The sequence below is a fragment of the Streptomyces sp. NBC_01224 genome (assembly GCF_036002945.1).
Taxonomy (GTDB): domain Bacteria; phylum Actinomycetota; class Actinomycetes; order Streptomycetales; family Streptomycetaceae; genus Streptomyces.
On sequence record NZ_CP108530.1, the window covers coordinates 1 to 57671 of the forward strand.

The 57671-nt window shown below is 67.7% G+C and carries 42 protein-coding genes and 11 pseudogenes (1 of these 53 running past the window's edge); 17 read left to right on the plus strand and 36 right to left on the minus strand.

What is annotated here, in order from left to right:
* Window positions 1-505: 505 nt before the first annotated feature.
* The 5 genes from OG609_RS44385 (at window position 506) to tpg (ending at window position 5853) form a co-directional block, all read left to right on the plus strand.
* Window positions 506-1069, plus strand: a complete 564-nt coding sequence (locus OG609_RS44385; protein WP_327270827.1) for a hypothetical protein — start codon at window positions 506-508, stop codon at window positions 1067-1069.
* 51 nt (window positions 1070-1120) lie between these two features.
* Window positions 1121-3787: a DEAD/DEAH box helicase gene (locus OG609_RS44390; RefSeq protein ID WP_327270828.1), complete on the plus strand. Its 2667-nt coding sequence runs from the start codon at window positions 1121-1123 to the stop codon at window positions 3785-3787.
* 399 nt (window positions 3788-4186) lie between these two features.
* Complete coding sequence (locus OG609_RS44395) at window positions 4187-4690, plus strand: hypothetical protein (protein WP_327270829.1); 504 nt, start codon at window positions 4187-4189, stop codon at window positions 4688-4690.
* A 46-nt stretch (window positions 4691-4736) separates the two neighbouring features.
* On the plus strand, window positions 4737-4937 hold the full coding sequence (locus OG609_RS44400; protein WP_442817920.1) for a hypothetical protein: 201 nt from the start codon (window positions 4737-4739) through the stop codon (window positions 4935-4937).
* A gap of 361 nt (window positions 4938-5298) precedes the next feature.
* The gene (tpg, locus tag OG609_RS44405; protein ID WP_442817921.1) at window positions 5299-5853 is read left to right on the plus strand and encodes a telomere-protecting terminal protein Tpg; all 555 of its coding nucleotides are present in this window, start codon (window positions 5299-5301) and stop codon (window positions 5851-5853) included.
* Window positions 5854-5885: 32 nt separating this feature from the next.
* Here the strand turns inward: tpg and OG609_RS44410 are convergent, their stop codons facing one another.
* The 13 genes from OG609_RS44410 to OG609_RS44470 all read right to left on the minus strand — a co-directional run bounded on the left by OG609_RS44410 (window position 5886) and on the right by OG609_RS44470 (window position 24779).
* Window positions 5886-6965 (minus strand): hypothetical protein, encoded by a 1080-nt coding sequence (locus tag OG609_RS44410; RefSeq protein ID WP_327270831.1) that lies wholly within the window; start codon window positions 6963-6965, stop codon window positions 5886-5888.
* A gap of 227 nt (window positions 6966-7192) precedes the next feature.
* Window positions 7193-8314 (minus strand): integrase, encoded by a 1122-nt coding sequence (locus OG609_RS44415; RefSeq protein WP_327270832.1) that lies wholly within the window; start codon window positions 8312-8314, stop codon window positions 7193-7195.
* A gap of 437 nt (window positions 8315-8751) precedes the next feature.
* Entirely contained in the window at window positions 8752-9111 is a 360-nt protein-coding gene (locus OG609_RS44420) for a helix-turn-helix domain-containing protein (RefSeq protein ID WP_327270833.1), read from the minus strand.
* The gene (locus tag OG609_RS44425) at window positions 9108-10187 is read right to left on the minus strand and encodes a tyrosine-type recombinase/integrase (protein WP_327270834.1); all 1080 of its coding nucleotides are present in this window, start codon (window positions 10185-10187) and stop codon (window positions 9108-9110) included. Before OG609_RS44425 ends, OG609_RS44420 begins: the two co-directional genes overlap by 4 nt.
* 119 nt (window positions 10188-10306) lie before the next feature.
* A complete protein-coding gene (locus OG609_RS44430; RefSeq protein WP_327270835.1) occupies window positions 10307-10699 on the minus strand; it encodes an ATP-binding protein in 393 nt (130 codons plus the stop codon).
* Window positions 10696-12357, minus strand: a complete 1662-nt coding sequence (locus OG609_RS44435; protein ID WP_442818052.1) for a transposase — start codon at window positions 12355-12357, stop codon at window positions 10696-10698. Before OG609_RS44435 ends, OG609_RS44430 begins: the two co-directional genes overlap by 4 nt.
* Before the next feature lie 103 nt (window positions 12358-12460).
* On the minus strand, window positions 12461-13729 hold the full coding sequence (locus tag OG609_RS44440) for an ATP-binding protein (protein WP_327270837.1): 1269 nt from the start codon (window positions 13727-13729) through the stop codon (window positions 12461-12463).
* 326 nt (window positions 13730-14055) lie between these two features.
* Window positions 14056-15060, minus strand: coding sequence for a Dyp-type peroxidase (locus tag OG609_RS44445; protein WP_327278441.1), 1005 nt, complete (start codon window positions 15058-15060; stop codon window positions 14056-14058).
* A 221-nt stretch (window positions 15061-15281) separates the two neighbouring features.
* Window positions 15282-15734 (minus strand): SUKH-3 domain-containing protein, encoded by a 453-nt coding sequence (locus OG609_RS44450; protein WP_327278442.1) that lies wholly within the window; start codon window positions 15732-15734, stop codon window positions 15282-15284.
* Between the two features lie 4 nt (window positions 15735-15738).
* Window positions 15739-19953, minus strand: a complete 4215-nt coding sequence (locus tag OG609_RS44455; RefSeq protein WP_327278443.1) for an RHS repeat-associated core domain-containing protein — start codon at window positions 19951-19953, stop codon at window positions 15739-15741.
* 102 nt (window positions 19954-20055) lie between these two features.
* The gene (locus OG609_RS44460; protein WP_327277901.1) at window positions 20056-20958 is read right to left on the minus strand and encodes an IS3 family transposase; all 903 of its coding nucleotides are present in this window, start codon (window positions 20956-20958) and stop codon (window positions 20056-20058) included.
* Window positions 20959-20963: 5 nt separating this feature from the next.
* Window positions 20964-21251 (minus strand): transposase, encoded by a 288-nt coding sequence (locus tag OG609_RS44465; protein ID WP_327270990.1) that lies wholly within the window; start codon window positions 21249-21251, stop codon window positions 20964-20966.
* A gap of 69 nt (window positions 21252-21320) precedes the next feature.
* Window positions 21321-24779: an IPT/TIG domain-containing protein gene (locus OG609_RS44470; RefSeq protein WP_327278444.1), complete on the minus strand. Its 3459-nt coding sequence runs from the start codon at window positions 24777-24779 to the stop codon at window positions 21321-21323.
* An 877-nt stretch (window positions 24780-25656) separates the two neighbouring features.
* On the opposite strand from OG609_RS44470, the pseudogene OG609_RS44475 reads away from it, so the two are divergent.
* The 3 genes and pseudogenes from OG609_RS44475 to OG609_RS44485 form a co-directional block, all read left to right on the plus strand.
* A pseudogene (locus OG609_RS44475) lies at window positions 25657-25997 on the plus strand (transposase); the annotation flags it as partial.
* A gap of 113 nt (window positions 25998-26110) precedes the next feature.
* Entirely contained in the window at window positions 26111-26362 is a 252-nt protein-coding gene (locus OG609_RS44480; protein WP_327278445.1) for a hypothetical protein, read from the plus strand.
* 454 nt (window positions 26363-26816) lie between these two features.
* On the plus strand, window positions 26817-27035 hold the full coding sequence (locus OG609_RS44485) for a hypothetical protein (RefSeq protein ID WP_327278446.1): 219 nt from the start codon (window positions 26817-26819) through the stop codon (window positions 27033-27035).
* Between the two features lie 52 nt (window positions 27036-27087).
* Here OG609_RS44485 and OG609_RS44490 read toward each other — a convergent pair whose 3' ends face one another.
* The 5 genes and pseudogenes from OG609_RS44490 to OG609_RS44510 all read right to left on the minus strand — a co-directional run bounded on the left by OG609_RS44490 (window position 27088) and on the right by OG609_RS44510 (window position 32387).
* Complete coding sequence (locus OG609_RS44490) at window positions 27088-27312, minus strand: hypothetical protein (protein ID WP_327278447.1); 225 nt, start codon at window positions 27310-27312, stop codon at window positions 27088-27090.
* A 50-nt stretch (window positions 27313-27362) separates the two neighbouring features.
* Window positions 27363-27686: a hypothetical protein gene (locus OG609_RS44495; RefSeq protein WP_327278448.1), complete on the minus strand. Its 324-nt coding sequence runs from the start codon at window positions 27684-27686 to the stop codon at window positions 27363-27365.
* Between the two features lie 299 nt (window positions 27687-27985).
* Window positions 27986-28264 (minus strand): annotated as a pseudogene (locus OG609_RS44500) (hypothetical protein); the annotation flags it as partial.
* Window positions 28265-28446: 182 nt separating this feature from the next.
* Complete coding sequence (locus tag OG609_RS44505; RefSeq protein ID WP_283854624.1) at window positions 28447-28815, minus strand: hypothetical protein; 369 nt, start codon at window positions 28813-28815, stop codon at window positions 28447-28449.
* An 8-nt stretch (window positions 28816-28823) separates the two neighbouring features.
* Window positions 28824-32387, minus strand: coding sequence for an ALF repeat-containing protein (locus tag OG609_RS44510; RefSeq protein ID WP_327278449.1), 3564 nt, complete (start codon window positions 32385-32387; stop codon window positions 28824-28826).
* A 484-nt stretch (window positions 32388-32871) separates the two neighbouring features.
* On the opposite strand from OG609_RS44510, the gene OG609_RS44515 reads away from it, so the two are divergent.
* The 3 genes from OG609_RS44515 (at window position 32872) to OG609_RS44525 (ending at window position 37122) form a co-directional block, all read left to right on the plus strand.
* Complete coding sequence (locus OG609_RS44515) at window positions 32872-33381, plus strand: hypothetical protein (protein WP_327278450.1); 510 nt, start codon at window positions 32872-32874, stop codon at window positions 33379-33381.
* 63 nt (window positions 33382-33444) lie between these two features.
* A complete protein-coding gene (locus tag OG609_RS44520; RefSeq protein WP_327278451.1) occupies window positions 33445-35094 on the plus strand; it encodes a trypsin-like serine protease in 1650 nt (549 codons plus the stop codon).
* Between the two features lie 186 nt (window positions 35095-35280).
* A complete protein-coding gene (locus tag OG609_RS44525) occupies window positions 35281-37122 on the plus strand; it encodes an FG-GAP-like repeat-containing protein (protein WP_327278452.1) in 1842 nt (613 codons plus the stop codon).
* A 119-nt stretch (window positions 37123-37241) separates the two neighbouring features.
* Here the strand turns inward: OG609_RS44525 and OG609_RS44530 are convergent.
* Together OG609_RS44530 and OG609_RS44535 are read right to left on the minus strand one after the other, a co-directional pair.
* Window positions 37242-37789 (minus strand): annotated as a pseudogene (locus OG609_RS44530) (transposase); the annotation flags it as partial.
* 121 nt (window positions 37790-37910) lie between these two features.
* A pseudogene (locus OG609_RS44535) lies at window positions 37911-38351 on the minus strand (3'-5' exonuclease); the annotation flags it as partial.
* A gap of 121 nt (window positions 38352-38472) precedes the next feature.
* Here OG609_RS44535 and OG609_RS44540 point away from each other — a divergent pair.
* Window positions 38473-39246, plus strand: coding sequence for a hypothetical protein (locus OG609_RS44540; RefSeq protein ID WP_327278453.1), 774 nt, complete (start codon window positions 38473-38475; stop codon window positions 39244-39246).
* Between the two features lie 93 nt (window positions 39247-39339).
* Window positions 39340-39423: pseudogene (locus OG609_RS46645) on the plus strand (ATP/GTP-binding protein); the annotation flags it as partial.
* Between the two features lie 76 nt (window positions 39424-39499).
* Here OG609_RS46645 and OG609_RS44545 read toward each other — a convergent pair.
* From OG609_RS44545 to OG609_RS44560, 4 genes are all read right to left on the minus strand, one after another.
* Window positions 39500-39805, minus strand: coding sequence for a hypothetical protein (locus tag OG609_RS44545; RefSeq protein WP_327278454.1), 306 nt, complete (start codon window positions 39803-39805; stop codon window positions 39500-39502).
* A 469-nt stretch (window positions 39806-40274) separates the two neighbouring features.
* Complete coding sequence (locus OG609_RS44550) at window positions 40275-40529, minus strand: DUF6332 family protein (RefSeq protein WP_326763256.1); 255 nt, start codon at window positions 40527-40529, stop codon at window positions 40275-40277.
* Window positions 40530-40737: 208 nt separating this feature from the next.
* A complete protein-coding gene (locus OG609_RS44555) occupies window positions 40738-41613 on the minus strand; it encodes an aminoglycoside phosphotransferase family protein (protein WP_327278657.1) in 876 nt (291 codons plus the stop codon).
* Window positions 41614-42073: 460 nt separating this feature from the next.
* Window positions 42074-42526, minus strand: coding sequence for a helix-turn-helix domain-containing protein (locus OG609_RS44560; protein WP_327278455.1), 453 nt, complete (start codon window positions 42524-42526; stop codon window positions 42074-42076).
* Here OG609_RS44560 and OG609_RS44565 point away from each other — a divergent pair.
* Window positions 42510-42742, plus strand: a pseudogene (locus OG609_RS44565) (YIP1 family protein); the annotation flags it as partial. The gene OG609_RS44560 and the pseudogene OG609_RS44565 sit on opposite strands and share 17 nt — an antisense overlap.
* A gap of 651 nt (window positions 42743-43393) precedes the next feature.
* Entirely contained in the window at window positions 43394-43735 is a 342-nt protein-coding gene (locus tag OG609_RS44570; protein WP_327278456.1) for a hypothetical protein, read from the plus strand.
* A 261-nt stretch (window positions 43736-43996) separates the two neighbouring features.
* Here the strand turns inward: OG609_RS44570 and OG609_RS44575 are convergent, their stop codons facing one another.
* The 7 genes and pseudogenes from OG609_RS44575 to OG609_RS44605 all read right to left on the minus strand — a co-directional run bounded on the left by OG609_RS44575 (window position 43997) and on the right by OG609_RS44605 (window position 52403).
* Window positions 43997-44533 carry a hypothetical protein gene (locus OG609_RS44575; RefSeq protein ID WP_327278457.1) on the minus strand — a complete coding sequence of 179 codons (537 nt, stop codon included), beginning with the start codon at window positions 44531-44533 and terminating at the stop codon, window positions 43997-43999.
* 319 nt (window positions 44534-44852) lie between these two features.
* A complete protein-coding gene (locus tag OG609_RS44580; RefSeq protein WP_327270970.1) occupies window positions 44853-46229 on the minus strand; it encodes an IS1380 family transposase in 1377 nt (458 codons plus the stop codon).
* A gap of 287 nt (window positions 46230-46516) precedes the next feature.
* A pseudogene (locus OG609_RS44585) lies at window positions 46517-47894 on the minus strand (IS1380 family transposase).
* A 792-nt stretch (window positions 47895-48686) separates the two neighbouring features.
* A pseudogene (locus tag OG609_RS44590) lies at window positions 48687-49385 on the minus strand (IS256 family transposase); the annotation flags it as partial.
* A gap of 120 nt (window positions 49386-49505) precedes the next feature.
* Entirely contained in the window at window positions 49506-50309 is an 804-nt protein-coding gene (locus OG609_RS44595) for a DUF6461 domain-containing protein (protein WP_327278458.1), read from the minus strand.
* 640 nt (window positions 50310-50949) lie between these two features.
* Window positions 50950-51549 carry a transcriptional regulator gene (locus OG609_RS44600; RefSeq protein WP_327278459.1) on the minus strand — a complete coding sequence of 200 codons (600 nt, stop codon included), beginning with the start codon at window positions 51547-51549 and terminating at the stop codon, window positions 50950-50952.
* On the minus strand, window positions 51546-52403 hold the full coding sequence (locus OG609_RS44605; protein ID WP_327278460.1) for a PEP/pyruvate-binding domain-containing protein: 858 nt from the start codon (window positions 52401-52403) through the stop codon (window positions 51546-51548). Before OG609_RS44605 ends, OG609_RS44600 begins: the two co-directional genes overlap by 4 nt.
* On the opposite strand from OG609_RS44605, the pseudogene OG609_RS44610 reads away from it, so the two are divergent.
* Window positions 52348-52539 (plus strand): annotated as a pseudogene (locus tag OG609_RS44610) (Mu transposase C-terminal domain-containing protein); the annotation flags it as partial. The gene OG609_RS44605 and the pseudogene OG609_RS44610 sit on opposite strands and share 56 nt — an antisense overlap.
* A 94-nt stretch (window positions 52540-52633) precedes the next feature.
* Here the strand turns inward: OG609_RS44610 and OG609_RS44615 are convergent.
* On the minus strand, window positions 52634-53248 hold the full coding sequence (locus OG609_RS44615; protein ID WP_327278666.1) for a hypothetical protein: 615 nt from the start codon (window positions 53246-53248) through the stop codon (window positions 52634-52636).
* A 562-nt stretch (window positions 53249-53810) separates the two neighbouring features.
* On the opposite strand from OG609_RS44615, the gene OG609_RS44620 reads away from it, so the two are divergent.
* Window positions 53811-54692: a LacI family DNA-binding transcriptional regulator gene (locus OG609_RS44620; RefSeq protein ID WP_327278461.1), complete on the plus strand. Its 882-nt coding sequence runs from the start codon at window positions 53811-53813 to the stop codon at window positions 54690-54692.
* 261 nt (window positions 54693-54953) lie between these two features.
* Here OG609_RS44620 and OG609_RS44625 read toward each other — a convergent pair.
* From OG609_RS44625 to OG609_RS44640, 4 genes and pseudogenes are all read right to left on the minus strand, one after another.
* A pseudogene (locus OG609_RS44625) lies at window positions 54954-55333 on the minus strand (transposase family protein); the annotation flags it as partial.
* A gap of 87 nt (window positions 55334-55420) precedes the next feature.
* Window positions 55421-55642, minus strand: a pseudogene (locus tag OG609_RS44630) (aldehyde dehydrogenase family protein); the annotation flags it as partial.
* A 157-nt stretch (window positions 55643-55799) separates the two neighbouring features.
* Window positions 55800-56894, minus strand: coding sequence for a hypothetical protein (locus OG609_RS44635; protein ID WP_327278462.1), 1095 nt, complete (start codon window positions 56892-56894; stop codon window positions 55800-55802).
* A 442-nt stretch (window positions 56895-57336) separates the two neighbouring features.
* A protein-coding gene (locus tag OG609_RS44640; protein ID WP_327278463.1) for a helix-turn-helix domain-containing protein crosses the window boundary here: on the minus strand, window positions 57337-57671 show its 3' portion. 34 nt of this gene lie beyond the right edge of the window; only the last 335 of its 369 coding nucleotides appear in the window; its start codon lies off the right edge, out of view — the gene reads right to left on this strand; the stop codon is at window positions 57337-57339.

Genomic DNA, 57671 nt, shown 5'->3' on the forward strand with positions numbered 1-57671 from the left:
TACCACATCGCTGCGCGATGTGCAAGCGAACCACCGCGCTTTGCGCGGTGGTTGCGCACCCGCTCCGCGGGTGCGGACTCTGGTGCTGCGCACCAGAGTTGACTCCGTTTCACGGAGTCTGCGCTTCGCGCAGTGTGCCCGGCAGAGCCGGGCCAACTCCCTCCGCTTCGCTCCTGGAGTTGGGGGCCGGCCCGCGTTGCGGGCCGGTGGGCCCCGCTGTGCGGGGCCCTGTCTGGCGGGATGTCAGGCGCGAGTGATCGGAACTCTTGTAAGGGAGTTGACGGATACTTCGCATCCGTCTGATGGTGTGTCCGCTGCGCTCCCCCACCCTGGTTCTTCCGGCTACGCCTCCAGGACCTGAAGCCCGCTACGCGGGCTTGGCTGGCTACAAGGGGTGGGGGGTCGCTCGTCCGTATCGGGTTCCAGTGTAGTGGGTGCATCAAGTTTGATTCAGCATGTACCGTTGGCAGAAACGAGTGACATACTGATGGCTTGGGGACCACTGATGGGCAACGCGCAGGCTTATCCGATCTACCGAACCTTTGACGCAGCAAGCATTATTTCTGTGGCTTTCGATCTTGTCCGGTGCGGAGAGGGTTATGAAGGCGAGACTGGATACCTCGATGCAGAGCTGGGCGATGTCGATGATGTGCTGAAGGCTCGTAACCTCTTTCCGGATGCGTGGTTCTCCCACCGTCGTTCTAACTTTCGGGGTGCCGACCTGTCTGATGACGCCGCGGTGTTGACTGGACTGCTGCCCATGCAGCTTGATGCGGAGGAAGTCTTGGAGGGGGACGTTCTCTCCAGGGCCGTAGAGGTGCTGCGCCCTGCGGTGTGGGGGCAGCTCGCGTGGATGGCTCTCAGGTGGCCGGCCATACCGGAGCTCGGCCTAGGACCTGAGTACGCACGCACAGGCGTTCAGGCCTGCTTCAACATCGATGCCAACCATGAACCAGTGGCGGGACATACGGTCTACGTCCACGTCTATCCCGGTGATGAAGACAGAGCACGTCACCTTGCTCGCATGATCGGAAAGGACGTCATCGGCCCTCCTGAGCACGGTTGGTGAGAATTTATTTTACGGCGACGGTTGAACAGGCGAGATGAGAGAGCGAGCAGAGTGAAGGGTTATTTTCAGCTTCGAGAGCATCAGGTAGATCAGAAGGAAAAATTCCGGAGGTGGGTTGGTTTTCCTGCAAGGTCATCTGTGCCCCCGCAGGGTGGCCGGGGCACGATCGTGTCAGCGACCGGCTCGGGCAAGACGATCACGGCCGCCGCGTGCGCGCTGGACTGCTTCCCGGGCGGCCGGATCCTGGTGACCGTGCCAACCTTGGACCTGCTCGTGCAGACCGCCCAAGCGTGGCGCCTGGTGGGCCACCGGGCCCCGATGGTCGCGGTGTGCTCGCTGGAGAACGATGCGGTCCTCAACTCGCTGGGGGTGCGCACCACCACCAACCCGATCCAACTGGCCCTGTGGGCCGGGTCCGGGCCGGTCGTCGTGTTCGCCACGTACGCCTCCCTGGTGGACCGCGAGGACATCGACGCACCGATGGGCCAGGGGAAGGTTCGTGGGCCGTTGGAGGCCGCTCTGGCGGGCGGAGAGCGGCTCTATGGCCAGCAGATGGCGGGCTTCGACCTCGCGATCGTGGATGAGGCACACGGCACCGCTGGTGATCTTGGTCGTCCGTGGGCGGCGATCCATGACAACGCCCGTATCCCGGCGGCCTTCCGGCTCTACCTGACCGCCACGCCGCGCATCCTCGCCGCGGCCCGGCCGCAGAAGGGCGCGGACGGCCAGGAGGTGGAGATTGCGACCATGGCCGACGACCCGGACGGCACGTACGGCGCGTGGCTCGCAGAACTCGGTCTGAGCGAGGCGATCGAGCGCGAGATCCTCGCCGGGTTCGAGATCGACGTGCTGGAGATCCGCGACCCCTCCCCCGTGATCGGGGAGTCCGAAGAGGCGCGGCGCGGCCGGCGCCTGGCCCTCCTGCAGACCGCGCTCCTGGAGCACGCCGCCGCGTACAACCTCCGCACGGTCATGACGTTTCACCAGAAGGTGGAGGAAGCCGCCGCGTTCGCGGAGAAGCTGCCTCGGACCGCTGCCGAGCTGTACGTCAACGACGCATCCGACGAGGACCTGGCCGCCGCGGACAAGCTGCCGAAGTCCTCCATCGACGCGGAGTTCTACGAACTCGAGGCCGGCCGCCACGTACCCCCGGACCGCGTCTGGTCGGCGTGGCTGTGCGGCGACCACCTCGTCAGCGAGCGGCGCGAGGTGCTGCGCCAGTTCGCAGGCGGCATCGACGCCGCCAGCCGCCGGGTCCACCGCGCGTTCCTCGCGAGCGTTCGCGTGCTCGGGGAAGGCGTCGACATCACCGGTGAGCGAGGTGTGGAGGCTGTCTGCTTCGCGGACACCCGCGGTTCCCAGGTCGAGATCGTGCAGAACATCGGCCGGGCGCTGCGGCTCAACAAGGATGGCAGCACGAAGGTGGCCCGGATCATCGTGCCGGTGTTCCTGGAGCCCGGCGAAGACCCGACCGACATGGTCGCCAGCGCCTCGTTCCGGCCCCTTGTGGCGGTTCTCCAGGGCCTGCGCAGTCACGATGAGCGCCTGGTCGAACAGCTCGCCTCCCGCGCCCTCACCAGCGGCAAGCGCAAGGTCCACGTCCAGCGCGACGAGGACGGACGGATCGTCGGAGCCAGCGGCCAGGACCACAGCGAGGACCAGGAGCAGGACGACACCCACGCCGCCGCCGAGTCCGCCCTACTCCACTTCTCCACCCCTCGTGACGCCGCGACCATCGCCGCATTCCTGCGCACCCGGGTCTACCGGCCCGAGAGCCTGGTCTGGCTCGAGGGCTACCAGGCCCTCCTCCGCTGGCGAGCCGAGAACGAGATCACCGGCCTCTATGCCGTGCCCTACGACGTTGAGGTCGAGGTGGGCGTCACGAAGGACTTCCCCCTTGGGAGGTGGGTGCACCAGCAGCGGAAAGCACTGCGGGCCGGGGAGCTGGAAGCGCGGCGCAAGACCCTGCTGGACGCACCCGAAGCCGGGATGGTCTGGGAGCCCGGCGAAGAAGCCTGGGAGAACAAACTCGCCGCGCTCCGCTCCTACCAGCGGGCCACCGGACACCTCGCACCCCGGCAAGACGCGGTATGGGGCGAGGGCGAGGCGATGACGCCCGTCGGCCAGCACATGGCCAACCTCCGCCGGAAGGGCCAGAAGAACGGCCTGGGCAAGGACCCGGAGCGGGCGGCGGAACGCGCGGCGCAGCTCACCGCGATCGACCCGGACTGGGACTGCCCCTGGCCACTGGACTGGCAGCGGCACTACCGGGTGCTCGCGGACCTGGTCGACGCCGATGGCGTGCTGCCCGAGATCCAGCCTGGCGTGCTGATGGACGGCGATGACATCGGCAAGTGGCTGGAGCAGCAGAAGCAGCCGGTCACCTGGGCGAAGCTCCTCCCCGAGCAGCAGGAGCGGCTGACCGCGCTGGGCGTCCAGCCCGCTGAGGCGGCGCCTGCCGCCCAGGCTGCCCCGCGTACGGCGAAGGGCCCGAGCAAGGCACAGCAGGCGTTCCAGCGAGGCCTGACGGCACTCGCGCAATGGGTCGAACGGGAAGGCGTGGGCCGACCGGTACCCCGGAAGGCGGTGGAGACCTTGCCCGACGGAACCGAGACCAAGCTCGGCATCTGGTACAGCAACACCAAGTCCAGGCGGGACAAGCTCACCGCCGAACAACTCGACGCACTACGCAAGCTCGGGGTGGAGTGGGCCGTGTAGCGTCCGGTGCTGGTTTCAATAGCAAGTCGCTTCCGCATCGGCAGACATCACCCTCGGAGAGCATGTGCACATGAGAGAAGTACGCAAGAGAATCATGGCCGTATCCGGAATGCTGGCGGCTGTCGTCCAGGACGGCTTCAAGTTCCCGGCAGGAGTGGGCTCTCGGTGATACCCCAGATCCAGAGGGCGCGTTCGGGTGGACAGTGGCTCGGGACACGGGCCGCCCTCCGCGTTCCCGTCGTACTGATAACTCTCGTCGCCGGCGCGGTGGGAACCGCCTCCTGTGGCCAGGACAGCCCCGGCGTGGCATCGCCACAAGCGCCGAGGACAGTGGCACCTCGTCCCGAGCCGTCCGCAACACAGACCCTGCCGCAGGCCTCCGATCTGCCCAAGCATGCGGTGACCAGCGACAAACAGGCCACGCTTAGCCCGGGCAGGACGATGGCCACGGGATACACCGGGAACGATTTCCTCACCGGACTGGCGAAGGACTGGAAGATCCGACTCGAAAAGCCCATCGAGCAGGAGATGCCCAACGGGAAAATGAGGACGTACGTTCACGGGCGCGGCAAGAACGGGATGACCGTGTCGGCCGGCTACGCCGATCACAAGAACATGTCCTCCCTGCTGTGCCGCGCGGGTACGAAGGAACCAGGCGATTTCGAGTTCCTGGCTTCCTGCACAGGTCTCGACGTCGCCGGAATCGACCATGACAAGGCGTCCTCGTGGCTCGACCGGGCGAAGAAGGAGACCGACTCCCTGTACGAGAAGCAGGTGACCAAGACGGGAATCGAAAAGGAGTACGTTGTCAGCGGAGTGTTGGTCTCGGGCCCGGTGAGGATGGTTCTGCACCGCGCATACGAGAGGTACTCACTGAGGATCCTCGGAGGCGCAGCGGCGTAGCGGCATCAGCAGGATTCCAGGGTCAAGGCCCCTCGTCGACCTCGGATTGAAGTGGGCAGCACAGGACCCGGAGCGGGCGGCGCAGCGCGCGGCGCAGCTCACCGCGAACGACCCGGACTGGAACTGCCCCTGGCCACTGGACTGGCAACGCCACCACCGCGTCCTCGCCGACCTGGCCGATGCCGACGGCCAGCTGCCCGGCATCACACCCGGCGTCCTCATGGACGGCGACGACATCGGACTGTGACTGGAGCAGCAGAAGCCCGGACACCTGGGCGCGGCTCCTCCCCGAGCAAGGCGCAGCAGGCGTTCCAGTGCGGGCTGACGGCACTCGCGCAGTGGGTGCACGCACAGCCATGGCATGCACCTCAGCACTTTGCTCGTTGCCCTGTTGCGTACCCAAAGACGCCCACGCAGCACTGGCAATCGGCGGGTCGAACCGGGGCGCTCTGCCCTCGGTCCGTCACCGTCCCTGTCTCCCGTTCTGCGTCTGTAGCCCAGGTTTGCCCATCGTGTGCCCTGTACGGCGGATCTCGATCGTGGGAGGCCGCGTCTGTGAGAGGTATGGCAGCGCAGACAGCCATAGGGGTCAAGCGCCGGGGAGAGTCGTGGGGGAGATCAGCGACGGAATTGAGCGAGCGCTGCTGACGCGCCCGGTACCTACAGGCGCCTCGGCACTGCGTTTCCTCATGAGGGCCGAGAAGGGCTCCACGAAGAAGGTGGCACGCCTCCTGGGCGTTTCACAGCGCACCGTGCAGCGGTGGGTGACAAAGAAGCCCGGAACACGTCGTCCGCCAGGTGCGCAGCATGCCCAGGCGATCGAGGAAGCGGTCCTGGCTCGGTGGCAGCCCCGAATACGGGCCCGTCGGCGTGCCCAGGCCGAGGCGGAGGGCTTCGTCTTCCACACCAGGGCGCGATTCGGGTTCGCGGCTCCTGCAGGCTCCTCGGACGACCCGCGGGTGCGGTGGATCACCCAGTACCTGCCTGGAGAGGTCGCCCGGGAACTCTTCGCCGCCCGGGATGCCGGCGCAGGCGAGCAGCAGCAGATGGTGATCCTCGCTCGCGCGCTGGGGCACGCCTACTTCCGCGACGGGGGCCACCGCGCCCACGGCCTGCACATCGCCTTCAGCGACCTCGAGTTCGCCGACTTCTCGATCGGCTGAGCCTGGCCCGTCGCGTAACAACGTCAGGGTGTTCAGCGTCGTGGGGACCTGGCGCGGCTGGCCGGTACCGCTTCGTACCTCTCGGCTTCCTGCCGCTCGCGCCAGTCCCACTCCACACGGCCGACCGGGCCTTTGCGGCGAGCCGCGAGCGGCTGGGGCGGGCGCAGCCTGGCCGTCTCCGCCACGCGCAGCAGGTGCCCACGGTCCCCTGGCGCGGCAAGCAATTCCTGCTCCTCGCCGGAGGCGAGGCGGGTGAAGCAGGCCGCGGCCCGCAGGAAGCCGCCGGCCCAGGGCGGTACGGGGTAGGCGGCGCAGCCGTCGGTGTAGCGGGCGCGGTCGTGCAGGGCGAGCATGGCCGCGGCGTCGTCGTAGTCGCGGGGGCGGGCGGTGGCGAGTTGCTGGAGGGAGGCGCCGGTGAACAGTGCGGCAGCGACGGCCGCGGCCAGGCGAGGATGTGCGGTCGCCGCGTGCAGCCGGTGGGCGACGCGCCGGGCGGTGGGCGCGGTGAGAGGCGCGGGCGGTGGGCGGTGCCGCCAGGCGATCGACGGTGGCGTGCACGGGTCGGCGCAGGGGCGGGGGCTGTCGTAGGAGACGAGGCGGTCCAGTGCGGGCAGGTTGAGCCACCGGCCGACTGGCCCGGCGGGCTCGTCTGCGGGCGGGGGTTCGGTGACAGGCGTGCCGTAGTAGTGGCGGTGGGCAGCCTCGAAGTCGGCGGTGAGGGAGTAGTCGGCCGTCTGCAGGGCCTGGTGGAGAGCGGCGGGGAGGTGTGGGCGGTGGCAGACCAGGGTCAGGTGGATACCGGTGAGGGCCTGTAGCTGCAGGAGGCGCGTCGTGCGGCGGGCGGTGAGGCGGTGGGCGCGCAGGACGGTCAGCCGGGTAATGGGCAGGGCGGTCATCCAGGCGGTAGCTGCTTGCCAGGCGGGCTGACGGCCGGCAAGGAAGCGGCCCGGGAGCAGGGGCGGTTTGCCCAGGGCGGCGAGAAGGTCGTGGGCGAGGCCGGTCTCGCTGGTGGTGCCCGGGCCGGGGTGCAGGGTGATCCGGCCGGACGGCGGATGGTGGGCGGCCAGAGCAGTGTGCGTGTGAATCGCGTCGTCGCCGGGGTCCAGGACCACAGTGATGGACGGCGAAGTCGCGGCGGGACAAACTCAGCGCGGAACAGCGCGACGCACTACGGAAGCTGAGCGTGGACTGGGCATGAGTTCCGGCGGAGGGTTGCCTGCCGTGTGCCGGGAGGCAGCCCTTTACGGCGTGGGGTGATCCAGAGACCGCTAAGGCACCATGCCTGGGTGGACATAGACATTGCGAGGAGCAGCTCAAGCGGTTCGCCGGGCTCGGACCGTCATATTGGTTTGGTGAGGTTCGGGCTGGGCCGGTAGTGGGCGACTCCTGCGTAGGACATCCCCAGTGAGGTGGTGAGGGTCTTGGCGTCGAGTTCATCGGCGAGGGTGAGCAGGCGAGTAGAGCGCAGGATGCGGGGCCGGAGGCCAGTAGGGGCGAGGGTGTCGCGGATGTGAGCGGCGCCGGCGGGGCCGTGGTGGGTGCGGGTGAGCCGAGTGACGAGCAGGTGGGGGTTGTCCGAGCCCAGTTGGTGTCGGTGTTCTTGGCAGCGTTGGAGTGCGGTCCAGGTCGCGTCGTCGAGCGGGATGGCCAGGGATCTGCCGGGGAAGTGGACGCTGTGGTGATGGGGGTTGATCCCGGTGTCAGAGAGCTGGCGCAGCTCGGTGATGGTTGCTGCGTGGAGCAGGGCGGCGAGGCCGATGAATGCCTCGTGCGGGTGTATGTCGTGGTGGGTGGTCCACCGCTGGTACAGGGTGCGCTGCTGGGTCAGGGTGAGGGTGGGACCTTTGAATCCCCTGTGCTGTACGGCATTTATGGGGTCGGTGGGGTTGTGGAGGATGGCTTTGGAGTAGTGGGCGTACGCGAAGAACTGGCGCAGTCCCGCGAGTCGGGATGCGCGGAGGGCCGGGTTGAGGGCCAGGAAGGATTCCAGATGGGCGGTGGTGACACTGGCCCAGTTCGTGTGGCCCTCGGTGTGGAGGTGGAGGGCCAGGTCGCGGACGGCAGTAAGTCGGATCTCGATGGTTTTCAGCTGGTTGGGGCGTAGTCCCAGTTGTTCGGCTTGCTCGCGCTGTCGCAGGAGGAAGGCGGCGAACTTCTTGGCCTGGGGGCGCAGAGGGGTGGGTGTGGCCTCGATGCGGCGGGCTCGGCGTTCTGTTGCTCGTCTGTCGGAGCGGCGTGGTGGTGGGTCGAGGTGGCCGTGGGTGCGGAAGAAGTCGGTGAGCGCTCCGACGAGTTCGGGGGCATCGCTTTTAGCGCGGGCGAGGAGGCTGCAGGGGTCGCAGGACTCGGCGTGGAGGAGCAGGCGCGCGGTGGTGGCGATGAGGTCGGCCGCGTAGATCGGGTGTCGGTGCGCTGCGAGGTGTACGGCGAGGTCGCTCCACCAGGAGGGCGGGGCGGGCATGCGCTTGGCCCAGCCCGCCGCGCGGGTCAGGACTGTGTGGGGTGAATGCTCGTAGCAGCGCTTGCAGAGGCCTTTGGCCCACCGGCCGCTGGTTCCGCATTGCTCGCAGTGGGCTGGGGGCGGGGCGGCAGTGGGATCGGTACAAGCTCGGCAGCGCTGGGTCGCCGCGTCGAGGGCACGTCGGCGTCCGCAGTGCTGGCAGGGGCCCCGAGCTCGTTCTCCGGCGGATCGGCGTCGGCATGCCGCGCACAGGTCCTGGGCGGAGCGCCGTGGTGCGCCGCAGAGCGTGCAGGTGCGTGAGCACCAGGGGCAGCGGCCGGTGTCGGGGTGCAGCCAGCGCAGTCGGTGGCAGGCCGGGCAGTTGTCTTTGACACGAGAGGGTGTGGCACGGGTGGTCGTGGGCGGGTCCGTCGCGGGGTGTGCGGGGCGGGGTGCGGTCACAGCGGTGGCAGGGATCGGTGGCTGGGCACGGGCTGCTGTCGAGGTGGTGGGGTGGTGCGTGGTCCAGGTGGTGGGGGTATGGCGGGCTCGCCGACGGTAAGCAGGTCGCCTGGGGTGCAGTCCAGGGCGGCGCACAGGGCGGCCAGGGTAGAGAGCTTCACCTGGGAGGGCTGTTTGGTGAACAGGGCGGACACCGATGCCGCAGACAGCTCGAGACCGGCCCGCTCGGCGAGCAGGCGGCGCAGTTCGGTGCCGGTCCAGATACCGCGCTGTGCCGCGGTCATCCGAAGTCTCCACTCCACCTGCGGTGGCGGGGGCATGGGCTCGACGGCGTGCAGAGGGGGTGGTGTGGTCATGGGTGTCCTGCCCTGGGGTCAGCTGGCCAGGTTAGTGACGGCGGTCGACGTGGCGCGGCGCCAGGCGTCTTCGACGAAGGTGAGCGAGGGCCGCACGTAGGCCATCGTCGAGGCGATGTGCCAGTGACCGAGGAGCTGCTGGACGGTGAGCAGGTCCATGCCCTTCTCGTAGTGTGGGTCGCGCAGGCCCGGCGCAGATCGTGCGGGGTGAACCGGTCGTCTGCGGGGCGGCCTTCCAGGTCCAGGAGGTGGCAGAGGCGGTCGCGTACGGTGTCCGGCTTCAGCGGCTGGCCGTGGGCGTCGCAGAACAGCGGGGCGGTGTCGGGGAAGAAGGGGCGTACGTCTCCCAGGTACCAGGCGAGGATCTGGTCCAGTCCGTCGAGCATGGGTGCCCATCTCGGGCGGGGCCCCGAGGTGTTGGCCGCCTTGCCGAATCGGACGTGGAGTTTGCCTGTCGGGCCGAGTGCGGGATGGACGTCGCATTGGTCGAAGCGAATGGCTTCGCTCACTCTGGGAGCGGAGTGGTAGAGGGTGCGCAGCAGTGCGTAGTCCCTTGCCGCGGCCGGGTAGTCGGACGTGGTGGTCAGGCGCTGGCGGGCGAAGGCGAAAAACGCGGTGAGGCGCTCGGCGGTGGGCGGCAGGATGCGCGGGGTGTCGTCGAAGACATGGCGCAGCCGGTTGAACCGGTCCAGCGGGTTGGCCACTGGGGTGCCGTACAGGGTGCGGATCTCGGTGGCGTAGCGGGCCTGGATGAAGGTGTGGAACGTGCGGAGCATCTGCAGGTACTGGCGTCTGGTCCCCGCCGCCCGCCCCGCCACCACCAGGGAGTGGAGCATCGCGTCCACATCGGCCGGCTCGATCTGCCACACCGGCCGGTCATAGTGGTCCAGCACCCGTTGCAGCAGCGACGTGTAGCAGCCGATCGTGGTGGGAGCGAAGCCTCTCGCTGTCCATGTCGAGGCGAATGCCTGCACGCAGCGGGTCTGGAACGCCCACACATCGGGTACCTGCCCGGCCTCGGGAGCAGGGCCGCAGAGCCCGCCCTCGACCAGCCGAAGAAACGGCTTCCCCGCCACACTCCACCACCAACCAGCAATGACTCTTGGTTAAGGCGGCACCTGAACAACCTCTGTGCCACCGAATCCATCAACGAGACAGCTGCAGAAAAGCAACCCTCACCTCACGAATAACCCGGTCATCCACACGCCTCCCCGTTGAGCCACTGGGCCTCATCCACCAGGAAGGTACGGGGGCGCTCGGCCAGGGCGGTTTTCAGCAGGCGGTCGAACTCGCTGGGGTGGCGCGGTGGTTCCCCGGCCAGGTCGAGCGCGGTGAACAGTTCGTAGCGCACCGCTCGGGCGGTGGGCCGGGCCCGGAAGGTGATCTTGCGGACGTCCTCGTGCGGTTCGAGGTTTCGCAGGCAGGTGTTGACGGCGAGGGTCTTGCCGAAGCCGGCGCCGCCGTGGATGCACATCATGGCGCGGGCGGCGACGGTGTCGGTGATGTTCTCCCGGGCGGTGAGCAGGGCGCGGGTGGTGACCACGGACGCATCGGGCAGGTCGACGTACTGGTAGGTGGCCGCGGTCACGAGGCGTCTCCGTCTTCGTCGGTGGTGGGACGTGCGGCCCGTCCGTCCGAGCCGTCCGGGGCTGTAGCGGTGGAGTCACGGCCGGACGGGAGCGGGACGGGCAGGCCTGGCGTGGTCAGCGCGGCCAGGGAAGCTGGGGTGCGCCAGTCGGCCGGGGGCGCGGCGGGCGGGATGAGGTCCGGCAGCGCGATCTGCGCGAGGTCGGTGTCGGCAGTCTGGGCAAGTTCCGCCTCGGCCTGCGCGGTGGTCAGCGCGCCGAGCCGCCGAGGCGCCTCCGGCTGGTTCACGGCGGCGTAGCGCTCGCGTTGGGAGGCCTCCAGGTCCTTCTTCAGGCGGCGGGTGCGGGCGGCCCGCGCTCTTCGTACAGCGCTGATCTGTTCGTCGGTGGCCTGGTCGGCCAGGTCCGCGGGACCCAGGTAGCGGCCAGTGGCGGCGTGGTAGACCTCGATGCGGTGGTCGTGGTGGGGCATGAAGCGGACCCTGACCTGGATCCCGGCCTGGCCGGTCATCCACGGCCCCACGTAGTCGCGTTTCCTGAAGCGGATGCCGCGGGTGGTCAGCGTGCGAGTGCCGGCGTCCTCCAGGGTGAACGTCCACAGATCTGTTGCGGGCACGTCCCGCAGCGGGGTGGGATCGTCCTGCCACGCCTCAAGCGGAGTCTTGCCCCGCAGCGGCGCCGGGCGGTGCTCGGTGTTCCACCAGAGCGTCCAGGCCAGCAGCCGGGCGGTGAAGTCCTCGAAGCCGAGCAGCACTTCGTCCTTCGGGCGGGAAGCCCGTTTGCCGGGGCGGGGCTGGCGGGCGTAGCCGGGCAGCGCGGCCAGGAACATGCTCTCCACCGCCCGGTTGAGGCCCTCCACGGTGCCCTTGAGGTGGGGGGTGTAGGCGGGCAGGTCCTCCACCGTCACGTCCAGGAGATCGAACGCGGCGGTCACCGTCCTGGACAAGAAGTCCTTGCCGCGGTCCACCCGTACCTTCTCCGGCAGACCACCGAACGGACCGTAGGGCTCCTCCCGCAGGACCGCAGAGCGCAGCGCGGCCAGCACCGACTCCCGCGACGGATGCACCGGCGTGACGGCCACCCCGGTGATCGCGTTGGTGGCGCAGTCGGTGAACCAGGTGATCCACGGCCTGCGGGCCTTGCCCTCGACATCGACCAGCACCGGCGCCTGCATGTGGTCGGTCTCCCACACCTGGTTGCGCCAGCCCCGCGGCCGGGCCAGGAACACATCATGCTTGCGCGCCGCCCGCTCCCCACCCGCAAGCCCGGCCCGCTCCCCCGGCATCAGATCACGACGGATCGCCCGGTGCAGCGTCGTCAACGACGGCACATCCGGCGGCAGAGCTGTACCCGGCGGCGGCCCGGCCTGTGTACCGACATCAGCTACTGGGCGCCCGGCCGCGCGGGCAGCGAGCTCACGCTGCACCGCGGCGACATTGCCCTTCCACAGCGCCAGCAGCGCGCGGACCTCCGGTGTGATCGTGAACCTCGTGCCGGTCTGGGCCCGTGCCCCGGGCTCGTCAGCTGCCCGTTCGTCGCGGCCGGCTTCGGCCAGCCACCGCCACACGGTGCGCTCCGACACCCCCAGCGCATCCGCCGCCACCCGGACATGGCCGGTCTTCAGCTCGCCCCGCACCCGCAGAGCGAGCAGCCGACGCACCGCCACACCGCGCAGCGCGGTACGCGACGCTTCCGGAAGCCCGCCCCGCCCGGCGCCGACCGCACCACCGTCTTCCATCTCCCCCTCCTGTCCGCACATTCGCTCAGACCGGAGGGCTCAAACGCCGGAACAGACGCCGCAGCAGCGCCCGGTCCACCGTCGCATCCGGCACGGTAAGCAGCGCGTTCTGCAGATGCGTCGTCAAGGCAGCCCAGGTACGGAAGACACCGTGCGTGCAGGACTGGTCGATCCACGCCACCTCCCCACCCGCGACGCCAGCCCACAGCGGATGAAAGGCAGACACCGTCGCAGCCACCTCGCTCCCGGCGAGACGCCCTACCTCCTGCCACGCGCAGACCCGCGACGCCAACTGCGGCACACGCGCCACCGCGCGCTCGCTACCCGCCCCGCACAGCACCAGCGCCACCCGGGCCTGCGGGTGGTCCCACAACGACTGCAGATACTCCAGACACGGCGCTGGCAACCGTTGTGCCTCATCCACCACCAGCACCCGAGCCTCGTCCAGGGCGCCGACGATCCGCTCATCGGCCTCGGCCGAACGGTGCGGAAACCGGCCCGGCAACACCAGAGCCTCGAACACCGCCCGCCGCAGTTCCGACACCGACGGACGCACCGGCACCCGCACCCACGACACGCCCCAGCCCACCGGCGGATCCGACAGCGCCATCCGCAGCGCCACCGTCTTGCCCCGCCCCGCATCCCCGAACACACACGCCGCGCCCCCGGCCGCCATCGCCTGCCCCACCGCCTCGGCCACCGCACGCACCGACGCCGTACGCACCGCCTGAGCCCCCATCGGCACCACCACGCCCGGCACGTCCCCCGCCGGCGCGGCCTCCCGCCCTGCGGGCGTCAGCTCAGCCGGACCAGCCGCGGCACAAGCAGACGGCGTGCCGGTGCCCACACCCGCGACGGCAAGGTCTGCCAGAGCCTGCCGGGCCTCCCGCTCAGCCCGCGCCCGGCGTACCACGGCACGGTCCGGCAACACCCGCCCCGAGGCCAGCTCACGCTGAACCGCTCGGTACACCGAAGCCAGCGACACTCCCGCATCCCCGTCCCCGCACTCCTTCAAATGCCGGTAGAACACAGACACATTGCCGCCCGCCTGCGCCAGTACCTCCCACGCCTCCTCCGACAACTCGAACCGGGAACGCCTCCGACGCTCCACACGGCCCTCACTGCGCGCCGCCTCCACCCACCGCCACACCGTCCGCGGATGCACCCCCGCCAACTGCGCCCCCGCCCGCACATGCGCCGACGTCACACCACCAGCCGCATCCAGCTGAAGCAACCGCCCCACCAACACCGGCCGCGACACCGAGACCAAGCCCTCAAGCTCCCGCTCCCCCACCCGGTCCTCCCCCGGCCACACGCCCGACAGAAGACCACCGTGAACCCACCCGCCCCGCAAAAAGATCAGAAATACCGTTCCCGTGACAGCGACACGAGATGGGGTGTACCGCCCCACGACAGTGGCATCGGCAACAGACACCACCCCACGTCAGTGACCCCGCCCCGACCTCAACACCCCACCAGCACAAACACCCCCACCTGACACCCCGTCACTGACACCCACCCACTGACACCAAACCGGCACATCGCAGCATGAGTGCGTCCGCTGCTCTGCCTCGACCTACCCCAGGTCCCCCGACTACTTGTGACGAGGTCGGCTGAAGCTCAGCTTCGAAACAGTGCGTCAATCCAGGCGTCGCCGGGTGGCGGCACGAAGAAGTACCCGCCGCCAGTGGTGAGCATGTACTTCGCCATGGCCTCGCCCGCCAGTCGCTTCTGCACGGCTTCGAAGCCCTTGGCAAGGTCACGTTGGAAGCAGGAGAAGATCAGCCCGCTGTCGCCGTTGCCGCGGTCGTAGCTGTAGCTGCGGCGCACCAGGGGCGGCAGGTTGCGTCGATCAGGGGCGGCAAGCCGCACATGCGAATCCAGGGGTGTGGCCTTGCCGTTGGGGTCGGCGGCGAAGCTCGGCTGCTCGTCGGTCGGGGTACCGTCGAGCCATCGGCCGTCACGTCGACGCCCGATGATGCGTTCTTGCTCGCGGACGGAGTCTTTGTCCCACAGCTCGGTGGCGAACCGCACGATCCGCACCACTTGATAGCTGCCACCCACGGCCCAGTCCGGTTCGCCCTGGTCATCCCGAACCAGAGCACGGTCCGTGATACCGCGGACATCATCCGGGTTCCCGAACCCCTCGGTGAAGTGAAACGGATTACGCGCGAGCCCTCGGCCGCCCTCAACTCTGTTCTCAGCCCGGAGCCCCTCGACCTGCCACCGCACCCGCCACCCGTCGGCCGACTCCATCAGCTGCTCGACCGCCTCGCTCACCGTCGACGGATCAGGCCCGGCTACTTGCACAACCACGTCCCCATGTGACTGTGTCGAATCTAGAAGGTCCCCGTCGAAGGAAGGCATCTCCCGCAGGCGTGAGGGAAGTTGCGCTCCGCGCTTGGCGAGACGGCTCCCCAATCCAAGCCAGGAGTCGACACTGCCGCGGTCAGCCGCCACCACGGCCTGCTGCAATCGGGCCATCGCCGTCCCCGCGTGCACGGCCCGACCACCAGCCAGGTCAAGGGCCATTACTTGCGTATGCGAGGCGGGCAGCACGCCCCGCAGCGAAGGCAGCGCATGCGGTGTGGCCCCAGTTTTTGACTGAAAGGGCGCGGAATTCATCGCAATCGCCCCAACACCACCTGCAGCTACCAGTGCCGAACCCACCAAAACGCCCCGTCTGCTCCTCATGCCCACATTCCCAGTCTCCAGATAAGCGAACGAGGCTGCTGCGCTGGTGAGCCCCCGAGCGCCCAGCGACTCCCGGCCGCTCGAAACCACATCATGCTATTGCCTACCCACACGTTCATCCATGGCTTCCACCCAGCGCGGGCGCGATCGGACTATGGCGCACTGCCGGTTGGCGGGCTGAGTCGTTCGGCTGCAACCCCCGTGACGAGATGCTCCAACGCCAAATCTCCAACACCCAACCTGAAAACCCAAGCCCCAAGAAGATAAATGATGCCCTCTTCGTCAATTGCAAGGAAGAACTCCCCCTGGCCCACTTCCCCCAACGGAAAGAATTTGCGATCGAACATTTCAGACATCTCCGCAAATCTCCCTTCCTCTCCGAGGGCGAGCTCTGGGTCGAACTGGAATGGCTCCCTTGCGCAGGTGACCCCGGGACCTGCGATGTCCACTCGAATACCGCCAAACTCTTGAAGAAATTCCTCCGCTGCGGCATGCCAGGTGAAATCGGGCAGCGCTGCCCTCCATTGCGCAAGATCAAAACGGCGATGCGGGAACCAGCCGGATCGCAGAAGAATGCTCTCTACCGCAAGGGAGAATCTGGGCATGTAGCTAGCCCTTCCTGAAGTCAATACCGAAGTGCTCCACGAGCACCCGGCAACTCGGGCACGGCCCAATGAGTAGTTTGAAGTTCGCGTTCGTTCTAGCGCGTCCCATAGTGGCCGCAGCGGTGGAACCAGTCGGATCGAGACCGGCGTCCAAGGCTTCCGTCAAACACTGCACCAAACCACAACCTCCGTGATTATTCCCGCGCGCAGCGGCCGGGATGGAATCGAGGATGCCCTGGATGACTGGATGCACCCGTCGTGTACCTAACCCTCCATCACTACGACCCACGATGGGAGCATGTCCGGCAACTTGCAAAGCCTCAATCACTTGCGGACGCTGAGATTTCGTGAGGTCCGCAACTGCCTCTGCTTCCGCATGGACTGCACTAACGACGTCACAGTTATGAACCAGAACCGGAGTGGCACCTGCGAGCACATAGTACGTATGGAGGTTGTCAACGGTGAGGTTGTAGACCCTCGTTGACTGAGTGCGATGGTGCGTGGCGGTGATCTGGACCCAGGTGCCTGCGCTCGTCTGCAGCCATTGCCCTGCCTTGAGGTCTCCGGCCTCTACCCATTGGTGGAGTGCAGGGACCCAGAAGGGGTGGCCGTCAGTGGCGGTGATGCTGCTGGCCTTCGTGTGGTCGGTGGCGATGGTGAGGTCGACGAACCGCTTCTCCCCGTTGCCCTCAATGAGGGCGGTAACAGTGCGAGGGCCGGTTTCGCCGGTTTCTGGATCGGCGGACAGAACCTTGTCACCGATCTTGACGTCCTTGATCGGCTTGCTTGTGCCGTCCGCCATGACGACCGGAGTATCGGCGGTGAAGCTGTTGTGCGTCAGACAGCTCCCGGCGCGCAGGGAACTTCTGGCGGCCATGAAGGCGCCCAGGGCTTCGCCGGCCATGCCGAGCATGCAGCCGGTCAGGGCGGCGTTGCCGACCTGTCCCCAGTTGACCTTGCGGCCGGAGAGTCGCTGGAATGCCCAGTCGAGGCCGCCGTCTATGAGTCCGCCGATGGCGCAGGCGGCGATCATGGGGTTGTTGCCGGTGGGGTCGGTGTAGGTGGTGGGTGAGGACAGGGCGTATTGGTAGAGGTTGGTGCCGCCGGCTTGGCCGATGGGGTCTTGGGAGATGAAGCGGCCGGTTTCGGGGTCGTAGTAGCGGTCGCGGTAGTAGAGGAGGCCTGTGCCGTCGTTTTCGCGGCCGGTGAAGGTGTACGGGTTGGAGGAGGCTGCTCCGGAGACGGTGGGCTGGCCGTTGGGGTCGTAGGCGTATTTCGTGGCGATGGTGCCGTCGCTGTTGGCGAGGCCGATCACTGAGCCGAGGGCGTCGGTCAGGTAGACCTGGGTGTTGCCGTTCTCGGTGCGGGTGAGGAATTCGTCCAGCCCGGACGTGGCCACGGTCGCGGTGGTGTCACCCGTGCTGTTCTGTTCGACCAGCGGGTTGCTGCCGTCGGTGAGGAATTTGTTCGTTGTCCCGCCGACGGTTCTGGTGCTGCGGGTGCCCAGGGCGTCGTATCCGAAGCTGCTGTTCTGTCCGGCCTTGGCCAGGCCGGACAGCTGGCCGCGTGCGTTCCAGGTGTAGTCGCGGATGCCGTCGGTCTTGAGCTGGCCGTCCGCGTCGTAGGTGAAGGAGCGGCCACTGTAGGTGGTGATGCGGTTGTCCTTGCCGAAGACCGTGCCGTCCTCGGCCGCGGGCAGTGCCACGTTTGCGAGGGTTCCGGTCAGGCCGGTCTGCAGGCCGCGTTCGTCGCGGGTGTAGTTGAGGTCGCCGATGCTGCTGGTGCCCTGGGCGTAGGTGATGGACTTGATGGTGCCGGTCTTGTCGTAGCCGGTGGTGCGGGCGATGCCGCCCGGCATCGTGGCGGTCTTCTCCCGGCCCACCGCGTCCAGCCCGAACCCGACTTCCAGGGTTCCTGATATGACGGAGGTGAGGATGCTGGACTTGTCGAAGCCGTAGCTGGTCGTCTGACCGCCCGCGGACATGGTCTTGCGGCGGTCGGCAGCGTCGTAGTCGTAGCTGACGGTGCCGTTGGGGCCGGTCACTGTCTTGGGCCGGTCGTAGGTGTCGTAGGTGAAGGACTGGTTGCCGGCCTGGCTGTCGGTGATCTGCTTGAGCAGGTCATGGCCGTCGTAGTCGTAGCTGACACTGGATTCGGCCTGGCCTGCGACGTCGACGCCGTACTGGGCGGTCTTGGCCCGGCCCAGAAGGTCGTAGGTCGCGGTCGCGATCTTCCCTGAGCGGCTGGTCGCCTTCTTCAGCAGTCCGGCCGCGTCGTACTCGAACGTGGCCTGCGCACCCATGGCGTCGGTGGCCGACTTCGGGCGGTCCGCGTTGTCGTATACCCAGCTGCTTGCGTTGTTCCGGGCATCGGTGAGGGTGGTGAGGTTGCCGTTGTCGTCGTAGTCGAAACCGGTGCTCTGGCCGAGGGCGTCGGTGACCTTGCGAGGCTGGTTCAGCTCGTCGTAGACGATCGTGGTGAGTGACCCAGCCGTGTCCGTCAGCGCGGACGCCCTTCCGGCGGCATCGGTGAACTGGCTCGACACCCTGCCCTCAGCGTCCTTGACCGAGGCCAGGTCGCCGTTGCGGTAGGTGTACTCCGTCACCGCATCGGCGTTGTCGGTGACGGTCTTGACCTGACCGTCTGGCGCGTAGGTGAGGGTGGTCTTGCGGCGCTCGGGGTCAGTGACCGTCTGCAGGTTCCCTTGGGCGTCGTAGCCGAAGACGGTGGGATTGCCCAGGGGGTCGGTTGCCTTGGTGGGCTGGTCGTATGGGCCGTCGAAGGCGACCGTGCCCGAGGACCGGGCATTGGACGTGCCCGCCAGCTCCACCGACTTGGTCGCGTACCCGTTGCTGTCGTAGGTCAGCTCAGTACGTTGTCCGTAGGGGTCGATGACCGCGTCGATGCGGTGGTTCGGCCCGCGCACGTACTGCGTCTTACGCTCCAGCGACGACCCGCGGGCGGCAATGTCCAGGACGCCGTACCCGGCCGTGTCGAACTCGACCCGGCGCACTGCCCCGCCCGGCTCTGTCACCTCGGTGGAGGTGATCTGGCCGGTGCCCGTCTGGGTGTAGGCGAAAGAGTACTTCGCACCTTCGGTGAGGACCTGGTCCTTGACCCGGCCTTCCGTGTCGAAGGTGTTGGTCATGTACGTGATGCCGCGAGCGTCGACAGCTGTTTTGATACGGTTCGACGTGCCGTCGTAGGTGTAGGAGCTCACCTTCCCTGCCGGATCGGTGACCGTCTCCAGTCGGCCTGCGGTGTCGTAGGTGTAGGAGGTAGTGCGGCCGGTGTTGTCCCGGGCCTCGCGCACCCTGTGCTGAGCGTCATAAGCGAGGGAAATCCAGCGGCCTCCGGGAGTGGTGATGCGGGTGATCTCGCCCTTGTTGCCGCCCAGGCGGGTCAGCTTGAGCGCGTTGCCATGCCGATCGCGGATCTCCTTCAGCGGTGAATACTGCGGGAAGACCCACACGCTGCCGTCTCGGAAGCGCAGTTCCCACTGGTTGTTGTTATTGAGGATCTTCGAGCCGCGGAAGCCGGTCGGTGTGTCGAGCGGCTCGAAGACGGCATCGGCGTAACCGACACCTGGCGATGTGCGGGTGTAGTGGATCTTCTTGCCGCCGGGCAGATACAGGTCGACCTGTTCGTACTGTTTCTCAGAGTGCAGGAAGGCGTTGTAGGACAGGTCGCGGCCGATGCCGAAGGCGCGCGGATGGGTGTCGCCCTGCCAGTAGGTCCGGTTCACCTCGGCCGGCCCCAGGGGGTCGGGGACGCCCAAGTCGGTTCTGGTGTCGGTGAGCTGGCCGGTAGCCAGGTCGACCGGATCGCCCGAAAGCCAGTCGATGACGTCCTTGAGTCCTGTCAGGTCCCACGGCACGAGGTCGGCGATGTTGAACATGGCGCCGTGAAAGGCCCAGACGCGGGTCTTCGCGTCAGGGACGACCTGGCGGCCGTCTGGACTGACCTGGCCGTGGCCGTAAACGTGCCAGCCCTTGCCTTTGGGGTCGTAGTCCATGAAGTCGACGCGGGCGCCGGGAGCTTCGTGGGTGTAGTTCGGGTAGACGATCTGCGCGCCCTTGGGGAACACAGTGGTGCCGCCCGGCTGCACCGTGAAATAGACCGGGACCACACTGTTCTTGGGCAGCGGGAACGGTGGCCGGTCGATCGGAATGGCCGTGATCCCCAGCTCCGTGACCGGCTTGCCGTTCTCGTCCCGCACCACCGATCCCTTGGGGATGCGTACCTCAAGTCCCGGGATTTGCGGGGTGGTGAGTGTGATGTCCTTCTTTGAAGTTCCCCCCTGGTCTTGGACAGCGGTTGCTTACGCTGCGGGGGTGAAGTCGTGCTGCAGCCTGGCTCGGGTTTCGAGTGGGGTGAGGTACCCGAACTCGGGGTGCTTGCGGAGCCTGGTGCGGTTGTACTCGACCTCGATGAAGCGGAAGATGTCAGCGCGGGCCGCCTCGCGGCTCTCCCAGACGGCGGTGCCGATCTCCGCTTTCAGCAGTCCGAAGAAGCTCTCGGCTGCGGCGTTATCGTAGCATATGCCGGTTCTTCCCATGCTCTGCCTCAGGTTCAACTCCTGTAGTTCGCGGCGGAATTCGCCACTCGTGTACTCGCTTCCGCGATCGGTGTGCATGATGCAGCCACCCTGAAGGTCACCGCGGCCGGCGGCCATCCGCAGCGCGTCGGTGACCAGCTCGGCACGATGGTGTTCGGCCATCGCGTAACCGATCACCTCGCGCGTCGCCAGGTCGATGACGGTCGCGAGATACCACCAGCCGTCGATCGTCGGCAGATAGGTGATGTCACCGACGAGCTTCATGCCGGGCCGGTTAGCGGTGAAGTCGCGGCCGACCAGGTCCGGAGCCGGTGCGGCCTTGGTGTCCTGTTGCGTCAGGTGGCGGCGTCTGCGGCGGGTGATGCCGCGGATGTCGCGCTCGCGCATGATCCGCTCGACCTTCTTCCGGTTGATCGCATGTCCCTTGCGCCGCAGCGCGGCGTGCACGCGCGGGGCGCCGTAGGCACCCCGCGAGGAGGCGTGGATCTCACGGATCTCCTCGCTCAACTCGTCCTCGGCGCACTGTCGTTCGGCCGCTGTCGGCCGGGCCGCCAGCCAGGAGTAGAAGGTGGAGCGGTTGATCCCCGTGACACGGCACAGCAAAGCCACGCTGTAGCCGCCAGGGTTGGCCTCGGCGGCCTTCTCCGCGTCGATGAAACGGCACAGCGTGCCTACTTCATCGTCTCCTTCGCGAAGAAGGCCGCTGCTTTTTTCAAGATCTCGATCGTCTGCTGCTGTTCCCGGTTCTCCCTGCGCAGCCGCTGGAGCTCATCCTTCTCCGCCGTGGTCAGCGCGCCGGGCGCCCCCTCGCCGCAGTCGACCTTCGCCTGCTTCACCCAGCCGCGAAGCCCCTCCGCACTCACACCGAGTTCCCGGGCGACCTCGGTGACGTTCCGCCCTGACGACCGGACCAGTGCCACCGCGTCCCGCTTGAACTCCGACGTGTACCGCTTGCTCATGTTGCTCTTGCCACTCAACCTGGACTGCTTCCTCCGGGACTGATCCGTCCCAGTATCAGGCTGTCCACTTCAGAGGGGGAACTTCATCTTCGCCGGCGCCTCGAAGGACACGGTGTGCTTGGTGTCCAGAGGCGTCAGCCACACCGGGAAGCCGAGGTCGGTGCTCTGGCCAGCCTTGGGGTGGATGCGGATGTCGAAACGGCCGTACTGGCGTTGCTTGGTGTTGGCGCTTGCGCCGTCCACGACCAGGGTGGTGGCGTCCTCGCTGATGCCCGTCAGCAAGAAGCGGCCCTTGGCGTCTGTGCGTGCGTGCTTGTCATCGACCCGGACGGTGACCTTGGCCAGCGGCTTGCCGTCCAGCTTCAGCACCCGGCCGGTCAGCGCCGTTGCGCCAGGCGGAGCCCTGAGCCTTGTGGGTGCCTTCGGCGCCTTGCCCCGGGCGGTGATCCAGTCCCGGCCCTTCAGATTCGCCTTGCCGGGCTGCCAGGCATCAGCGCCCTGGGGCAGGATGCCTGCACTGGCCGTCGTCTTCTTCGCCGCAGCACCAGAATCGGATGTGGGAGTTGCCCTGTCCTTGTCGGCTGCCGGGGCAACCGTGAGGGTGGTTGTCAGGCCCAGGTTGAACGTGCCGGTCTTGGAGGACCGCGGGTTCACGGTCAAGGTGTACGTGCCCGTGGCCGGAAGCGCCGACAACTCCTTGGCCACTGTGGTGTCGCCCATGTAGGACGCGTCGTAGAGCCACTTGCCGTCCGGCCCCCACAGCGACAGCTCCCAGTCACCCGGCGGGGTATCAAGGCCGAGGGTGAGCTTCTGCCCCTTGGTGCCGGCGAACGTGTAGCGGGCGTTCTGCCCGGGCGTGCTGACAGCGGCTGTCTTCCTGCCGCCGTCCACATTCAGCGCGCCTCCGTCCGCGTCAGGCAGGAGGGTAGCCGTCGCGTGACCGGTCGCGGGCTGATCGGGCTGGATGAGCACCTTGTGGGTGCCAGCAGCCAGCGGGGCCCGTAGTGCCCCGTCAAACGTCGTGCTGGTCAGGTAGCCCAGGCCCTCGTCCGTGCTGGCACCGGGCGCCCAGTGCGCCAGCCTGGCCATCTTGGTCAGGGTGCTGTCGCTGAAGACGACAGCCGCCCCGTCTCCGGACGCCGCGTTGTAGGTGAACTCCAGCTGCTGCCCGGGACGGGTGATGTCTCCGCCGGCGGTGGGCTGAGCCGCCGACAGTGTCCCAGCGGCGACCGGATTCGACAGCCATATTTTCGCCGCGCCCATGGCCGCATGGTCAGGCGTGATCGTCACCGCGTACTTGGTGCCCGGGGTCACTCCCTTGATGTAAAACGCCGCAGGTGAGCTGGCGGAGACATAGCCCAGGTAGGTTCCCGTACCACCCGCGGGGCCCACCAGATACGCCTCACCGGACTCGGCAAGCGTGCTGTCGGTCAGGGCGAACCCGAATACCTTGGCATCCGGTGCGATGAACTCGGCCCGCAGTTGCTGTCCCGGCCGTGCAATGCTGGTTGGCTGTGCGGCACCATCGATCGTGAGGGTACTCACGACATCCGCGGACAGCGTCAGCCGCACGGTTCCGGTGGCGCCCAGGTAGGGGTCGATCACTACGCGGTACCGGCCGGTCTCTGGAAGGTCGGGCAATTTGAAGGTACGTGTGTAACCGGACAACAGGGTGGCATCGTTGAGCACCTTTGCGCCCGAAGGCGCCAGTACGGTGACAGACAGCAAGGAGGTGAAGGTGTTGCTGGTGAAACCCAGCGAGAGATCGTCTCCCGCCGCGGCCTGGAAGGTCGATTCCGCGTTCTGCCCGGCCCGGTCGATGGTCACATCAGCCGTTGGTCCGGTTGTGGTGAGCTCGGGGGTGGTCGTGGGGTTCGACAGCGTCAACGTCAGCTTGCCGGTGCCGATACTCTGTGGAACTGCCTTGAGTGTGTAGGTGCCACTCGCAGTCAGGGCAGGACTGTCCCACTCGCTGCTGGCGTTCGCCGACACGATGAAACTGCTGTCGACCTCCTTGCCGTCCGGCCCTCGTACCTCAATCGAGGTGTACGACGGGAAGCCCTGTGACCTGGCACCCAGCGAGATGCGCTGGCCCAGCTGGGCGGAGAAGTGAGCGATGCCGTTCTGGCCTGGCCTGGCAATGGTGAGTTCTGTGTCAGGGCCCGTGACAGCCAGCTGCCCAGCATCCGCATAATGCGAACCTGTCACCTTCGTCGTACCAGTGGCACCATTTGCCGGATCCAGCCACAGGTCGTAGCGGTCCGAGGTGGGCAGTTCATCGACATCCAGTTGCCCGGTGAATCCCCCTGATACATAGGCAAGGTCCACAGACTTCCCGTCCGGCCCCAGCAAGTCCACGCGCATGGACGCACCCTTTGCCATGCCGGTCGCATCGATACCGATACTCAGCGACTCGCCCTTGGCACCGGACAGCGTCCAGTGCCCCTCCTGGCCCGCCCTCAGCATCGGCGTGTCAGCGGGTGGCGCCGACAGATCCAGAACACCGCCGACGGCCTTGGACACCGTCACCGTGGCCGCACCGATGTTTGCTGGCCCCGGATCAACCACCAGGGAGTACGTCCCGTCCGTGGCGAGGTCGTGGGCCTGCCAGCTACCGCCCGTCTTACTCAGGTAGCCAGTGCCGTCCATCTGGACACCATGCGGATCGTACAGTCGCAGCGTCAGATTCGAGTTGAACGTCGACGCAGTGACCGCGAAGCCGATGTCGTCGCCCCGCTCGGCATCGAAAAGAACCTGCGCACGCTTACCCGGTGTCGTGATCGCCACCGCTGGCGGGTTGTCATCCGTCACCGAGGTGCGCACCGTGGTCTCGAACGTACCGTCATCGCTGCCAGCCGTGATGTTGAAGTCGGACGGCGCCGTAGCGATTCCATCTGGCGTCTCCACCTGCACGCGGCCGGTGGTAGCTCCTTCGGGTACTTTCACCGTCACCGACGTGGCCGTGGCATCGACCAGTTCACCCAGCGTCCCGCCGTTGAAACGCACCACATTGTCCGTTGCGACCGAGGTAAACCCCGAACCAGACAGCACCACTTGTGTGCCGGGGGCTCCCGATGCCGGCTCCATCTTGGAGACCACCGGCCCCGAACGGGCGAGCGCGAACGATTCCGACGACTGCGCGCTCGAGCTCCCCACCGTCACCGAGACCTTGCCATCGACCGCGCCCGTCGGCACCGTCGCCGTCAGCCGGGTAGCCGTCGCCGAGGTGACTACTGCCGGCTTGCCACCGAAAGAAACGGCGTTGTTCGCAGCTGTCGCGGAGAACCCCGTACCCGACAGCGTGATCTTCGCCCCGGCCGCAGCCCTCAGCGGCACCACTGACAGCACGGACAGCGTGCTGGAGGCGAAGCGGTCCACACCCAGACGGTTGCCGGCCTCGTCGTAGCGGTAACGGGCGGTCTCACCGCCCGGATCGGTCACCCCGACCAGACGCCCAGCTGCGTCGTATGCGTACACCGCGTCGCTGGTCGTTGGCGCAGCGGCCGGTCCGGTCTCCGCCTTCGGCACGGCCGTTTTGGGCTGCGGAGACTTTGAGGGCAGCACTGAGGAAGACGGGCTGCCACTTGGCAGGGCACTGGGAAGCTCCGATGGCACCCCATCGGCAGGGGTCGTCGCAGACGGGGCCGGAACAGGTGACCGAGATGGGTCCGGTGCCGCCTGGGCGGAGACTGTGCCACCTGCCAGCGCGAGCACCAGGGCACCAACGGTCAGCGACCGCCAGCGCGTAGAAAGTCGTACCCCGAACCGTTCGCCGCGCATGCGCACCGCGCCCTCCCCAGGACGAACACATGGGCCACAGCAAGCCCATGAAGCCCACACTCCCCATGCGAGCTGTCACAACATACACACAGTCCGTCATGTGCACGTCGGAAGTCACCGAAAAATTCATACAGTTGAACGAATCAAGCCACTGAAGAGTCATTCCAGCCAGACGTGCCGGGTGCAGGGTGCGGGAGACCAGCTCGGTGGTGGTGTGCACCGGACACCGCCGGAGGTCGACGCGGGTGTTTTCGCCGGGCAGTTTTGGGGTCTGGCCCAAGCCGTGTGGGCCGGTGACTGAAGGTCACGCAAGGAGGACGCGTTTCCGGAGGAGCGGGAATCCGGCGCGGCCGAACATCCGCCGTTTGGCATCTTGATCCGGTTGGCTGCTCCTTCGACCGGGCCGGAGTTCGAGTCGGTGGTGAGTCCGGCGGTCACCGCGTCGAAGTCGCCTTCCAGTCCGGCCGCGAAGGTGCTGATGCCATCGCCTCGGTGATCCACTCGGGGAGGCGCAGTCCGTCGAGTGTGGTGAGCATTTCCGCGAATGAGCTGGTCAGTTCGGCGGCGGAGGCCAGTTCCGGGCAGCGGTGTCGGCGTACAAGTGAACGTGCACCACCACGTACGGATGAGAAATTTGATTGGGCGACTGGTGCCGGACGAGCTGTGGGTGTTGTTTCGGCGTGTGGTGCCTCCGACGGAGGTGAAGCGTCCACAGGGTGGGGGTCGACTCGCTCGGGTGACCGCGAAGCTCTGGCCGCAATCGTTTTCGTGGCGACCTCGGGTTGCACCTGGCGCCAGCTTCCGCCGGTGTTCGGTCCGTACTGGCAGACGGTCTATCGGCGTTTTACCCAGTGGAGCCGGGCCCGGGTCTGGGGCCGCCACCACCGTGTCGTCCCCGACGAGCTCGGAGCCCGCGGCAAGTTGGACAGTTGCCGGTGGAGTGCCGCCACGTTCCCGCTCAGGTCAGACAGCTGGGCCCATAACTCGTTGGTGAACGAGAAACCACCACGCCGCAGCGATGTCGTCTCAGCACACCCCGACGCACGGGCTGCTGTCGTGAGTCGTCGATAGAGCCAGTGGTGGGTTACCTGGTGGGCCGGGTGCGGCCGTGGCTGCGGCTGGGCGACTGGGCTGACGACCTGGTGCGGCTCACCGACGCGTGGGGGCGGGGCGGCGCGGCCCGCCAGGCCGTCGTCGTCCTAGTCCACGTTCTCGTCAGGCCGTGCACCAGCTGGCGCGTCATGCGCACCCCAGCCCCCGACGCCCAGGTGCCGGCACCCGTACGCGATCCGAACTGGGTCGCCAACCGCTCCCGGAAAGAGCGCGAGTAGGCGGAAGGTCTCCGACTCCCTTACTGGCATTCGACCAGCTAGGGACTTTTGACAGCGCAAGGCCCGGACCAAGTGTCCGGGCCTTCGTCATGCCCCGGAATCTTTCCTCCCGGCCGCTGCTGTCCGGGTCCCGGCTTCCGGCCCTACGGGGTGAAGGAGCCGTGCCCGGCAGGACGAGACGCAAGCACCTGAGTCCTGTCACTGTCCCTCCCGCCATGTCGAACTCACACTGGAGGCAGTACCGATGACCACCCGCCAGACACCCGGGGCAACACCCGCGCCGATCGCCGCTACGCTGAACACGCCACCCTGGGCCAGGGCCGAGACCCCACAGGGACGCTCTCAAGCAGAGAGCCGCAGGACCGCCGACCGCGAGGCGCTCACCACCCCCACGCGGACGACACCACAACAGGTGTCCGCTGTCCTCAATCCCTCTGCTCAAGGGAGCAGCATCATGACCCGGGACAACGTTCCCGCGCCCGTCCAGCCGCCCAACCTCGCGCCCGTCCCGCAGCAGCCAGCTGTCGGTGCCGGCCTGACCGCCGCGATAGCCCAGGGCGCCGCCCAGGGTGCCGCCCGGTCCATCACGGCCCGGCTGGTGGACAAGTTCCTCACCAACCCGCCCGACTGGCTCAGAGCCCTGTCGCACGCGCTACCGCGGCCCTGGGAGTAGCCACCGCGGCCGGGCAGGACCACCCTGCCCGGCCGCTGCCGTCGCTCGGACGTCAGGCGGCGCTGAACTCGTGGGCGGGGCCGCCGCACCACTCCACCCACTGCGGGTCGTCCAGGATGGCCTCGGGTTCGGCGACGCCCGCACCTTCGAGGAACACGACCAGGTCACGGTCGCTGTAGGCGGTTCCGAGGGTCTCTTCCCGGCCGCTGCTGTGCACGGTGACTCTCCGGCCGCCCGAAGTGGAGGGCCGGTGCACGGTGATCGGCGCGCTGGTCACGACTCCCAGCGTGCCCCGGGCTGGTTCGAGGGGCGAGTTGGCCTGGGGCGTCAGGGAGTGTCGCCGGTCCAGTCGAAGCGGGCCGGGTCGCCGGGGCGCGGGTCGTACATCGCCCGGCCGCCGGCGCCGAACTGCCCCAGCTCGGTGGAGAGCGCGACGCCGGTGTCGGCTTCGTCCTGCGTCCAGCCGGTGATGTCGAGCAGCAGGCCGTCCAGTGGGCCGCCGACCAGTTCGGCGTGGTCCCGGTTCGGCCGCGGGCCCGGGTGGTCGTGGTCGGCGCCGTAGACCCGGCGGCGCAGCAGTTGCTGCTCGTCATCACGGTCCGTCCGTTCAGCCTGGCAGCCGCCACTGGCAGCCGGGTGCGGTCGCGTCACCTGCGGAAGCGGGAGAGCCAGGTGCTGCCGCCCTTTTGCTCGGGCAGGTCCTGACCCTGTTGTTGATGCCGGTGCTCGTGCGGCCAGGCTTGGTGTACGTCGGTGACGTACCGCTGGTCGCAGTCCTCGCACAGAGACGGGCGGGGCTCTTGGGGAACGCCCCAGCCGACGTGCTCAATCGCCTTCCACCGTTCGTCGGTGAACGTGGCACCGCAGTCGGTGCAGACAGGGCGGTGGGCCTCACGCTGGAAGTTCTGCTGCTCTGCTCCACGACGCGCTGGCTCCTGGTGCTCCTGCTTGCCAGCGGCTTGGCCTTCGGCGGCGTCGGTGGCCTCGGCATCGGCGAGCAGGGCGGCAGCCTGGGCCTCCAGGGCGGCGACCTCGGCTTCGATCTGCTCTTCCTTGCTGATCAGGCGTCCGTAACTCATCGCCTTGTGCTTGGAGGCACTGGCTTCGAGTTTGGTGCCGTCCAGGGCGACACGGCCCATTCTGACCATGCCGAGCTTGGTCGCGGGGTGCAGCGACTGGGTGAACAGGTCGGCGAGCGCGTGAAGGTGGCGGCGGAGGAACCGCGAGATAGGTACGACGGCGTACTGCCCACGGACGACCCCTCCCAGCATGACCAACCAGAAGGTCATCCCACGCGGTCAGCCAACGTGACAGTGCCCGATGGGGACGTCGCCGCATCTCCGGCGACGTCCCCACATGACGCTCCTCCCTGCTCCTGCCCCTGCTCGCACCCGAGAGCGCGCAGGGAGGTCTACAAGGAGTGATACTGGGCGTACATGGAGGCGAGCGCTCGGGGATCGTCACGCACGTCTAGGAACTCAAGGACGAGCGAGAACAGACGGTCCACAGCCTGTCGCTCCTGTTTCTGCTCCAGACGTAGATTCTCAAAGCCTCGGAATCTGAGATCTGGCAGCGCCTCAGCAAGAACCCTTCCCAGCCAGTGCTGACTGGAGAGTTCCCCATTGCGTACGGCCAGCCACTCGTGGAACCCGCGGAGCAGGCCGCCAGCACGCGCCTGGTCGAATCCCATGATGAACATGGCAGTTGGGTGGTAGGTGCCGCTCAGCCCGTACATTTCCTGCCTGTCGCGGACGTGCTCAATAAACTCCTTGTCATTCATTGGCCCTCCTAGAATCCGAAGTCGATTTCGTTGGCCCGTGTCCATCTGGCCTTATACTCGGCAACGGTTTCTCCTCCTCGCGCTGTCCAGGCATCGTAGACCCTTCCGTTGAGTACCAAGACAACGTGGTTGTACCAACCCGAATCCTTGCCGCGGTAATTGGGAAGAAGCAGCGACGTGTTCGGCCGGGGCTTGATGGTTCTCAGCTCGCCCTCCCCAAGGCTGTCACGGATCCGCCGGGCGCAAGCCTCACAGCCAAAGGAGTCGGGGATATCCTCTACATCCTGGGGAAGTCCTCGGACGTCGTGCTCAAAGCACGGAATATCACCGGACGATGCTAGTGCGACCCGAGTCACGCCTGCGGCCCTGCTGGCAATCTTGCAGCCGCGCTTCAGCAATTTCAGGGAATCGAATGCCTTTTCCAGCGCTCTGAGTTTGGCGCCGACGAGGACGTCTGCTGCGAGTGACCAGCAGTGTTCGAAGTCTTTGTTTTGCAGGCACGCTTCGAGCTCTCCGAGGCCGGCGAGTTCCTTGGCGACCTCCAGCGAATGCTCCAGGGCGTCGCCGATTTCTTTGCCATGTTCGAGGATTTGGCAATCGATCGGGCTTTGCGTGCACCAGCGGATGTAGTCCTGCGGATCGCAGGGAACGATCGCCTGCCCGCAGCGGTACAGCTCTGCGGCCCGCTGGCCGGCTTCGTTCTTCTCCTTGTTTTCGACGGCGGCCTTGCGCCGTGCTTCTTCCTCCTCCCGCTTCTTCGTGACTGCGATGGTGAACGCTTCGGTGGATGCAGTGAGTGCGGCTGCCGCGTCCTTGCCGGCGGCGATCGCCGAGTTCCGGGCCTGGTCGGCGGAGTACCAGGCGGTGGACGCGTGGACCTGGGCCATCTCCGAGGAGAGCGTGGCGTCGGCTGCCGAATTCGCTGCATCGGACGCGGCAATGTTGGCGCTGTTCGCGGCGTTGCGGGCCGTCTTGGCGGATGAGGCCGCGCTGGCTGCGGAGGCTTCGGCGTCCTTGGCGTGCTGTGCTGCCTCGTCGGCGTAGCCCTGGGCCTGGGTCTTGGAGGCGTTGGCCTTCGCTGCCCATTCGTTGGCTTCGGCGGCCGCCTTGCGGGCGAGGGCGGCGACCTTCTGGGCGGTCGCGGCGTTCTGCTGGGCGGTGGCCGCGATCTTCGCCGCGTCCGCGATCAGCTTCTGGACCTGCGCCACGTGGGTGGCGTTGAGGAGGTCCTGGCGCTGGGCCTTGTACTGGCCGGTGGCGATGAAGGCGTGCAGGGTCTGCGGGGATCCCTCCAGGGCGATGCGTGCTGCGGACTTCACCTCCGGGCCGCCGGAGGAGATCAGCTGCGCAGCCCGGACTCGCTCGTCCTGGGTCCGGGCGGTGTGCTGGGTGTCGGTCAGGAAGGCGCTGTACTTCTTCGGGTCGCCTGTGGCGAGAGCCTTCTGGCCGGCTTCGGTAAGAATCGGTCCGGCGCCGTCGATCGTCTGGGCGATGGCGACGCGCATGCCCTGGGCGGCGGCCTGGTACTGGCCGTTGTTGATGAATGCGGTGATGGCGGCGGCGTCGCCGTCCAGTGCGGTCTCGGCCGCCTCGCGTACTTCCCTGGCGGAGCTCTCCTCGGCGAGGCGCTCGACGTAGGAGCGGTCGTCCTGCTCCTTGGCTGTGGTCCAGCCGTTGCGCAGGTAGTCGATGACCACGTCGTCGGGGCCGGCGAGTGCGGCCTCGGCGGCGGCCCGGCCCCACGCCGTGCCGTTCTTCATCACGAGCACGGCCAGCTTGCGCCCTTGGCCGGCGACAGCCTTCAAGTCGGCCCCGGGCTCGGCTGCCACAGCGACCAGCCGGTCTCGCTCGGTATCCCGGTCCTTCACCGCCTGCTGGAACTCCGCCAGTTTGGCGATCCGGGCGTCGTCGGCCGCTTTGTGGTCCCTGGCAAGCTCAATGCCCTCGTTGGTACGGCCGAGCAGTTCCTCGGTCTCCACCTCACGTGCGAGTGCGTATATCTCCTGCGCCTTGAGCACGGCGCTACTTGCGGCGTTCGCGGCCTCCGTGGCCGCGTTGGCGTGTGTTGTGGACTTCGTGGCTGCCTGTGCCGCGTCGCCGGCGTGGTCGGCGGCGTCGTCGGCGGCGGCGGCCGCGTTGTTCGCGTGTGTGGCCGCCGACCTGGCCGCGTCGCGGGCTTCGCGTGCGGCGGTGGCGGCCTTGCGTGCCAGTGCTTCGGCGGCAGCCGCGGCACGGTTGGCCTCCGCAGCGTGGCGCTTGGCCGCCGCGGCCGCGGCGCGCGCCTCGGCGGCAGCCGCGCTGGACTGGCCGGCGAAGTTGCTGGCCTCGATCGCGGCATCGGCCGCAAGGCTCGCGTTGCTCCCCGCGCTCGCGGCCGAGTGCGCGGCATCACCGGCCGCATCGGCGGCGATCGCGGCCTGATCCGCGGCATCGGCGGCCAGAGCGGCGCCCTTGCCGGCATTACGGGCGTTCTCCGCGGCCGTACGGGCGGCAGCAGCGTTGCCCGCGTCCACCGCGGCGTCAGCCGCCGCGTTCCGCGCACGCGATGCCGCCTGCGACGCGCCTGCCGCCGCAGCCGCAGCCTGAGACGCGGCGTTCGCCGCGACACGTGCGGAATTGTTCGCAGCACGCGAAGCGTCGATCGCCGTCTGCGCGGCACTGGCGGCCTGGGAGGCGGCCTTGGCGGCGCGGCTCGCGGCACGGGCCGCCTTGTCCGTGTCGTCCTTCGCGGCCTCCGCCTCGGACGCCGCCCTCAGCGCCGCTTCCTTCGCCAGCTTTGCGGCCTCCACCGCCTTGGCCGACTCCGCCTTGGCAGCCGCGGTCTCCGCAGCGGCCTGCCGACCCGCCTCCTTCGCCTGCGCAGCCAACTGAGCGACAGTGGCCTGCTCCTGGTCCTTGTCCCGGGCCACGAACTGCCCGACCGTCAAGAACTCCCGAATGTCCTCAGCCCCACCGGCCAACGCCAGCCGGCCGGCAGCCCGCACATTTGTGCCGCCCACACTGATGACCTGGACGAGCTGTACCCGCTCGTCCTGCTCACGCTGAACGTACTGTCCCTCCTTCAGGAACGCGGCAACATCCTCCGGCGAACCGTTCAGCGCAGCCCGACCCGCGTCCTGCACGATCGGCCCGCCCGCATCGATGACCTGCGCCACCTGAATCCGCTGATCCTGCTGCATCGGAGCTTCCCAGCCCCAGCTGAGGAAGATCTCGAGGTCCTCTTGCGACCCTGCGAGGGCCGTCCGTGCGGCAGTCAACAGCTCGGGGCCGCCTACTGATGCGATCTGGGCGGCGCTGACACGCTCGTCCTGGAAGGACAGGTCGTCCACGGTCGTCAGGAATGCCTCAAGTTCGGCATCGCTTCCGGTCAACGCCGCTTCGGCGGCCGCTCTGACCCCAGGGCCGCCTTCCCGCCAGTAGTCGACCACACGACCACGGTCGGTCGGCGTCGCCTCCGCCAGGGCCGCGACCCCTTCTGTGCCGGACGCAAGGGCGGGCGGGGAGCTGAGGAGGCCGAATGTGAGGGCCAGGGGCAGCAGGCCCAGGACAAGGGCACGTATCGCGCGGCGCATGCCCCTCCCGTGGTCAGATCTGATGAATCTTCGGTTCACGGATTTTCCGTCTCTAATGTCGGCAACTCCCGTTGCCGGTTGTCGAATATCGGCCCGGCGATCATAAGGGATACCCGTGCACGCCAAGCCCTGGCTGCCCTTTTCCTAAAGCGTGAGAGCGCGCAAGAAGCAGCACTTTTCGGCCTGTTTCTTGGCTTGCCGCGTTCACAGGCCTTCACCCAGGACTCCCCCGCCGCACGGCTGTGCGCCAGCCGCAGGCAGGCAGGAACGGCAGAACGAAATACACCATTGCACGCAATCGTGCGCACTTGACCAAACGGGCATAAGCGAAGATGGCGGCCCGCAACGGCAACATTGCGTGCAACTCGACTGTTTGACGTCCCGTCACCGAGCAGCTAAGTTACCCGTACATCTTTACTTTTCCTACACACGACCAGGGCGGGGGCCTCCGAATTCGCAGGCGTCACGCCTGAAAGGAATACCGGTGGCTTTCCGTACACGTACGTTGTTTATTTCAGGGGCAATAGGCGCCCTGGCGGCACTGGTCGGGGTGCCGTTCGCTTTCGCCTCCGAGACCACCGCGTCCGCAGTAAGTGAAGAGGCTCCGCCGTCGGCGGTCGAGGACTTCTCCTATCCCGGTGCCGCCGGCATCTTGGCGACCAAGGGCATCGAGCTGAAGAAGGGCGACGGCCACATCCTTCTCGCTGACTGCGACCCGGCAGCCGAGCAGATCAGGGTCCTGACCGTAAAGGACGACACTGTCGGCCGCGCCGGTACCTACTGCTTCCGGGCCACCGGCAAGACGGGGTACGTCACCCTCTCGCTCCCCCGGGTCTTCGCGCTGGAAGCCGCGGACCACCCCTTCAGCGCCGACCTCACCGCCAATGGCGAGACGACAACGGTCGACGTCGCCCAGAACGGCTTCGAGTCCGTCGGTGAAGGCACCGTCGGCGGCGCCCGCTCCGTGCTGGTCGAGATCCGCGTCACCGGCTGACCCGGCGTCAGCCCTCCCCGTCCTCCGACATCTCCCGGTGCGCAACACCTGAAGGACCTTCACATGCCTGTCAGACCTAATCGCAAAGTGCGGGCCATATCGCTACTGGCCGCTGCAGCCGCAGCCGGCGCCCTCACCCTCACCACACCTGCCCAAGCCGTCATCGGTGACGCGGTCGCCGACGACACTTACACTTTCTCCGCGAAGATCGATGTCGGCGGGGTGCGGGCCTGCTCGGGCACGCTCCTGAACAACCAGTGGATGGTCACTGCGGCAAGCTGCTTCACGGAGGACCCGGCGCAGTTCGCCTCGCTGCCTGCCGGGGCGCCTGCACTGAAGTCGACCGCGACGATCGGCCGTACCAACCTGATCGGCACCACGGGCGAGGTCCGGCAGATCACTCAGCTGATCCCGCGTACGGACCGGGACCTGGTCTTGGCCAAGCTCGACTCACCCGTCTACGGGGTGAGTTTCCTGCACCCCGCGACCACCGCCCCCACCGCAGGCGAGGCGCTCAAGGGCACGGGTTACGGGCGCACCAAGGACACCTGGGTGCCCGACCAGCTGCACATCGGGATGTTCACCGCCGGCACGGTCGAAGCCACTGCCATAGGCATCGACGGAACCCCCATCTGCAAGGGCGACACCGGCGCACCGGTCTTCCGGGAGAAGGACGGCCGCCCCGAACTCGCCGCCATCGCCTCCAGATCCTGGCAGGGCGGCTGTCTGGGCTCCGATGAGACCAGAACCGGCGCTACGGCGAGCCGCGTTGATGACATCCGCGCCTGGCTCACCGAGAACACCGCTTCCACCCTGAACAACTGGAACCTGCAGATGCTCACCAGGACGAGCACCGGGCTCTACCACGCCATGCGCAACAGCAACGGCGACTGGACCGGATTCGGAGACGTCCAGAAGGTCGCTGGCACCATCACCGACCTCGCCTACGCCGCGGACGCCGCGATCAAGGGGAAAAACTACGTCTTCGCCGTCGGCGGCGACGGACGCCTCTACGAGGCCAACCGCCGCCCCACCGGCGGCTGGGAGGCCTTCCGCGACATCACCGACGAAGTCGGCTCCAAGCCCGGACTGACCCGCGTCGCGGTCACCTCCACCGGGTCCGGTCTGGCGCTCATCGGCCTCGCGTCCGGCCGCGTCTACCACGCCACGCAGGACGCGGACGAGAAGTGGTCCAAGTGGGGCGATGTGAGCGCCAAGCTCGGCCTGCTCGGCAACGCCACCCAGGTCACCACCGCCCAGACCTCCAACGGGGACACCCAGGTCGGCGTCGTCGCGGACAAGAAGGCCTACCACGCCACCCGTCACTCCGACGGCACCTGGAGCGCCTGGGGGCACATCAGCAATCTGCCCACCGGCCTTGACGCGATCAACGGCATGGCCTTCGCCGGCACCGGCAGCAACCTCCAGATCATCCTCACCAGCCCCACCGGCGGCAAGAAGCACGCCATCCGCGCCGACGCCACCGGCAGCTGGAGCGCCTTCGGCGACCTCGGCAGCAGACTCGGCAACGAACCGACCATCAGCGTCGACGCCGCCGGCGTCACCCGCGAACTCCAGGCCGCTGTCGTCACCGCCGACGGGAAGGTCAAGCACATCCTGCGCCACGACAACGGCAAGTGGGACGCCACGGAACAGGTCGCCGGCTACCCCGGCACCCCCGCAACCGTCGCCCTCACCGGCAGCGCCGACTAACCACACGCGCCCACAACCCCCACGCGAGCCTCTGGCTCCTCCCTCCAGCCTCGGTAACGAGGCTGGAGGGAGGAGCCAACTGCCCACAACGTCCTCCGCACCCCGCCGAATGCACACCGATCACCTCCGGCACACCCTCCGGACAAAGAGTCTCTTCGGCACACCGCCCGAGCAAAGGAACGCTACGTGCCCGTCAGACCTCCCCGTCGCGTGCAGGCCACAGCGCTACTGGCCGCAACAGCCGCGGTCGGCGCGCTGACCATCGTTACGCCGGCACAGGCCGTCGTCGGTGACACCGTCGCCGACAACACCTATACGTTCACCGCAAAAATCGATGTCGGCGGCGAGCGCGCCTGCACCGGAACCCTTGTCGACGCCCAGTACGTCCTCACCGCCAGCAGCTGCTTCGCGGCCGCCGGACAGCCCGCCTTCCCGATACCCGCCGGTGCGCCGGCCGAGAAGGCCACGGCCACCATCGGCCGTACCGACCTGGCCGGCACCGCGGGCAAGGTCGTCGAAATCACCGAGCTGGTCCCCCGGGCCGACCGCGACCTGGTGATGGCCAAGCTCGCCGAACCGGTCATCGACATCGCCCCCGTTCCCCTCGCCACCACCGGGCCCACCGCGGGTGAAACGCTGCAGGCCTTGGGCTACGGCCGCACCAAGGACACCTGGGTCCCCGACCGTCTGCACGCCGGTGCTTTCACGGTGACGCAGGCCGACACCACCACTGTGGCCGTCACCCGGGACGGTGGCAGCATCTGCAAGGGCGACGCCGGCGGCCCCGCACTGCGTGAAACAGACGGCAAGGCCGAACTCGTCGCCGTCCACAGCACGTCCTGGCAGGCCGGCTGCCTCGGCTCCGACGAGACCCGCCCCGGCGCCGTGGAGACCCGACTCGACGACATCACGGAATGGGTCAAGCAGGTCCGCGCCCTGCCCGGTGAGTCCCAGGTAGTCTCCGGTGACTTCAACGCGGACGGCAAGGAGGACATCGCCGCCTTCTACGACAACGGCACTTCGCCCGAGGGCAAGAACCGGTCGTCGCTGTTCGCCTTCTACAGCACCGGCACTGGCTTCGCCGCTCCCAAGAACGTATGGAGCACGCCCGGCGGCTTTACCTGGGCGTCCAGCAAGCTGACCTCGGGCGACTTCGACGGTGACGGCAAGGACGACCTCGCCGTCTTCTACGACGGCGGGTCCTCGGACACCGGAGCCGTCTCCTCCCTCTACACCTTCACCAGCACCGGCACCGGCTTCAAGGCCCCCCGCAAGACATGGACCACCCCCGGCGGCTTCACGTGGGACCGGAGCAAGGTGACGTCGGGCGACTACAACGGGGACGGCAAGGACGACGTCGCCGTCTTCTACGACGGCGGGTCCTCGGACACCGGCAATATCTCTTCCCTCTACACCTTCACCAGCAACGGCACCGACTTCAACAACCCCCGCAAGACATGGACCACCCCCGGCGGCTTCACATGGTCCGCCGGCCAGGTCACCTCGGGCGACTACAACGGTGACGGCAAGGACGACGTCGCCGTTCTCTACAACGGAGGCAAGTCCACCGACGGCAAGTTCATCTCCTCGCTCTACACCTTCACCAGCGACGGCACGAACTTCGCCTCCCCCCGGAAGTCCTGGACCAGCAGCGGATCCTTCAACTGGAGCGCCAGCAAACTGGCCTCCGGCGACTACAGCGGAGACGGCAGGGACGACGTAGCCGTCCTCTACAACCGGGGCACCACGGCAGAAGGCGTCCCCCAGTCCGCGCTCTTCACCTTCACCAGCGATGGCACCAACTTCGCAGCACCCCGCGAGGTCTGGGCGAGCACCGGCTCCTTCAGCTGGGCCGCCAGCCAGCCCGTCTCCGGCGACTTCAACAAGGACAGCAAGGACGACATCGGCGTCCTCTACCGCTCCGGGACGACCGCAGACGGCCGACGCATCGACTCCCTGTTCACCTTCACCAGCACCGGGACCGACATCAAGGCACCGGTCAAGCACTGGACCGGATCCGTCGTCTGACGGGCTCACCGCATATGCCCAAACCCACCATTCACACGTAGAGCTCACGCCACACCGCTTGGGCGGGGGCCGACCAGGCCCCCGCCCAGTTGCTTGAGAGGTCGTTTTCTCCCGGTGTTTCATCCCGTGGATTGCGTTTCGTCCTGGGATGTTGGGTCGCGCCAGGACACGGTGGTTTCCCCGGTGAGGCGGCGGGCCATGAGGTCGGTCATGGCGAGGTGGATCACGGCTTCGGAGCGGGTGGGCAGGGCTTCGTAGTCGCGGACCAGGCGGCGGTGAAACATCAGCCATCCGTAGGTTCGCTCGACGGCCCACCGCTTCGGGATGGGGTGAAGCCCCTGGTCCCGGGCTTGCGTTGGGTGATTTCCATGTCGATGCCCAGGGTCGCGGCGTGCTCGACGAGGTGCTGGCGGTAGCCGCCGTCGACCCAGACCTTCCGGATCGTGGGGTGCTCGGCAGCCACCGTGTCGATCAGGCTGGTGCCGGCGACGGAGTCCTGGACGCTCGCGGCCGTGACCAGGACCGCCAGAAGCAGGCCGAGTGTGTCCGTCACGATGCTTCTCTTCCTGCCGACGATCTTCTTGCCCGCGTCCGTGCCCTGGCTCGCGGCGGGGACACCGGTGGAGGTCTTCACGCTCTGCGCGTCCATCACGTACGCGGACGGTTCAGGGGGGAGGTGTCTCATGTCTGAGTTGTTCTAGCCGCGCCAGGCGGTGTCCTGGCGCACCTTCACCGGGGCCGACGACTTCAACACCCTCGTGCTGCGGCAGTGAGCGGTCTTGTCTGTGTCATGCGGGGCTGCCGTCGGGGTGGTGGTTGATCCACGCCAGGCCTCCGATGTCGAGACGGTGGCGGGCCCGTGTGACGGCAACGTAGGCGAGCCGGGCTTCAGCGTCATCAATGGGCCCGGGAAGGGGCTGGCCCTTGTCGTCATGCCCTTCACCGCTGTTCTGTGGCGGGGTGAAGTCGTCAGCGATTCGCACGCGCGGCCATTCGCGCCCCTTCGCCTTGTGCGCGGTGGAAACGGTCACTTCGGCTGTGCGTTCGTCGTCGAGCTGGTCGATGGCCCGGAGGAGGGTGCTGGTGCCGTGGGTGTCGACGAGGTCGACGAGTGGCTGGAGGTCGCCGCCGGCCGGGTCGTGGCCGGCGTAGTCCTGCAGTTCGCCCCAGGTCGGGAAGAGGACGAGTTCGGGGTGGGACGTGCGGCGGCCCTCTAACGACGGCTTCGCACGCCCGTGAGAGCCTGGGGCGGTGAAAGCGAAGCGCGGTCCCCTGGGCGATGAGCGGCGCGGCCGCGGCCCCGAGCTGCCGCCGACCCGCAGCGTCCTGATCACTGGCGGCCTGGTACGCGTGTCGGGCGCAGCGGCCGTGGGCTGCGGGGCGCTGTTCGGTCTGCTTCCCGTCCTCGCGCTCATCGGCAGACTCGGTCTCCCCGACGACCCGCCAGGTTTCGTGCCGGTGTTCGGCGGTCCGCTCATCGCTGCGGCGCTGGGCATCGCCGTCTTCCTGATCGTGCTCGGCTATGCCCTGACCTTCCATCAGCTGGCGCTCGCGGGCATGTACGCACCGGCTGAGGACTCGTCGGCGCTGAGGAATGCGGTCGAGGTGCGTGGCCCCGTCACACGCACGCCGTTCTTCCCGGCGGTCGTGACGAGCATCGTCATCCCCATGATGAGCCCCTCACTCTCACCCACGGCTGCCATCTGGAGACAGGGGCAGCTGGTCGGCGTCGGGCTCGGCGTCCTATGCCTGCTCGTACTGCTCGGCATCAGGGTGCTCCGGATCCGGCGACTGCGACGCACCCTTGTACGGGTGCACCGCGGGGGCGCGGACGTGACCGACATCGACCGCGCGCACGCGATCACCGCGACGACGACCCAGGCGTCCGAGCTGCACGCGGCGACAACGGTCTGGGCGCTGCTCGGCGCCGCAGCGCTCGGCACCGTGGTCCACCGGACCGCGGATGTCGCGCCGGTACTGATCGTCGCCGGCATCTGGGCGCTCGGCTTCGCCGTGCTCATCGCGCTGTCGATGCGCTCGGACGCTGCCGCCCCAAAGCTCCGGGAGGAGTTCGGCTACCGGCTCCCGACCAAGGCCTCCGGAAACGACAACACCTGGCACTGAGATGCCGTCGCCAGCCGACGAACACCCAGAACAGCCCTCACTTCACGCTCGTGACTCGGCATCGGACCGTGGTCCTGCAGCATCCCGAAGCCGCCCTTGTTCAGTGGGGTACGCGGGGCGCAACTCGCGGGGCGGGCTTCCCTCGTGGAATGCGGGGCGTTCCCGGCACGGCTCGGCTGAGAACTCTCGTTTTCGTGACAGTGCCTGACCTGCACATCTATCGCCCGGTGACAGCAGGCACCCACACCATCTCTCACCCCCGAGACAGCGAACCGCATCCCGAAACCGCCGCTGACCAGTGACAACACACCACTGCTGACTGTCTCTCACCACCACTGTCCCGAAACCGAGAAATCGCAACCAGCAGCATGCGGGCGACGCGGCGGGCGGAGCGCTGGCGCGGCGTCAGCCGGGCGTAGCCGTCGGCAGCCTCCGCCACAGCCTCGATCCGGGCCCGCTCCTCCCGAAGCTGGACAGTACAGAGCTCCGTCTCGACCGCCTGCTCCTCCGCCTGGCGCTGGCGGTCCTCGATCCGGCGGGCGGCGTTGCGTTCCGTCACCACCTGAAGCCCACACCGTAGAAGGCGACACCAGCCGCACCATCCCCAACCATCGGCACCCAGCCCCGGCCACCACAGCCCCGACCAGCGACAACGCACCCCGCGCCATACCGACCGTCAACCAACTGACCCGCACCATCACCAAAAACGTCAGCACCAGATCGGCATCCATGACAGCAGTCGAACCACCCACGACAACCCAATGAACAGCAAAGAGCCCGCTACTCACTCACTGACATCACAACGCCGAACCACCACCGACAAAAACCCGCAGATCATCACGCAGGAGAACCCGCGGGGCATGACGCAATAGGTGCCGCAGGTGATTCCGGCTCCGGGACATCGGCGAGCCCAGGGCACGGTCGCCATGCCGACGCCGACCGCCACCCTGAGGCCGCGGGGGTGCCTCCGGCACCACATGCTGGAACAACCGCCGGCGGGCTACCGACCCCAAGGAGGAGGCCTGCGGTCAGTGACCTTTACGGCGCTGTGCGTCGAACCGACGCAGCACCCGCACCAAACGCCACACTCCGGCCGCCGCTCCGAGCAGCGCACCCCCCACCAACGCGCCCTTCCCCGCTGGACCAGAGACGCCAAAAGCCAGTGCGAGAGCCAGAGCGACGGCAAAGACCGCCGCAGCCAGCACGACGGCAGTCACCAGAGCAAAAACGATCTCCACCGTCATTGCGTCCTTTTCCCACCGCGACTCACGCCCCATGTCCATGCTGCAAGTCTCACATCACGTCAAGCCATTGCGCCTGGACCGAACAGCACCTGGCTCAGTGGCCGCAGCCGGACATGGGGGTGTCGAGGTACTTCCAGGTCTGGGGTCCGACCTGGCCTTCGGACTTGAGACCGCTACAGCTCTGCACAGCACGTACGGCGACGTCGGTGAGCGCGGGGCACGAGGCGATCGGGAATACCGGGTGTGCTCACCGGGTCAACGCGAGCAGTTCATCGATCACCGGCTCCTCACCACCGCTACCGAGGTGGGCGATGGCCGCAAACGGCGCGATCACCCGGCTCCAGGCATGGAGCCGGTCGCCATCGAGCCCGCACGCCTCCGCCACGCGCGCACAGCGGGTCTCAACGCCCTCCAGCCCGGCGCCGGCCACGACGTAGTCCACAGCGTCGAAGCACGGATCACCCACACATGCCTTCGGATCAATGGCCATCAGACCGCGCTCCGCACCGCCGTCGAGCACGTTGCCCAGGTGCAGGTCACCGTGGAGCAACACGGTTGTCGCTTCCGTGTCCAGCAGCCGCTCGCACCGCTGGATGGCCCTGTCCCACGTGGTGACGTCCATCCGTGCACTGATCGCAGGCTCGGACAGCCGCCTGCCGACCCGGGCGAAGGCCTCCTCGCACCGCCCACGCAGCACACGCGTCGGCAGCGGAGGCACAGCGACTCCGTGCAAGGCGGCGAGCAGCTCCGACCACTGTCCCGGAAGCGAAGCAGCAGGCATGTCCTCCGCCGGCGTTCCGGGCACGATCTCCTCCAACACCATTGCGCCCGCTTTCTCGTCGACGGCCAGCACAGCAGGCACCCGGCCCGAGGCAGCGAACCACCCCAGCATTCCGACCTGCTCGGCCAGAAGGGCCCGCTCCGGACTGATTTTCAGCACCGCAGGCGTGCCGTCGGGCCAATGGCACCGCAACGTGACCGACGAAGCACCGTCCGGGAGGGACTCACCGAGCGAAAGTCCCCACTGGGACGTCAGCCGCGCGATGAGACCCGGCGTGTCAGCGCACCATTCGGCAACCTGGGGACCGAATCGACGTACCAACCGCGTAGTGACGCTCTCCACATCCACCAGCAGTCGTTTCACACGGGTCAGTCTGCCGCTCACGCGATCTTTGTCCACCGCTTTTCCACCACTCGCTGCGACCGCAAGCCGACGAGCGAATCGGACCAGAGCAGTCACCCAGCCCTTCGGCGAGAATCGCTCAGCCTTCACTGGGATCCCCCGGCCACACCACCCCGCTGACCAGCATAAACACCCCACCTGATAGCGATCAGCAGCAAACCGACTACCACACCCCGCAAAAACGACAGTCACTCATCGGCATCCGCTGTCAGAACCCAGCACCCCGCATCATCAGCCAGGAAACACCACCAATCCACTGACAAAATGATGACGAACACCCACCGACAAAACAGCACCGATCACCAACCACCCGAATACGAACACCGCTCGCCCCCAAAACGAAAAGCGCCGCTTTCCCCGGAAACGAATACCGGGGAAAGCGGCACCAATTCCAGCACTGCTATTCAGCAGCGAGCGCCGAATAGTGCTTGTGAATCGTCGACGGAGAGCGGCCTGCGAATGTGGCGACGCGGCGCTGGCTCCAGCCGTGCTTGTGGCCGTACCGGATCCGGGCGTGGGCCTGGGTGTCCGTCAGCAGCTCGGGGGCACGGCCGGGCGCGCAGTCGGCCGGGAGACCGGCCAGGTCCCAGTCCTTCACGGGGCCGGCCTTTTCGGCGGGCGGCTCCTGGTCGACGACGTCAACGCGGGCGCTCACCCGGCCTGCGGCGGCATGGGCTGCGGCGACGGACGCCGTGACGTCCTTGCGGGCCGGGGCACGGTCGGCGGGGCGTGCAAATGCTGCGCCGTCCGTCGTCCGGGGCGCCGAGGACGCCACGGGGGCGCTGACGGGCCTGTCGGCCGCTGTCGCGGGGGCGTCGGCCGTGGGCGCGGCAACGGGGCTGCTGTCGATCATGTCGATCACGGACGCGCCCGCGTGGTCGTGGCGATGTTCCTCGGCGGCGGCCAGCCCTTCGTGCAGCTGCTCGGCTGGGTGACCTGGATCGCGGCGGGCGCGCTGCTCACGACGATGGTGAGCAAGTCGCACGACCTGCCGTGGCCGAAGGCACTGGGCGCGGCATCCATCCAGCTGCTCGCGATCCTCGCGATCATCAAGCTGGGCACGTTCTAGTACGACGTACGAGCACGAGCACGAGGAAGGGCCCCGGCGGACTCAGTCCGCTGGGGCCTACACGCGGATGTCTCGGGACGACGAGGGCGACACACTCGGCGTGACCACGTTCAAGCGCAACGTCGTGCGCGAAGACTTCGAGCTCCCTACCTGATAGCGCAAGACGCCTAAAGTTGCATTTTTTCGTATTTCCATCGGTTCCTGCCTACGCTTTGCCACCCCCCCTTTCCGCTTGTTTATCTAATCGTAACCAACGTCTTCTTGCTCCTATGGATGACCTCCGAAAAGATATGTATGCGCTTTCACCGGAGCAAGCCGGCGCCTCCTTGCGTGAGCGGAGAATTCGCCAGGGAGTATCACGACGTCAACAGGAAGGGGTTCAGGCCGGTTTTTATGGCGCGCACTTGAAATTCAGCCCAACTGGCGCAGTTAATGACCTTTGAATGGACCATCAACGATAGCGGTGCATTTCCCGTCAGATGGATTAAGAGTGGACGAGGAAAAGGATATGCAGAGTTCCATTGAACTTCTGCATGCATACGTGAATGACCATCACGTTAATCACCGCATCCGTCCGGCAAAGAAGGCCAGCAGCGATGGCCTCCGGCAGAACTAGTTAACGTTTCCCTACTCGAAATGCAGGAGAAATTGATGCTCAAGCGAACCATGGTGACCCTCGCGACAGCCGTCCTCGGGTTGTCCGCTCTGGCTGCTGCCCCCGCTCAAGCAGCCCCCGTGGCCCAGGCCGATCCGCCCACCGGCTGCGTCACCTGGATCGAGTGGCTCCATGACGGCCCCAACAGCCACTACTACGGACTGGGCAAGGTGCAGTGCGACACCGGCACCTACCAGGCCAAGGTGGTCTGCCTCGACGTGCAGTCGGGCGTGGGGTACGTCGCGTACAGCAACTACACCGTCGACGCACCCATGGTGGCCGCGGCCGCCTGCAACCCCGGCAACGTCGCGCAGAGCGTCCACGTCGTACCTGCGTAGCGGCATCCCGGACCTGCCGCTGCCGAAGGGCGGAGCGTCCACGGGAGCCGGCCCTCTGCCTGTGGTATTCGCAAGCTGTGCCGCCAATCACGCGGCCGCGGCCGCGAGTTGGGTTCCGGAACCCCGCCGAGCACCCTCTGGGGCCGAGAGAGGGGGCCGGGGAATGAAATCAGAGACGGAACGAAGGCTTGGGCGCGGTGGTCGGGCAATTCGAGACCGACAGTGTGCGGCACGGCAAGACCGCTCTGGCCGCAGAGGGTGTCAGGCCGGCCGCACCCGGTCGGGCCGGCGCGTCCCGCCGGGCCCGTTCGTCCTCGTCCTTGATGAGCCCGGCCGCGCGGGCGGCCGTCTTGATGATGGTCCGCACGGTCCGGGCTGATCAGCGTGCTCTCCTTCGGGCCGAGTGAGATCGACGGCACCGAGCTGGCGTGCCCAGCCCTTGAGCGGAAACCCGTGGGCGCTCTCCACCACAACCAGCGACGACGCCCGGGCCAGGTTCATCGCGAAGTCGAGGCTCTTCGCGTCCGGCACGTACGCGAAAACCGGCCCGGTCCCGCGCCCGACGCGTTCACCCGAGGCACGCGGTGTGGTGATGGTGTGTTCTGCCGCGAAGCGCCGCAGGGCCGGGATCTGCTGTTCCACCCCGAAGGCGTTGAGCACCAGCACACCGGTGGCACCTTGCTCCGCGCACTCCTGCCGGATCCAGTCCACAGCCAGACCCGCTGCGACAGCCCAGTCCCGTTCGGGGTCATCGTCGGGCACCCACGCCGCCCGCAGGATGCTGCTCGTATCCGCCATATGCACGTCCTTCCACCGGTCCGGAGCGGGCTTGCCCACATGGCATGCCCGCGCTGACCACGCTATCGGCGCCCTATGACAACCGGTGCAAAGTGAACGGAGAGACAAGGGGATGATTCCCGTACGGAGGGCGGATTTGAAGCGTCCCTTTTACTAACCTCGATCTTTCGTGATTGGTCGTCAGCTTCGGCTGGCGGCCAATGCGTCGTTGTGGAGCGTGTGCGGGCATACGGGTGGCCCGATCGTCGCATCGGGTGGGCGCCGGATTCCACGGTTCCGGTCGGTGGCTCTTCTGCTCGTCGGGACGGGTTGTTGCTGGTCAGCGTGGGTTCGGGAGGGTGTCGAGCCGTCTGATCGCGTCTGTGATCACGTCGGTCCATGGCCAGTGGTGGGCGAATCGCAGGTGCCGTTGGCGGGCGGTGGTGATGAGTTGGGCAGCGGCGGAGAACAGCCGCAACCGCAGGCGGCGGGGCTCCCAGAGGCGGGGTTTGCCGGTCAGAGCGAGCATCGGCATCCAGGCGAGCAGGTCGAGGGCGAGCTGGACGATCTCCAGCCAGATCCGGTTCTGTGCGGTCTCGTGCAGGGGCAGGTTCCGCAGGCCGGTGGCCCGTGCGTTCCGAATGCGGTCCTCTGCCCTCGCCCGTCGGCGGTGCCTCAGTTCCAGGTCCGTGATCTTCCCGCCCGTCGTGTTGGTGGCGAAGCAGGTGAGCCGCAGGCCGTCGGCGTCGGTGAAGCGCAACTGGGCGCCGGGGTGGGGCCGTTCCTTGCGGACGATCAGCCGCATCCCCTTCGGCCAGCCCTTGAGTGTGTCGCCGTCGAGTTCGGCGGTCCAGGCGCCGTCGCGGATCTCGCCGCCCGGCTCGACCGCTGGGGTCCAGGCGGAGGCCGGGACCTTCAACACGGCCTGATGAATCTGCTCAGTGATGGTCATCCCGACCGAGTACGACAGCCACCGGCCCCGTTTCGTGAGCCAGGCGAGGAACTCATGGGTGCCGCCCGCGGAGTCGGTACGGATCAGTGTGGACCGGCCGCGCCGGTGACGCTTGGGGAGCTGGGCCAAAGCGAGTTGAGTGGCGGTGATGTGGTCGGCGGCGGTGTTGGATCCCGCGTTCCCCGGCCGCAACAGTGCTGCCACCGGCTCCCCGGTGCCACCGCTTCCGTGGTCGACGAAGCCCATCAGGGGGTGATGTCCAAACGACTTCTTCCAGGTCGCGGCCGCGTCCTGCTTGTCGGAGTGGGCCAGGACCAGCACTCCGTCCAGGTCCACAATCACCTGGCCGCCCCTATCCGGCGCCGCATCTTTGGCCAACGTCCAGACGTACTCGCGCACTTCGGCGCGCGCCGAGCGGATCGCGGTCAGGGCCTTGTCCCCGGCCGCGGCGAGGGTGTCGATCAGCCGGGAGACCGTTGGGTCGGAGGCCACCGGCCCGAACACGGCCGGCTCGGCCCGCAGCAGTCCCGCATCGGCCAGGCAGTCCCCGCCCAGCGCGACCGCGAGAGCCACATCCAGCAGGATCTTGCCCGGATCGTGCACCGCCCGAGGCCGCCGCCACGGCCTCAGCGCCGCCGATATCTCGGTATCCAGGCCGGTCTTACGGGCAGTCTCGACCAGCAGTACTCCGCCAGCCTGCGAGACCACCCCGCTCCCGCCGCCCTCGATGCGGACACGCGGATAGGACCCGATACGCTTCTTCACCTGAGGAGTGCTTCTTTCATGCGCCGACCTGGACCCTAGACAAGTCCCATCGTTGCAGGTCAGGAGCACTCTTCGCGTTTCCGATCACGCATCGGACACCCAGCCACGTGAAAGCCCGAGGCTAACCTCGATCTTTCGTGATTGGTCGTCAGCTTCGGCTGGCGGCCAATGCGTCGTTGTGGAGCGTGTGCGGGCATACGGGTGGCCCGATCGTCGCATCGGGTGGGCGCCGGATTCCACGGTTCCGGTCGGTGGCTCTTCTGCTCGTCGGGACGGGTTGTTGCTGGTCAGCGTGGGTTCGGGAGGGTGTCGAGCCGTCTGATCGCGTCTGTGATCACGTCGGTCCATGGCCAGTGGTGGGCGAATCGCAGGTGCCGTTGGCGGGCGGTGGTGATGAGTTGGGCAGCGGCGGAGAACAGCCGCAACCGCAGGCGGCGGGGCTCCCAGAGGCGGGGTTTGCCGGTCAGAGCGAGCATCGGCATCCAGGCGAGCAGGTCGAGGGCGAGCTGGACGATCTCCAGCCAGATCCGGTTCTGTGCGGTCTCGTGCAGGGGCAGGTTCCGCAGGCCGGTGGCCCGTGCGTTCCGAATGCGGTCCTCTGCCCTCGCCCGTCGGCGGTGCCTCAGTTCCAGGTCCGTGATCTTCCCGCCCGTCGTGTTGGTGGCGAAGCAGGTGAGCCGCAGGCCGTCGGCGTCGGTGAAGCGCAACTGGGCGCCGGGGTGGGGCCGTTCCTTGCGGACGATCAGCCGCATTCCCTTCGGCCAGCCCTTGAGTGTGTCGCCGTCGAGTTCGGCGGTCCAGGCGCCGTCGCGGATCTCGCCGCCCGGCTCGACCGCTGGGGTCCAGGCGGAGGCCGGGACCTTCAACACGGCCTGATGAATCTGCTCAGTGATGGTCATCCCGACCGAGTACGACAGCCACCGGCCCCGTTTCGTGAGCCAGGCGAGGAACTCATGGGTGCCGCCCGCGGAGTCGGTACGGATCAGTGTGGACCGGCCGCGCCGGTGACGCTTGGGGAAGCTGGGCCAAAGCGAGTTGAGTGGCGGTGATGTGGTCGGCGGCGGTGTTGGATCCCGCGTTCCCCGGCCGCAACAGTGCTGCCACCGGCTCCCCGGTGCCACCGCTTCCGTGGTCGACGAAGCCCATCAGGGGGTGATGTCCAAACGACTTCTTCCAGGTCGCGGCCGCGTCCTGCTTGTCGGAGTGGGCCAGGACCAGCACTCCGTCCAGGTCCACAATCACCTGGCCGCCCCTATCCGGCGCCGCATCTTTGGCCAACGTCCAGACGTACTCGCGCACTTCGGCGCGCGCCGAGCGGATCGCGGTCAGGGCCTTGTCCCCGGCCGCGGCGAGGGTGTCGATCAGCCGGGAGACCGTTGGGTCGGAGGCCACCGGCCCGAACACGGCCGGCTCGGCCCGCAGCAGTCCCGCATCGGCCAGGCAGTCCCCGCCCAGCGCGACCGCGAGAGCCACATCCAGCAGGATCTTGCCCGGATCGTGCACCGCCCGAGGCCGCCGCCACGGCCTCAGCGCCGCCGATATCTCGGTATCCAGGCCGGTCTTACGGGCAGTCTCGACCAGCAGTACTCCGCCAGCCTGCGAGACCACCCCGCTCCCGCCGCCCTCGATGCGGACACGCGGATAGGACCCGATACGCTTCTTCACCTGAGGAGTGCTTCTTTCATGCGCCGACCTGGACCCTAGACAAGTCCCATCGTTGCAGGTCAGGAGCACTCTTCGCGTTTCCGATCACGCATCGGACACCCAGCCACGTGAAAGCCCGAGGCTAACGAGTGGCGGAGTTGCCAATGGCGGGGAGTGGCGCGCTGCGGCCGCATCAGTCCGTCACTGATCTCCCCCACGACTCTCTCCCCGGCGCTTGACCTCTATGGCTGTCTGCGCTGCCATACCTCTCACAGACGCGGCCTCCCACGATCGAGATCCGCCGTACAGGGCGCACGATGGGTAAACCTGGGTTATAGACGCCGAACGGGAGACAGAGATGGTGACGGACGGAGGGCTCGAGAGCGCCGCGGTTCGGCCTGCCGATTGTCAGTGCTGCGTGGGCGTCTTTGGGCACGCAACAGGGCAACGAGCGGAGTGCTGAGGTGCATGCCATGGCTGTGCGTGCACCCACTGCGCGAGTGCCGTCAGCCCGCACTGGAACAGGCGCCTCGGCATTGCGTTTCCTCATGAGGGCCGAGAAGGGCTCCACGAAGAGAAGAAGGTGGCGCGCCTCCTGGGCGTTTCACAGCGCACCGTGCAGCGGTGGGTGACAAAGAAGTCCGGAGCACGCCGTCCGCCGGGTCCGCCGCATGTCCGGGCGATCGAGGAAACGGTCCTGGCTCGGTGGCAGCCCCAAATACGGGTTCGTCGGCGTGCCCAGGCCGAGGCGGAGGGCTTCGTCTTCCATACCAGGGCGCGATTCGGGTTCGTGGCTCCTGCAGGCTCCTCGGACCAGTACTTCGCGCCCTCCCCGCCGTCGCCGATCCACAGGCCCAGGATGTCCCGGTGTCCCTCGGCGGTGACCGCTACTGCCATGTAGACAGGCCGGTTGGCGACGTGCCCGTCCCTGACCTTCACGTTCACACAGTCGATGAAGACGACCGGGTAGACGCTGTCCAGCGGACGGTTCTGCCATTCCGTCATGCCGGCCATCACGCTGTCGGTGATCGTGGAGATCGTGGACTTGGAGATCTCCGCGCCGTACACCTCGGCGAGATGCGCGGAGATCTCCCCATGTGTGAGTCCTTTCGCCGACAGCGACAGGACCATCTCGTCCACCCCGCCCAGACGCCGCTGCCGCTTCTTGACCAGCTGCGGCTCGAACGACCCGGCCCGGTCTCGCGGCACCGCGATCTCGACCGGCCCCGACTCGGTGATCACCGTCTTGGACCGGTGCCCGTTGCGGTAGTTCTCCCGACCGCCCTCGGCCCGCTCACCGGGCTCGTGCCCCAGGTGATCAGTGAGCTCGCCCTCCAGCGCGGACTCCAGCACCCGCTTGGTCAGCTGCTGCAGCAGCCCGCCCTCCCCGGTGAGCTTCACCCCACCGGCCTGGGCCCGGGCCACCAGCTCGGCGACCAGCCCCTCATCCACGGCGCCCGTCCCACTCACAGCGGCCTCCCCGGCCTCGATGCCACTCGTCACGTCAGTCATCAACTGTCGCTTCCAGATCGGGAGTTACACCGCTCACCGTACAGACCCTTCACAGGCTGGTCCCCCCAAGCTCCTGGCGGTCCCACAGGACTACCGCATCCGCTTTGGCCATCGTGAGGATCAGGGGGCGGGTGATGAGGGCCTGCGGATGACAATCGGATCTGCGGCCTCGGCGCGGGCGCGCGTCATGGCGGCCTCGACCTCCTCGCGGGTGACTTCCTTGTAGAAGCGTTCCCCCTGGGCGTCGGTGATGTCGATGACGAGACCCGTCCACTCCTCGGCAGGCTCCTCCGGCACATGCCCGAGCTGGTACTCGGCATCCTGGAGCAGTTCCTCCGTCACCCGCACACCGGTCAGCCGCTCGGCGAGGGCGAGGACCGCCGCCTTGGTGTCGACGCGCACGCCGGTGTCGCCCTCGTCGTCGGAAAGATCGAAACCGACCTCACGCATCACCGAGTTGAGGGCGTCGGGGGTGCCGCCGTCCCTGGCCATGGGCCACTCGAAGGCGGTCCGAAGCTCCCCGTCCTCATACCAGTGGAACAGGTGGATGGGCTTACCTCCATTGCTGGAGTGCACCACGGCACGCCCACCCGCCGACAGGGCTTCCAGGAAGCGCGGCTGCATAGCCACGCCGCCGTCGAAGTGCAAAACAAGTGTCCAGTCGCCGCCCGCGCCTGGCACGGTGAACGCGCCCGCGAGGAAGGACTCGTAGGAGTAGTCCGTCGCGTCGAACAGTTCCTCCTGCTGCTCAATCAGCGCGTCCACCCCCGTGCACATGCCTTGCGGCTCCGCTTCCATTACCCGCAGCACCTCCCCTGGGGCAACGCCGCGCACCAGGGTCAGGGTGTATCCGGTCTCCAGCGCGTAGCGGAAAAACGGGGAGGACCGTATCCAGGCGTAGTCATGTGCGGTCACCGAAGTCATGCACCACAGTTTGCCTGCCACCACTGACAAGGGCTGGTGAAGCAGGCGAGGCGCTGTCGCAACCCGTGGACATCCCGCGTCGATCGCAGCTGGCGAACGCCTCCCGAGCCAATGCTCAGGTGCTGTTCGTCCGTGTGCCCGAAGCCGGCCAGGAACAGCGCACTCACGGAACAAGCGCTCTGTGCCAGTACGGGAGGACCCGGGTCTTCCCTGCGGCACGCAAGCTGTCGACCAGGCCGGCTGCCCCCGGCAGCCCGATGCGTCCCTCGCCTTCGGTGACCTGTGCACACTCACGGCCCTGCCCAGCGGAGCGACCTTCGTCTTCGAGATCGTCCAAGGCGCAGAACCGGTCCTGAACGTCGTGGGAGCGACTTCCATGACTGTCCAGCCCCGACTCGTCAGGACACTCTCATTTCCGTCCCCAACAATCTGCCAGACGCCTCTCAAGTGATCGACCGGCGACTCGGCATCCCCGACCTGTGGCCTCTGGCCCCTGAGAGGTGGGACGAGGACTCGACTGGACGTTCCGACTCCTCCACCCCCGTAGAACGCGTCGGCCTGGATCTTGGCGGGCGCCGCTTGTCCTTTCTCCTTTCTGGAGTTCGTCGGCCCCGGTCTCCCTCTGCTTGTTCAGGCGGGATCAGCGCGTCACGCCGAGGGTGGCGATCAGGTCTTCGTGCAGCTCGAACCAGACCCGGTGGCAGGAGTCACGGTCGGTGCCGGTGATCCAGGCAGGTTCCGCATGTGCCTTGGTCAGGGCTTCGGTGAAACGCTGCTGGTAGCCGGAGAACCGGTCGAGATGGGCCGTCAGGCGGCCCTCGAGCCCGGCCAGCGCAGCGGCGGGGCCTTCGAGCGCCGTAATCGTCTGGGCGAGGGTCACGGTCTGATCGTCGATGCCCATCTCGGCCAGCTGCCAGGCGGTGCAGGCGGCGGCCATGAGGTCGTTGAGCGGCAGGAAGTCCCGGTGGACCTTCTCGACAGCTGCACGGACGCCGGCTTCGTCGAGCTCAGCCGCCAGCAGCCGCTCCCCATGTGCTTTGCCGGACTCGGTCAGCGACCAGCCCCCGTCACCGGCGAAGGAAGAGAAGGTGATCCAGCCCTGGGCCTGGGGGTCCAGCAGGTACTCACGCGCCTCGTCCTCAGTCATGCTCAGGCGAGCGGCTACCCGTGCGGTGTCGGCGTAGCCCATGGTCCGAACGGCGTGCAGCACCAGGAGGTCGATCGGGGAAGTCTGGCTCATCTGCGCTCCGTGGTGTGATCTCGTTGCCGGGCCTGTCCAGCGAGGGCGACGTTGCCGCGGCTGCCGTCCACGACGACGCAAAGTCTGTCGGCCAGCACAGTCATCGCGTCGTCGGCGGCCGTGACTGCCGGAATCCGGAACTCGCGGGCCACGATCGCAGCGTGGCTGAGAACCCCGCCGACCTCGGTGACGACCGCGGCGGCGCGGGCCAGCAGCGGGGTCCAGGCCGGTGAGGTCGTGCGACATACCAGCACGTCACCGGACCTGAAGCGGATGAAGTCGTCCAGCCCGCCGATCATCCGTACCAGCCCGGTTGCGGTGCCGGGGCTGGCCGGCGTGCCTGTGACAAGCGCCTCGCCGGCATCGCGGGCCGCATGTCCGTCCGGCACGGCAACCGTGGTGATGGGGCGAGCTTGCAGCACCCATACCGTGCCGTCGGCGATGGCCCACTCGACGTCTTGCGGGCATCCGAACGAGGCCTCGATCCGGCGGCCGGTCTCGCCCAGCGCGCGCACCTGCACCGCGGTCAGGACCGTCTCCACGACGGTCTCCGGGGTCGTGAGCACGTCGCCGTCGATGGTCCACCTCTGCGGGGTGAGGCTCCCGTTGACGACCTTGTCGCCAAGTCCGCGAGCCGCCTCGATCACCACCTGGTCGGCGCCGGTGACCGGTTGGCGAGTGAACAACACCCCGGCCACTTCGGCGCGGACCAGCCTCTGCACGATCACCGACACCACGGGGTCGGCTGACCGACTTGTCCGGGCGGTATACGCGGCGGCCTGCGGGCTGGTTCCGGACGTGTCCGCGGGGCTGCTGGCGACGTTCGCTCTGGAGGACGACGGGCGTACGTACACGATCAGTACGTCCGGGGTGCGGTGGCGACGGCGTGACTACCTCGCACCGTGGATGAACGGCCGGACCGGCACCAAAGTCTCGGTACGGCACCTGCCCCACCACGACGACACCATCGAAGTCTTCGACGCCACAACCGGCCGCCACCTCGGTTCGGCATTCCTGGCCGCCGCGGCGAGCCGGGAGCAGATCCGCTCCGTCCAGGCAGCACGCACCGCGGCCGCCCGTCGGCTCAAGGCTGATCTGAAGGCCGCGGAGAAGCTGCGCCGCCGGCGCTTCGAAGCCTCCACCACCTGGCTTTGTTCACGAGAACCGACAGCACATGTTCACCACTTCGGGAGGCACTGGAGTGATCCCTGGATTCGAACAGACTCTGTGCGGAGGTGAGCCGGTCTCCCTCTCTGAAGGACCACTTCGAGTCATGTGACTGTTGATCCCGACGATCGGGTCCGGGGAGCGTGGCCGCGCCCGCCGCGCACGCCTCCTGCGGTAGTTCCCGGATGGAGGGCCGCGGGGCCCCGGGGGCCGGGGGCGGCACCTCGAAGGCGTAACAGCCTGTCACAAACCGCTCATACACGAAGATAAAGGCCCGTGGCGGCCCCTGACCGAGCACTTCCGCGACCACGGTGACCGCCTCGCCCTGCCGCGTCACGCCGACGAAGCCCTTGGCGGGCTTCGAGGGAGGGAAGACCTGGACGATCTCCGTATCGGGAAGGCTGCCGTCGGCCGCTGCCTCGCCCAGCCGGTCGCGGAGCACTTCGACGTTCTCCCGCAGGTTCTTGCGCGCCTGGGCCTCATCACGCGCCGGCTGTGTCTCCAGCCAGATCCACACGCCGACGACGGCCACGAGCAGCAGTCCCAGAACGGTCAGGCATCCGTTGAGAAGGCAGCCGCCCGGCGTACCCGTCCGGACCTGTGATCGTCTCGCCATAGGCACAGCGTGTACCGCAGGTACACGACAGGCCCATCCACTTCCCCAAGTCGTGACCGAAGTGCATCATCACCAGCGAAGCGTCTCGCGGGACCCCACAGCCGAATCTCATCGGTACGCCCTTCGAACACTTTCGGACTCACCGCCTCCCGAAGTGGTGAACATGTGCTGTCGGTTCTCGTGAACAAAGCCACACATCCGGATCCGACCGCAACCAGCCCTGCAACGAACGCAGCTCCCCCGCACCCGACTCCACATGCACCTCTAACCGCACCCAGGCCTCCCCGCCTACCAGCACAGCCGCCACCACCGACGACCGCTGATGGCCATCGTCCTCTACCAGCCCGGCACTCCGCGGCACACTCCGCAAGATCGCCCCGAGTACCGCGGGCACGGCTCGCAGGAAAAGGTGGCTGCAGGCCGGGGGTGCCCTCGGCCGCGGGCGTCGCGCGCCCTCTCCTCCAACGACCACCGCGATGTGAGCTCCGAGACCCGCGAACACGTACGCGAGGTCGCGGCCCGCCTGGGATACCGGGCGTCCGCCACGGCGCGCGCCTTGCGCACCGGCCGGAGCCGCGCCCTCAGCGTGATCGTCCCGGACTCCTCGTGGAGTTGGTACGAAGCAGGCGTGCGCAGCGTGTCCCGCGCCGCCGCTGAGCGCGGCTACCGGGTACTGCTGCACGTCGTCCCGCTGGATCTGACGTCCACCGCGCGCGGCAAGGGCAGCTCGCCGACTGCGACCGCGATCGCGGACCTGGCCGATCTCCCGTCCGAGGGCCTCATCCTGTTCGCCCCCGCCCTGCACTCCTCCGTGCAGGAACAGGCGGCACGGCTGGGGCTGCCGGTCGTCGCCGTGGACGACGTCGCTCGCGACAATCCAGTGCCCACGGTGTCCTGCGACAACCGGGACGGGGCGCGCGCCGCCGTCGGCCACCTCCTCACGCGCGGCCGGCGCCGCATCGCCCACCTGACCATCTCGCCGCATGTGGGCTTCGCGCGGGACCGGCACCAAGGCTATCTCGACGCCCTCGCACAGGCGGGCATCCGTGCCGACAGCCGGCTCGTCGTCACCCACCAAGCGATGACACCACCTGCTCGCATCCCGGAACTGGAGGAATTCCTCGCGGAGGGACCGGAGTGCGACGCGCTGTTCACCGTGAGCGACTTCATGGCGGCTGCGGCCCTACGCACACTCCGGTCCACCGGACGCCGTGTCCCGGACGACGTGGCCGTCGTGAGCTTCGACGACGGCACCTCGGCCCCGCTGCTCGATCCCCCGCTGACCACGGTGCGCCAGCCGTACGACGCCATGGGCGAGACGGCAGTGGACCTACTGATGCGCCAGATCCGGGGCGAGTAGATCCAGCGGAACGCTGGCAGCTGCCCGGAACACTCATCCTCAGGGAATCGGCCGGCTGACCGAAGCGCAGACCTTCGGCTCCGACACCTGTGGGGCTCGGAAACTCGTCGCCGTAGGTCAGGCCACGTATCTGTACTCGTTGATGACTCCGCCAAGAACGCGGGTACGCAGGAGCTTCCGCGTAGTGCATCGAAGTGGCTTCACCGGCTGTGATCAGGGGCCATGTCATCTCCCGGTGGTGTGACTCCAGTGAAGTGGATCAGCTCCGTCCCGGCCGCATAACTCCTTGACCACTGCGGATAGTTGGACGGTCAGACGTGCAGTGCGACGCTGATGGCGCTCCAGGATTCCGGGAATTTGCTCGCGGAAGGCCTGCCGACGGCAGCCCGGGGCCGGACAGGCCAGCCGCCGTATCCTCACCCAGACCACGACTGGGCGGCCGTCGACCGGTACATCCCGCACCGTCCTGCCGTGATACCCGTGCACCTTCCCCGTCGGCACCCCGCACACCGGGCAGGGGACTGGACATCCCGGGTCCGGGCTGTGATCCGGACCACCTCGCCGCCGTCCACTACATCCTCAATGACCAGCGCCGAGAGCCCTGAAAACACCGTACCCACAAGCATGTTCGCATCATGCACGCCCCGTGATCACAAACGAGGACCCAGCGTCACCACCGACTACGGAACAGAGCCGTTCATTTGACAGACCCGAGAGAAGGTGGTCTGTCAGACGAGATCGCTGATGGCGCTCATCACGTGCTTGACCCGGGTGTAGTCGGCCAGGCTGCAGGAGGACAGATCTTTGCCGTGTCCTGAGTGTTTGAAGCCGCCGTGCGGCATTTCGGGGGTGAGGGGGCCGTGCGTGTTGATCCATACGCAGCCGAAGTCGAGGGCGGAGGTTGTGCGCAGGATGCGGGCGTGGTTGGTGGTCCAGACGGAGGAGGCGAGGGGGCCTCCGCCAGAACGACGTCCGTCACCGGCCGTGAGCCAGCCTCCAGCCCACGGAGCGTCGGTGGCCTTCAGCGCGCGACCGGCGAGCAGACCACCCAGGAACCGGACAATCACAGCGGTACCTCCATCCGGCGGGACTCTCCCGCCTCGCGGACTACGCGTAATGGGCAGCTCCGGCATAGGACATTCCCAGCGCTGCGGTGAGCTGCTTGATGTCGAGTTCGGCAGCGAGGGTGAGCAGCCGTGTCGAGCGCAGGATGCGGGGCAGCAGGCCGACCGGTGTGAGGCTGTCGCGGATGTGCGCGGCGCCCGCCGGCCCGTGGGTGGTTCTGGTCAGGCGGGTGACCAGGACGTGCGGGTTGTCCGTGCCCAGTGAGGCGCGGTGGGCGAGGCAGCCCTTCAATGCCTTCCATGTCGCCCCGTCGAGTACGAGGTCGACGGAGCGTCCCGGGAAACGCACAGCGTGGCGGGCAGGGGTGAGGTGGTCGAGGGTGAGGAGGCGCAGTTCGGTGGTGGTCGCTGCGTGGAGGAGTGCGGCCAACCCGATGAACGCCTCGTGCGGGTGCATCTCGCCGGGCCCGTTCCAGCGGTGGTAGAGCGTGCGCTGCTCGTCCAGGGTGAGCGTGGCGCCCCTGAAGCCGCGTGGCTGCGGGGCATCGAGGGGCGCGGCCGGGTTGTGCAGAACGGCTCCGGTGCGCTGGGCGTGGGCGAAGAACTGGTGCAGGCCTGCCAGCCAGGAGGCTCTGCGGGCCGAGTTGCGGGCGAGGAACGCCTCCAGGTCCGCCGTGGTCAGGGACGCCCACGTCTGATGGCCTCGGCCTGTGGCGTGCAGGGAGAGGTCCCGGACGGTGTCCAGGCGGATCTCGATGGTCTTCAACTGGTTCGGGCGCAGGCCCAGAGCAGCGGCGCGCTCGCGCTGGGCCAGCAGCGTCTGCGCGAAGCCGCGGACGGCTGGGCGCAGCGGGGCCGGTACGGCTTCGATGCGACGTTCCCGGCGGGCGGCGGCTGTCGTTTCCTCGACTGCCCTGGGGGCGTCGTGGAGGTGGTGGGCGTGGAAGAAGCCGGTGAGGGGCCGGACGAGCCGGGGATTGCTGTGCAGCGCGTGGTCGTGGAGCGTGCGGGGATCGGTTGTATGTGTGTCGAGGATCAGGCGGGCTGTATGGGTGACGATGTCCCCGGCGTAGAAGGGGTGGCGGTGCGTGAGCAGGTGGGTGGTGAAGGCGTCCCACCAGGACGGTACGGCGGGCATGCGGTGGGCCCAGGCTGCGGCTCGGGTTTGGACGGTGCGGGGCGAATGCTCGTAGCAGGGCTTGCACATGCCACGCGACCACTGAGCCGGAACACCGCATTGCCTGCAGGCGGTGACCGGCTCGGTCTCGGCCGGATCGGAACAGGGGCGGCACCTCTGGGTCGCGGCTTCGAGGGTGCGCCGGCGGCCGCAACGCTGACACGGGCCGCGCCCGGATCCGCCCGCGGCCCGGCGTCGGCACGCCGCGCACCGCTCCTGCTGCGAGCGCCTGCCGCCCCCGCAACCAGGGCACCTGCGCGAACACCACGCGCACAGACCCGAGTTGGGATGCAGTCGGCGCTGTTTCGCGCAGCCGGGGCAACGGCCCTGCACGGGGCCGGGAACGGGCGTTGACATGATTCGCCATTCACATGGGGCACGGCAGCGGGTAGCCGCACGGAGGTCACAGGGGAGGCAGTGACCGTCCCTGTACAGCCCCCAGCACGGCCGTCGACGGCTTCCTGCCTGCCGGTCCTGCCAGGACGGCTACCGGAACGGGAGGCGGTGTGGCGGGACTCAGCACGAGGAGATCTCCGGGAACGCAGTCCAGGGCCGTGCACAGGGCAGCCAGGGTGGACAGCTTCACCTGGGAGGGGTGCTTGGTGAACAGCGCGGACACCGAAGCCGCGGACAGGTGCAGCCCCGCTCTCTCGGCCAGCAGCCGCCTGAGCTGAGTCCCGGTCCACACCCCGCGCTCCGCCGCCGCCATCCGCAGCCGCCACTGCACGCCCGGACACG

Coding starts and splice junctions, on each gene's coding strand:
- OG609_RS44385 (WP_327270827.1), top strand. CDS start 506: ATGGGCAACGCGCAGGCTTATCCGATCTACCGAACCTTTGACGCAGCA.
- OG609_RS44415 (WP_327270832.1), bottom strand. CDS start 8,314: ATGCCCGCCCCGCCCTCCTGGTGGAGCGACCTCGCCGTACACCTCGCA.
- OG609_RS44420 (WP_327270833.1), bottom strand. CDS start 9,111: ATGACCACACCACCCCCTCTGCACGCCGTCGAGCCCATGCCCCCGCCA.
- OG609_RS44445 (WP_327278441.1), bottom strand. CDS start 15,060: ATGAATTCCGCGCCCTTTCAGTCAAAAACTGGGGCCACACCGCATGCG.
- OG609_RS44450 (WP_327278442.1), bottom strand. CDS start 15,734: ATGCCCAGATTCTCCCTTGCGGTAGAGAGCATTCTTCTGCGATCCGGC.
- OG609_RS44465 (WP_327270990.1), bottom strand. CDS start 21,251: ATGAGCAAGCGGTACACGTCGGAGTTCAAGCGGGACGCGGTGGCACTG.
- OG609_RS44485 (WP_327278446.1), top strand. CDS start 26,817: ATGACCCGGGACAACGTTCCCGCGCCCGTCCAGCCGCCCAACCTCGCG.
- OG609_RS44505 (WP_283854624.1), bottom strand. CDS start 28,815: ATGAATGACAAGGAGTTTATTGAGCACGTCCGCGACAGGCAGGAAATG.
- OG609_RS44510 (WP_327278449.1), bottom strand. CDS start 32,387: ATGCGCCGCGCGATACGTGCCCTTGTCCTGGGCCTGCTGCCCCTGGCC.
- OG609_RS44520 (WP_327278451.1), top strand. CDS start 33,445: ATGCCTGTCAGACCTAATCGCAAAGTGCGGGCCATATCGCTACTGGCC.
- OG609_RS44550 (WP_326763256.1), bottom strand. CDS start 40,529: ATGGACATGGGGCGTGAGTCGCGGTGGGAAAAGGACGCAATGACGGTG.
- OG609_RS44560 (WP_327278455.1), bottom strand. CDS start 42,526: ATGATCGACAGCAGCCCCGTTGCCGCGCCCACGGCCGACGCCCCCGCG.
- OG609_RS44570 (WP_327278456.1), top strand. CDS start 43,394: ATGCTCAAGCGAACCATGGTGACCCTCGCGACAGCCGTCCTCGGGTTG.
- OG609_RS44575 (WP_327278457.1), bottom strand. CDS start 44,533: ATGGCGGATACGAGCAGCATCCTGCGGGCGGCGTGGGTGCCCGACGAT.
- OG609_RS44595 (WP_327278458.1), bottom strand. CDS start 50,309: ATGACTTCGGTGACCGCACATGACTACGCCTGGATACGGTCCTCCCCG.
- OG609_RS44600 (WP_327278459.1), bottom strand. CDS start 51,549: ATGAGCCAGACTTCCCCGATCGACCTCCTGGTGCTGCACGCCGTTCGG.
- OG609_RS44635 (WP_327278462.1), bottom strand. CDS start 56,894: ATGCCCGCCGTACCGTCCTGGTGGGACGCCTTCACCACCCACCTGCTC.